Annotated in this window: 45 protein-coding genes and 1 riboswitch (2 of these 46 cut by a window edge); of the genes, 14 read left to right on the forward strand and 31 right to left on the reverse strand. The window is 33.6% G+C overall.

What is annotated here, in order from left to right:
- From BMX53_RS07470 to BMX53_RS07505, 8 genes are all read right to left on the reverse strand, one after another.
- Positions 1-1,775: the 5' portion of a TonB-dependent receptor gene (locus tag BMX53_RS07470; protein ID WP_074745461.1), read on the reverse strand. 1,063 nt of this gene lie to the left of the window's left edge; the window shows 1,775 of its 2,838 coding nt (coding positions 1-1,775); the start codon lies at positions 1,773-1,775; its stop codon lies off the left edge, out of view.
- A gap of 300 nt (positions 1,776-2,075) precedes the next feature.
- Positions 2,076-3,236, reverse strand: coding sequence for an efflux RND transporter periplasmic adaptor subunit (locus BMX53_RS07475; protein ID WP_074745463.1), 1,161 nt, complete (start codon positions 3,234-3,236; stop codon positions 2,076-2,078).
- 143 nt (positions 3,237-3,379) lie between these two features.
- Positions 3,380-4,771, reverse strand: coding sequence for an efflux transporter outer membrane subunit (locus BMX53_RS07480; protein ID WP_063176938.1), 1,392 nt, complete (start codon positions 4,769-4,771; stop codon positions 3,380-3,382).
- A 32-nt stretch (positions 4,772-4,803) separates the two neighbouring features.
- On the reverse strand, positions 4,804-7,965 hold the full coding sequence (locus tag BMX53_RS07485; protein ID WP_038986494.1) for an efflux RND transporter permease subunit: 3,162 nt from the start codon (positions 7,963-7,965) through the stop codon (positions 4,804-4,806).
- 38 nt (positions 7,966-8,003) lie between these two features.
- Positions 8,004-9,188, reverse strand: coding sequence for an efflux RND transporter periplasmic adaptor subunit (locus BMX53_RS07490; RefSeq protein WP_074745465.1), 1,185 nt, complete (start codon positions 9,186-9,188; stop codon positions 8,004-8,006).
- Positions 9,189-9,356: 168 nt separating this feature from the next.
- Positions 9,357-10,115: a LytR/AlgR family response regulator transcription factor gene (locus tag BMX53_RS07495; protein ID WP_038986492.1), complete on the reverse strand. Its 759-nt coding sequence runs from the start codon at positions 10,113-10,115 to the stop codon at positions 9,357-9,359.
- 26 nt (positions 10,116-10,141) lie between these two features.
- Positions 10,142-11,251 carry a sensor histidine kinase gene (locus BMX53_RS07500; RefSeq protein WP_074745467.1) on the reverse strand — a complete coding sequence of 370 codons (1,110 nt, stop codon included), beginning with the start codon at positions 11,249-11,251 and terminating at the stop codon, positions 10,142-10,144.
- Between the two features lie 339 nt (positions 11,252-11,590).
- Positions 11,591-12,112, reverse strand: a complete 522-nt coding sequence (locus BMX53_RS07505) for a hypothetical protein (protein ID WP_038986490.1) — start codon at positions 12,110-12,112, stop codon at positions 11,591-11,593.
- Between the two features lie 256 nt (positions 12,113-12,368).
- On the opposite strand from BMX53_RS07505, the gene BMX53_RS07510 reads away from it, so the two are divergent.
- From BMX53_RS07510 to BMX53_RS07530, 5 genes are all read left to right on the forward strand, one after another.
- Positions 12,369-12,932 carry a hypothetical protein gene (locus tag BMX53_RS07510; RefSeq protein ID WP_074745469.1) on the forward strand — a complete coding sequence of 188 codons (564 nt, stop codon included), beginning with the start codon at positions 12,369-12,371 and terminating at the stop codon, positions 12,930-12,932.
- Positions 12,933-13,715: 783 nt separating this feature from the next.
- Positions 13,716-14,393 carry a response regulator transcription factor gene (locus BMX53_RS07515; RefSeq protein ID WP_038986488.1) on the forward strand — a complete coding sequence of 226 codons (678 nt, stop codon included), beginning with the start codon at positions 13,716-13,718 and terminating at the stop codon, positions 14,391-14,393.
- Positions 14,390-15,778 (forward strand): HAMP domain-containing sensor histidine kinase, encoded by a 1,389-nt coding sequence (locus tag BMX53_RS07520; protein ID WP_074745472.1) that lies wholly within the window; start codon positions 14,390-14,392, stop codon positions 15,776-15,778. Before BMX53_RS07515 ends, BMX53_RS07520 begins: the two co-directional genes overlap by 4 nt.
- A 675-nt stretch (positions 15,779-16,453) precedes the next feature.
- Positions 16,454-19,501: a SusC/RagA family TonB-linked outer membrane protein gene (locus BMX53_RS07525; RefSeq protein WP_074745474.1), complete on the forward strand. Its 3,048-nt coding sequence runs from the start codon at positions 16,454-16,456 to the stop codon at positions 19,499-19,501.
- Positions 19,502-19,512: 11 nt separating this feature from the next.
- The gene (locus BMX53_RS07530; protein WP_074745594.1) at positions 19,513-20,889 is read left to right on the forward strand and encodes a RagB/SusD family nutrient uptake outer membrane protein; all 1,377 of its coding nucleotides are present in this window, start codon (positions 19,513-19,515) and stop codon (positions 20,887-20,889) included.
- Between the two features lie 276 nt (positions 20,890-21,165).
- Here the strand turns inward: BMX53_RS07530 and BMX53_RS07535 are convergent, their stop codons facing one another.
- The 5 genes from BMX53_RS07535 to BMX53_RS07555 all read right to left on the reverse strand — a co-directional run bounded on the left by BMX53_RS07535 (position 21,166) and on the right by BMX53_RS07555 (position 26,086).
- Positions 21,166-22,074, reverse strand: coding sequence for a helix-turn-helix transcriptional regulator (locus tag BMX53_RS07535; RefSeq protein ID WP_063176946.1), 909 nt, complete (start codon positions 22,072-22,074; stop codon positions 21,166-21,168).
- Positions 22,075-22,584: 510 nt separating this feature from the next.
- Positions 22,585-23,418 (reverse strand): CvfB family protein, encoded by an 834-nt coding sequence (locus tag BMX53_RS07540; RefSeq protein WP_038986485.1) that lies wholly within the window; start codon positions 23,416-23,418, stop codon positions 22,585-22,587.
- 39 nt (positions 23,419-23,457) lie between these two features.
- Positions 23,458-24,228: a hypothetical protein gene (locus BMX53_RS07545; RefSeq protein WP_074745476.1), complete on the reverse strand. Its 771-nt coding sequence runs from the start codon at positions 24,226-24,228 to the stop codon at positions 23,458-23,460.
- 26 nt (positions 24,229-24,254) lie between these two features.
- On the reverse strand, positions 24,255-25,340 hold the full coding sequence (dnaX, locus tag BMX53_RS07550) for a DNA polymerase III subunit gamma/tau (protein ID WP_038986483.1): 1,086 nt from the start codon (positions 25,338-25,340) through the stop codon (positions 24,255-24,257).
- Positions 25,341-25,387: 47 nt separating this feature from the next.
- Positions 25,388-26,086, reverse strand: a complete 699-nt coding sequence (locus BMX53_RS07555; RefSeq protein ID WP_038986482.1) for a DUF4294 domain-containing protein — start codon at positions 26,084-26,086, stop codon at positions 25,388-25,390.
- Positions 26,087-26,165: 79 nt separating this feature from the next.
- On the opposite strand from BMX53_RS07555, the gene BMX53_RS07560 reads away from it, so the two are divergent.
- From BMX53_RS07560 to punC, 4 genes are all read left to right on the forward strand, one after another.
- Positions 26,166-27,257 (forward strand): M42 family metallopeptidase, encoded by a 1,092-nt coding sequence (locus tag BMX53_RS07560; RefSeq protein ID WP_063176967.1) that lies wholly within the window; start codon positions 26,166-26,168, stop codon positions 27,255-27,257.
- A 119-nt stretch (positions 27,258-27,376) separates the two neighbouring features.
- Positions 27,377-28,141 (forward strand): enhanced serine sensitivity protein SseB C-terminal domain-containing protein, encoded by a 765-nt coding sequence (locus BMX53_RS07565; protein ID WP_063176948.1) that lies wholly within the window; start codon positions 27,377-27,379, stop codon positions 28,139-28,141.
- Complete coding sequence (locus BMX53_RS07570; RefSeq protein WP_074745478.1) at positions 28,142-28,804, forward strand: chloramphenicol acetyltransferase; 663 nt, start codon at positions 28,142-28,144, stop codon at positions 28,802-28,804.
- A 192-nt stretch (positions 28,805-28,996) separates the two neighbouring features.
- On the forward strand, positions 28,997-30,172 hold the full coding sequence (gene punC, locus BMX53_RS07575; RefSeq protein ID WP_074745480.1) for a purine nucleoside transporter PunC: 1,176 nt from the start codon (positions 28,997-28,999) through the stop codon (positions 30,170-30,172).
- 56 nt (positions 30,173-30,228) lie between these two features.
- On the opposite strand, the gene BMX53_RS07580 is transcribed toward punC, so the two are convergent.
- The 5 genes from BMX53_RS07580 to BMX53_RS07600 all read right to left on the reverse strand — a co-directional run bounded on the left by BMX53_RS07580 (position 30,229) and on the right by BMX53_RS07600 (position 37,975).
- Positions 30,229-31,494: a cysteate-C-fatty acyltransferase gene (locus BMX53_RS07580; protein ID WP_074745482.1), complete on the reverse strand. Its 1,266-nt coding sequence runs from the start codon at positions 31,492-31,494 to the stop codon at positions 30,229-30,231.
- A gap of 238 nt (positions 31,495-31,732) precedes the next feature.
- Positions 31,733-34,129: an alpha-ketoacid dehydrogenase subunit alpha/beta gene (locus tag BMX53_RS07585; RefSeq protein ID WP_074745484.1), complete on the reverse strand. Its 2,397-nt coding sequence runs from the start codon at positions 34,127-34,129 to the stop codon at positions 31,733-31,735.
- A 226-nt stretch (positions 34,130-34,355) separates the two neighbouring features.
- Positions 34,356-34,991 carry a nitroreductase family protein gene (locus BMX53_RS07590; RefSeq protein WP_063176952.1) on the reverse strand — a complete coding sequence of 212 codons (636 nt, stop codon included), beginning with the start codon at positions 34,989-34,991 and terminating at the stop codon, positions 34,356-34,358.
- Between the two features lie 11 nt (positions 34,992-35,002).
- The gene (locus BMX53_RS07595) at positions 35,003-35,956 is read right to left on the reverse strand and encodes a phosphoribosylaminoimidazolesuccinocarboxamide synthase (protein ID WP_074745486.1); all 954 of its coding nucleotides are present in this window, start codon (positions 35,954-35,956) and stop codon (positions 35,003-35,005) included.
- Between the two features lie 33 nt (positions 35,957-35,989).
- Entirely contained in the window at positions 35,990-37,975 is a 1,986-nt protein-coding gene (locus BMX53_RS07600; protein WP_074745488.1) for an alpha-ketoacid dehydrogenase subunit alpha/beta, read from the reverse strand.
- A 248-nt stretch (positions 37,976-38,223) separates the two neighbouring features.
- Positions 38,224-38,350: riboswitch (adenosylcobalamin (AdoCbl) riboswitch) on the forward strand.
- A 152-nt stretch (positions 38,351-38,502) separates the two neighbouring features.
- Here BMX53_RS07600 and BMX53_RS07605 point away from each other — a divergent pair.
- Entirely contained in the window at positions 38,503-38,928 is a 426-nt protein-coding gene (locus BMX53_RS07605; RefSeq protein WP_038986472.1) for an acyl-CoA thioesterase, read from the forward strand.
- Between the two features lie 344 nt (positions 38,929-39,272).
- On the opposite strand, the gene BMX53_RS07610 is transcribed toward BMX53_RS07605, so the two are convergent.
- From BMX53_RS07610 to BMX53_RS07630, 5 genes are all read right to left on the reverse strand, one after another.
- Entirely contained in the window at positions 39,273-40,208 is a 936-nt protein-coding gene (locus tag BMX53_RS07610) for a siderophore ABC transporter substrate-binding protein (RefSeq protein WP_074745490.1), read from the reverse strand.
- A 20-nt stretch (positions 40,209-40,228) separates the two neighbouring features.
- On the reverse strand, positions 40,229-40,987 hold the full coding sequence (locus BMX53_RS07615; protein ID WP_038986469.1) for an iron ABC transporter ATP-binding protein: 759 nt from the start codon (positions 40,985-40,987) through the stop codon (positions 40,229-40,231).
- Positions 40,984-41,931 carry an iron chelate uptake ABC transporter family permease subunit gene (locus BMX53_RS07620; RefSeq protein WP_063176955.1) on the reverse strand — a complete coding sequence of 316 codons (948 nt, stop codon included), beginning with the start codon at positions 41,929-41,931 and terminating at the stop codon, positions 40,984-40,986. Before BMX53_RS07620 ends, BMX53_RS07615 begins: the two co-directional genes overlap by 4 nt.
- Positions 41,924-42,874, reverse strand: a complete 951-nt coding sequence (locus tag BMX53_RS07625) for an ABC transporter permease (RefSeq protein WP_038986466.1) — start codon at positions 42,872-42,874, stop codon at positions 41,924-41,926. The genes BMX53_RS07620 and BMX53_RS07625 overlap by 8 nt, the downstream gene beginning before the upstream one ends.
- A gap of 383 nt (positions 42,875-43,257) precedes the next feature.
- Positions 43,258-44,154 carry a LysR substrate-binding domain-containing protein gene (locus BMX53_RS07630; protein ID WP_074745492.1) on the reverse strand — a complete coding sequence of 299 codons (897 nt, stop codon included), beginning with the start codon at positions 44,152-44,154 and terminating at the stop codon, positions 43,258-43,260.
- A 91-nt stretch (positions 44,155-44,245) separates the two neighbouring features.
- Here BMX53_RS07630 and BMX53_RS07635 point away from each other — a divergent pair, with 91 nt between their 5' ends.
- On the forward strand, positions 44,246-45,472 hold the full coding sequence (locus tag BMX53_RS07635) for an MFS transporter (protein ID WP_074745494.1): 1,227 nt from the start codon (positions 44,246-44,248) through the stop codon (positions 45,470-45,472).
- A gap of 87 nt (positions 45,473-45,559) precedes the next feature.
- On the opposite strand, the gene BMX53_RS07640 is transcribed toward BMX53_RS07635, so the two are convergent.
- A complete protein-coding gene (locus BMX53_RS07640) occupies positions 45,560-46,006 on the reverse strand; it encodes a hypothetical protein (protein WP_038986462.1) in 447 nt (148 codons plus the stop codon).
- A 1,369-nt stretch (positions 46,007-47,375) separates the two neighbouring features.
- Here BMX53_RS07640 and BMX53_RS07645 point away from each other — a divergent pair.
- The gene (locus BMX53_RS07645; protein ID WP_074745496.1) at positions 47,376-48,113 is read left to right on the forward strand and encodes a hypothetical protein; all 738 of its coding nucleotides are present in this window, start codon (positions 47,376-47,378) and stop codon (positions 48,111-48,113) included.
- A gap of 125 nt (positions 48,114-48,238) precedes the next feature.
- On the opposite strand, the gene bioB is transcribed toward BMX53_RS07645, so the two are convergent.
- Entirely contained in the window at positions 48,239-49,213 is a 975-nt protein-coding gene (gene bioB, locus BMX53_RS07650) for a biotin synthase BioB (protein WP_074745498.1), read from the reverse strand.
- Between the two features lie 430 nt (positions 49,214-49,643).
- Here bioB and BMX53_RS07655 point away from each other — a divergent pair, with 430 nt between their 5' ends.
- Both BMX53_RS07655 and BMX53_RS07660 read left to right on the forward strand, forming a co-directional pair.
- Positions 49,644-51,725 carry an LTA synthase family protein gene (locus BMX53_RS07655; protein WP_074745500.1) on the forward strand — a complete coding sequence of 694 codons (2,082 nt, stop codon included), beginning with the start codon at positions 49,644-49,646 and terminating at the stop codon, positions 51,723-51,725.
- Positions 51,726-52,197: 472 nt separating this feature from the next.
- Entirely contained in the window at positions 52,198-52,770 is a 573-nt protein-coding gene (locus tag BMX53_RS07660; RefSeq protein WP_038986457.1) for a Crp/Fnr family transcriptional regulator, read from the forward strand.
- Between the two features lie 54 nt (positions 52,771-52,824).
- Here BMX53_RS07660 and BMX53_RS07665 read toward each other — a convergent pair whose 3' ends face one another.
- From BMX53_RS07665 to BMX53_RS07690, 6 genes are all read right to left on the reverse strand, one after another.
- Positions 52,825-54,339 (reverse strand): PH domain-containing protein, encoded by a 1,515-nt coding sequence (locus BMX53_RS07665; RefSeq protein WP_074745502.1) that lies wholly within the window; start codon positions 54,337-54,339, stop codon positions 52,825-52,827.
- Positions 54,326-54,922, reverse strand: a complete 597-nt coding sequence (locus BMX53_RS07670) for a PH domain-containing protein (RefSeq protein WP_074745504.1) — start codon at positions 54,920-54,922, stop codon at positions 54,326-54,328. The genes BMX53_RS07665 and BMX53_RS07670 overlap by 14 nt, the downstream gene beginning before the upstream one ends.
- 269 nt (positions 54,923-55,191) lie before the next feature.
- A complete protein-coding gene (locus BMX53_RS07675; protein WP_074745506.1) occupies positions 55,192-55,914 on the reverse strand; it encodes a DUF4397 domain-containing protein in 723 nt (240 codons plus the stop codon).
- A 102-nt stretch (positions 55,915-56,016) separates the two neighbouring features.
- Positions 56,017-56,541 carry a hypothetical protein gene (locus BMX53_RS07680; RefSeq protein WP_038986453.1) on the reverse strand — a complete coding sequence of 175 codons (525 nt, stop codon included), beginning with the start codon at positions 56,539-56,541 and terminating at the stop codon, positions 56,017-56,019.
- A gap of 317 nt (positions 56,542-56,858) precedes the next feature.
- Complete coding sequence (locus tag BMX53_RS07685) at positions 56,859-57,296, reverse strand: carboxymuconolactone decarboxylase family protein (protein ID WP_074745508.1); 438 nt, start codon at positions 57,294-57,296, stop codon at positions 56,859-56,861.
- Positions 57,297-57,360: 64 nt separating this feature from the next.
- Positions 57,361-57,671 carry the 3' portion of a Crp/Fnr family transcriptional regulator gene (locus tag BMX53_RS07690; protein ID WP_074745510.1) on the reverse strand. The gene runs 265 nt beyond the window's last position, so the window shows 311 of its 576 coding nt (coding positions 266-576); the start codon falls outside the window, past its right edge — the gene reads right to left on this strand; the stop codon is at positions 57,361-57,363.

The raw sequence follows: 57,671 nt of genomic DNA on the forward strand, positions 1-57,671 counted from the left end.
GCTGGTACAGCTTCTTTTTTAAACAAACTACTATTGTGTAGATCTAATCCTCCTAAATAATGATTAGAAGCAAAATAACCAGGTACATACTTATTTCCAGCTTGGAAATCATTTCCACCATAATAACTATTTGGCACAACATCTAGATTACCTATTACATTAGTACCTATTGGTGAGAACTTATAAAACATATTCTCACGTTTCTTGTCTTTCAACCTTAAACGACCTCCAAATCTCAAACGTCCTTTTTGATCTTCAATAACTGAAAATGGTACTCTAAAATTTAACTTTGCTCCAAATTCACTATCTTTTGTAAAATTGTCATTCTCTGTAAGGTTTCTAAATGAGAAATTACCTGGAAGATCTTTAGCAGAAGTCACCATCGGAAATTTGCTATCACTTAAATGCTCCTGCATAGACACCTTCTTATTTTGAAAGTCAAGGTATCTCTCTCCTGGTCTATCTTCTGAAGCTCTTGAATAATTAACAGACCAATCCATATCTAAATTACTAGACCATAAATGTGTACCGCTTAAAGCATAATTCTGAATTCTTTGATCTTCCAATCTAGTATTCTTATTTCTATTATTATCTACACCACCTTTAGTTTCTCTTCTGATATCCCCAGTATAACCTATGATATTGTTATCCGCATCATAATCAGGTTTAATACTTCTATAACGCACACGATAGCGATTCTCTCTATCATCTCTCCAGTTATACATTACACTTGCATAGATAGTGTGGTTATCATTGATTTTATAATCAAATGCTCCAGAAAAACTACGTCTTACACGTTGAACATCATATTTTCGAATATCATATTCACTTAGATATACATTATCATATTTATCCTTAGCCCATACAGCTTCCACATTATCTGATCCAAAGTTATTACTGTTATAAGAACCACTTAATATCATTCCAAATTTAGAATCAAAGAAACGATTACCATATACAAAACTACCAATATAGTTACCTTTCTCACGTATTGGATTATACCCTCCTGCTAATGTAGCAGAGATACGCTCTCCATAAGGGGAAGCTCTTGTAATTAGATCTACAGAACCACCTATAGCATCAGCATCCATGTCAGGAGTAAGTGTTTTATTTACCTCAATAGACGAAATCATATCAGCCGGAATTAAATCCATTTGTACATTTCGATTGTCTCCTTCAGCAGATGGAATACGATCTCCATTTAAAGTAACAGAATTTAAACTTGGAGCCAATCCACGAATAACTATATTTCTTGCTTCTCCTTGATCATTTTGCATTGTTATACCAGGAACACGTTTTAGTGCATCTCCTACATTTGAATCAGGAAAACGTCCTACTTGGTCAGCAGAAATAACATTCGAAATATTCGAATTATTCATCTGTTGATTTAAGGCTTTAGCTTGTCCTTTTAAACGTTCACCTATAACAACTATACCTTCTAGTGTTTCTACATCTGTAGAGAGACTCAAATTCAAAACCTTATTTTGTCCTGATACTATCTCTACTTCTTTTTGAAGTGAAGTATAACCGATATAATCAACTGTTAAAGTATATTTCCCTTCGGGAATATTTAAGAACTCATAATAACCACCACTATTACTCACAGTATATTGTTTTCCATTATCTAACAATACAGCTGCTCCTGGTAGAGAACTTTTATCTCCAGAATCAACAACCCTTCCAGATAATATACCTTTTTTTACATGGTTGTTTTGTCCATATACAGTAAATGCAAAACAAATTGCAAATAAGAAAAATAAGTACTTTAATTTCATAATAATTACATTGTATAGTTTTGCAGGCAAACTTAATAGCCACTCATCAAGTCAATGTTTAATTATTATTATCATTAACAAAACACATATATGTATATAATTACCACAAATAAAACATTCTATACATAAATTAAACACCATAAATCTAAATAAAACATAAAAAAACCAAGTATATAACACTTTACAGAAACAAAAACCAACACTCTCAATATTAATAAGATATTAACTCTATGTAAAGCTTATAAAACAAATAACCCCTTGTAGAAACTACAAGGGGTTATCATATTTTTTTACTTTCTATTACTTTCCTGTTCGAATAGAAGTACCTTCTAAAGAAGAATCATTTACTAATACATAAGATGCATACTTACGAATAGGATTAATTGCTTTTTTAATACTATCACCATTACCATTGATAACTGTGATTTCTTGTCTTCCCTCTGGGTCTATACTAATAGCAGTCACAGGTATCTCTATAACATCTTTATAGACGATAGATAAGATTATCTTATTATCAATACCACCGTCATCTCTAAGTTTTAGATTCTCTTGTACTGCAGAAGATTTATCTAAGAATACTAATTCACTATCACCTTTAATGTTTAGTTTAAAAGGAACACGTTGTCCACCTACTCCTTCGAATGAGCTCACAACAGTCGTCTGCCCTTCACCTGCTAATCCTTTTTTCCACTGTGGTAATTCATTAGAAGGAATATCAAAGTAAACATCATAGCTAACTAAGTTATACAGTATATTCTTATCGTTAGCTGCCAATACATCACCGACTCTTAGGTTTAGATTGCGAACAATACCTTCTCGTTCAGCCTTGATTGTATAACGTGTATATTTCTTATTATCCCCGTTTATACTCTCATTAAGCGTTTTTAATTGCTGACGAAGATCGTCTACTATCTGACGCTGTTTTAAGAATGCAGTAGTATCTTTTCTAGCAAGTTTCTGCATCTTATTCTCAGCACGCTCTATATCTTTCTTTAAATTCTTGTATTCATTAAGTTCTCTATCTCTTTCTTTTTTAGACATGTTAAGCGACCCAACTTCTATATCGTACATAGGTTGTCCTTCAGATACCATTTGTCCTTCTCTAGCTATTACAGATACAATTCTTCCTTCCACTGTTTCTCTTACAGGAGTACTATATTTCAACTTAACCTTAGCTACATATTCACGCGTATAAGTATGGTACTTACTTTGCAACAATAAAAGTGCGGGAAGTGTAGCTACTTCTTCTACTTTTTCCTCTTCTTTTACTTCTTCTATTGCTACTTGATTTTCTACTATTTCTTCTTCCTTGTGTTCTACAGCGTTCTCCACAGTCGCTACTTCAGTAGACTCATCCTCAACCTTTTTATTTTTATTACCATAATAACCTACCCCTACTAAGAAAAAAACACTTAGTACAGTCATTACAACCTGCTGTATTTTAACACTTTTATTACTCATATATCACTCTTGTAACTACAAAGATAACTAACTGATGCAAAGGACAGAAAAAAATTTAAATCAACCATAACTTCACAAACAAAAAAAACCAATATTGCGAACAATATTGGTTTAATCCTCAATCAAAAATCTACTATCAGTTATTAATGTCCTCCCAATGCTCTATACAAGTCAACTAGTGATGCTAAATAATCTCTTTTTAACTCTGCAAAATTCAAACTACTCTGTAATGCTAAGCCTTGCGCATTAACAACCTCTAAGTAAGATGCCTTATCCATCTCAAACATAAATTTAGTATTAGTAAGAGAAGTGTTTAATATATCCACTCTCTTCTTCATTACCTCCTCTTTTTGAGATATCTTATCTATCTTCACTAATGCATTGTGTACATCAGTAAATCCAGCTATAACTTTATTCTTAAATTCTATACCTGCTTTTTCTCTTTCTACAACAGCCATTTCATAAGCTGTTTTCAACTTCTTCTGGTTAAACAAAGGTTGTGTCAACCCTCCTGCTACCATTCCGAATAACGAAGCTGGTGCATTAAACCAATTTGATGCTTCAAAAGAGTTAAACCCTCCTTGTGCTGAAATAACAATGCTTGGGTACATTTGTCCTTGAGCTGCTCCTACTTTTGCATTAGCTGCTTTTAGAGCATACTCTGCTACCTGTACATCTGGACGATTACTTAAAAAATCCACAGGCACTCCAGTGTTTAAATCAGTAATGAAATTTAAATCACTTAATGTAACAGAGCGGGATATAGCCTGCGGATAATTATTCAAAAGCAAATTCAATCCACTTTCTTGTAAGGCAATCTCTTGCTCTATTTGAGGTATTAATTCTTTTGATTCTAACCATTGCGCTTCTGCTTGTTGCATAGCGATGATTGTCTCATTTCCTACCTCAAACATCTTTTTCGTTAAAGAGTAAGTATTCTCACGTAGTACAATACCTTCTTGTGCTATTTTTAACTGCTCATCTAACATTAACAAGTTGATATAACTTGTCGCTACCTCAGCAACTAATCTATTCTCTATAGCGCGTTTTACCTCTTCTGTTTGCATTAATGTAGCTAATGCAGCTTCTTTCTCTCTTCTGATTTTACCCCAGATATCTAGTTCCCAAGACAAGTTAAGGTTAGCGTTAAAATCATCATTAATACGTCCTGCATCATTAGCTGCTAGATAACTATTCTTTGAAGACTCCGTTCTATTAGCCGCTACATTCATTGTTAACTCAGGTAACAAAGCCATTCTTGACTGTGTGTATAACAATCGAGTTTGTTCAATGTTCTTAACAGCTAACTGTAAGTCCGCATTTCTCTCAATAGCTAGATCAATCAGCTTAGTCAATTCTTCGTTCTTAAAGAACTCCACATAACCTAACTGTGCTAGATCATTAACTATAGTATCCGAAGCAGCTTCATTATAAAACTGTTTTGGTGTTTCTACAGACGGTCTTTCATAGTTCTTTCCCACTTTACATGAAGCGAACAATACTGAACCTAATGCTATATATACTATCTTATTCATTCTTTCTCGTAATAATTAAACTTGTTGAAATACTAGTCTTCTAATACTTCTGGTTGCTCTGGTTGTTTTCCACTTACTTTCTCTTGTAAATACTGGAAGAATACGTATAAGAAAGGAATAACAAATACTCCTAAGATTACACCTACTACCATTCCTCCTGCTGTACCAATACTGATCGAGTGGTTACCTTGAGCTGATGATCCTTGTACAAACATCAGTGGAATTAATCCTGCGATGAATGCAAACGAAGTCATTAAGATTGGACGAAGACGTAAACGTGAAGCTTCTACAGCTGCGTCTACAATGCTCATTCCTCCTTGTCGTTTCTGAACCGCAAACTCTACAATCAAAATTGCATTCTTCGCGAGTAGTCCGACCAGCATGATGAGCCCTACCTGAACGTAAATATTATTAGCAATACCTACTGATCCGATGGCTAAGAATACCCCCATAATCCCAACTGGTAATGATAATAATACTACTAGTGGTAAAATGTAACTCTCATACTGTGCTGATAGAATGAAGTAAATAAATAAGATAGATAGACCGAAGATAAATACCATTTGTCCTCCTGACTTCTGCTCCTCTTTACTTAATCCTAACCAATCAATAGCATATCCTGCAGGTAATTTTTCTGCAGCTACTTTCTCTACCGCTTTCATTGCATCACCAGTACTTACTCCTGGTTTAATGATACCATTTACAGTAATAGAGTTAAATAAGTTATAACGGCTGATTGCCTGTGGGCCATACACTTTTTCTAAGTGTGCTAAAGAGCTAATAGGAATCATCTCTCCAGAACCTGCTGTTACATAAATAGTTTTAAACGATTCTTCGTCAGCTCTAAACTGAGCATCCCCTTGTACGAATACTTTAAACTGCTTACCAAAACGGTTAAAGTCATTCACCTGAGCAGATCCGTAGAATAACTGTACAGCACTCATCATATCGCTTACATCTACACCGTGCATCTTAGCTTTAACAGGGTCTACAACAATCTTATACATTGGGAAGTCAGCTTTAAACATTGTGAAGGCACTCTGTACCTCATCTGTTTCGCTTAAGTCTTTATTAAATTGGTTTACCACACTAGCAAACTCATCTATACTTCCTCCTCGTTTATCCTGAACTACTAACTCTAATCCATCAAAGTCTCCAAATCCTGGTACTGTTGGGTTAGCGAATACGTAGAACTCTCCTTCTTTTAACACAGTTAACTGTTCGTTTAACTCTGCTAATATTTCATTGATATCACTTACTTCTCCTCTATCTTTTAAATCTTTAAATGAGATGAATCCCATACCGTACGCTGGACTGGCAGCATTACCTAAGATGTTAAATCCAGAAATAGTAGTTACAGTTTTTACAGCTGGATGCTTTCTCATAATCTCATCACCATCCTTTAACACTGCTGCTGTTCTATCAATAGACGATCCTGGAGGTAATGAAAGAGCGAACATCGCAAATCCTTGATCCTCGTTAGGAATAAATCCTTTAGGCGTACTATTCATTAAGAACACCATTCCTATGATAGATCCTACTAAGATACCTAAGCTTAATACTTTTCGTTTGATTAAGAACTTAACTCCTACGATGTATTTATTTGTTAATGAAGTAAACCCAGCATTAAACGATCTAAAGAATCTAGTCTTAAATCCTGTTTTCTTAACTTCTCCAGTTTTTTCTAAATCGTGGTGGTGATTTTTAAGTAACAATGCACATAGCGCTGGACTTAATGTCAAGGCATTTACTGCCGAAATCATAATCGCAATAGCTAATGTATAGGCAAACTGCTTATAGAACACCCCTACTGGTCCTTCCATAAATCCTACTGGTAAGAATACCGCAGACATTACAAGAGTAATCGAGATAATAGCACCTGAGATTTCACTCATCGCTTTTGATGTAGCCTCCTTAGCATCTAGCCCTTCGAGCTCCATCGTACTATGGACGGCCTCAACTACTACAATGGCATCATCCACTACAATACCAATTGCTAGTACTAATGCAAATAGCGTTAGCATATTAATAGAGAACCCTAACATATTCAAGAAGAAGAACGTACCGATCAATGATACTGGTACTGCTATCGCAGGAATAAGAGTAGATCTAAAATCTTGTAAGAATATATATACAATGATAAACACTAAGATAAATGCTTCCATCAATGTATTTTTCACCTGATTAATAGACTCGTCTAATTGAGTTTTATTAGCAAATGTTACATTATATCTTAATCCTTTTGGCAACTGAGGAGTTAACTCATCAATTACTTTATATACTTGTGTCTGAATTTCATTGGCATTAGATCCTTTAGTTTGAAACACTGCCATACTCACAGCATCTAAGCTGTTAATCTTGTTCTCCTCATCATACGCTACCGCACCAAACTCAATACGAGCAATATCTTTTAAGTATAATACGTTACCACTCTTATCAGCCTGAACTACGATGTTCTCAAACTGCTCTGGAGTATTGTATTTACCAGGATATGTCAATGTATACTGTACAGCACCACCAGCATTCTGACCTAAGTTACCAGCTGCAACCTCCATACTTTGACTTTGGATAGCACGCTCTACATCAGCAGGAGTCAATCCTCTATTTGCTAATTTGTGCGGGTCTAACCATACACGCATAGCATAATCTTTCTCACCGTATAACTGTACTTTACCCACCCCTTTAATACGCTTTAACTCACGTACTAAGTTAATACGAGCATAGTTCTGTACGAATGTCTCATCATATAGAGTATTGTCCTCACTGATAAGGTCAATAATCATAATCATACCACGCTGTTCTTTCTGCGTGATTACCCCAGCTTGTAATACCTCAGCAGGTAAGATACCTGACACCTGAGCTACCCTATTCTGTACGTTTACTGCAGCTTGATCAGGATCTGTCTCTAAGTCAAAAAACACTGTAATAGAGGCTGTACCATCATTACTCGCTGTAGACTCAATGTGAGTCATATTTTCAACCCCGTTAATTACCTCCTCTAGCGGCGTAACTACAGATTTAAGTACTGTCTCAGCATTACCTCCAGGATAAGAAGCTGCTACAGTAACACTAGGAGGTGCAATATCAGGGAACTGAGCCATAGGCAACTGCGTTAACCCTACTGCCCCTAATATTACTATAATAAGAGATATAACGGTAGCCAGTACTGGCCTATGTATAATCTTTTTAAGCATTTGTTCTGTTTGTTTTAATTAAATAATTAATCTAGAGATTACTCACTCGCTTTAGCTGTGTTTGAACTTACATTACCTCCCGCATTTTTAGAAGTACTAGGTAACGCTGTTACAGACATACCGTCTTGTAATTGGTTTACACCAGTGATAGCAAGTACTTCTCCTTTTTCAATACCTCCTTCGATAAAGTAAGTGTGTAAGTTCTTTCCGATAATCTTAAGCTGTCTCTGATCTACAGTATTATCTTTATTCACTACATAAGCGAATATCTTATCTTGTAGGTCAGCTGTAGCGGCAATAGGAATTTGTACTACATCTCTATGTGTAGCCATTAAATTCACAATACCTGTACCACCGTTTCTCAATAGACGCTCTGGGTTATCAAATACAGCACGTACGCTGATAGAGTTAGTTCCCGCATCAAACTCTCCGTTGATTACATCCACTTTTCCAGTGATAGGATATTTATCTCCATTACTTAATTCTAATTCGATAGGCATTTTTAGTACGTTCTCAGAACCACCATTCTCTTTTATAAGATTAAAATAGTCTGCTTCAGTTAATGAGAAGTAAGCATACATCTGAGAGATATCAGACATAGTAGTTAACTCCTCTACTTCACCAGCTGTTACTAAGTTCCCAACACGTTTAGTAATACGCCCTAAGAACCCATCTACTGGAGCAGTAATCGTACAGTAGCTCAAATTAAGTTTAGCTTCTGCTACAGCAGCCTGAGCTTGAGCTACATTTGCCTTAGCGTTATCTAATACCGCTTCAGCTGTTTTTAACTGTATTGGAGATACGAACTTATTATCTAATAACGACTGTACTTTATCCTTCTCTAATTGAGCATTTACTAAAGCAGCCTGTGCAGCTTTTAAACTTGCATTTGCATTATTTAATTGAATACGATAAGGTTGTGCATCGATAAGTATTAATGCTTGTCCTTTTTTCACATAGCTTCCTTCTTCTACTAATATTTTTTCGATATATCCTGAAGCTTGTGCACGTACTTCTACGTTAACTCTTCCTTCTAATGATGCAGTATATTTCTTTAATACTAATGCATCACCTTTCTCCACTACACTGGTTTTTACCTCTAACGCATCTGTTGCTTCAGCCCCTTCGTTTGAGTCATTTTTACAACTAACGAAAAATACAGATAAACCAAATAATAGTCCTCCTAAAAACAAAACTTTCGTACTTCTATAAATTTTATTCATTTCTAACGCTTTTAACACAACAAAAATCAAAAATTATACCATTACAACTTCTAGAATTAGTTCGAAGCGTAAAAATTCGAACCTGAAGCGTCAAAAGTGATTACCAATACGATTAAGCAGTTTCCGAACCGTATAAATAGGCATAAAAAAAAGCTACCTAAGTAGCTTTTATGAGTTCAACCAATTCTTTAAAATAGGAGCCTTTTCACGGCTTACAATCACCTCGCGTTGAGGATCTTTAACCAATCCTACTTTCAACTTACCATTGTGATAATTCTGTATATTATCAATACTATCAATACTAATGATATGTTGTCTATTCGCTCTAAAGAAAATCTTTGGGTCTAATTCGTCTTCTAACTCTTCTAAAGTTTGTCCGACGATAATTACAGACTTATTTTTTAGCACTAGATGAGTAATCTTTAACTCTGAAAAGATAAAGTCAATCTCATCTACCTTCACAGTTTTAAAACCATCTTTATAAGGAATAAGAAAACGAGATCTATAAAACGCTTCCTTTTTATACAAGTTGCCCAATATATCTTTTATAGAATCACTAAGTTCTGGTGTAGATCTAAGCGATTTAAACTTCTCCAAAGCCTGTTCCAATTCTTCTTCTCTCACAGGTTTCATGATATAATCGATACTATTGACCTTAAATGCTTTTAGAGCATACTCATCATAAGAGGTTGTAAATATTACAGGAGCTTTTACCTCCACCTGTTCAAAAATCTCAAAACACAGTCCATCCTCTAATCGAATATCCATCATTATAAGTGAAGGCTCCTCATTATTCTTTAACCAATCTACACACTCCTTTACACTTTCTACCACAGCTAGAATCTCTATCTCAGAATCTAGCATCTGTAATAATCGAGATAACTTATTAGCATTTCTTACCTCATCTTCTACTATCAAAACTTTCATATATCCTCTATCTTTTGCTGTATTTATTACTTATCATTTTTATTAATCAACAAAGGCAACTTCACAGTAAAGCTATCTTTTGACTTATCTATTACCACTTTGTGCTTACTCAGTAGTCTATAGCGCTCCTTAATGTTAGTCAGACCTACCTTAGATGATGGCAAGGTCACTACTAACTCTTGTATATTATTACTAATCACTACATAGTTACCCTCTACGTAGATATCTATTTTTAAAGGGTTTTCTTTAGAGGCGCTATTGTGCTTAACTGCATTCTCCACTAAAAGCTGTATCGCAATAGGAGCTACATAAAAGCCTCTTTTAATCTCTTCTGATACATTGATATTTAACCTCACCTTACTCCCCATCCTTTCTTTAATCAGGTAAAAGTAAGACTCTACGAATGTTAGTTCTTCTGCCAGACTAATTGTATTCTTACGCACATTAGACAGCATATATCGATACACTATGGATAAGTGATCTATAAACTTCACCGCAATATCCTGATCCTCTACGACTAACTCTGATAATGTACTAAAGTTATTAAATAAGAAGTGAGGATCTAACTGCATCTTTAGAGATTCTAATTCTGCCTGACTCGCTATACGCTCTAACTGTTCTGCTTTTAACTTTAGATCTGCGGCATCCACCATAGACTTCTTCCAGTTATTAATCAAAAAATAACCTGTGTGAATAGCACTAATAAATATACCTGTATTAAAACTAATAATCAATGACTGCCATATATCTATCTTATCTTCTAAATCTATGATATCAAATGTATTATAAGGAGAGATATAGATATATACAAAGTTAATAGCAAAGTAAATAATAAAGATAAACAGGATCAACAAAAAGAACTGTACCACTACTCGCATGACAGGTAACTTATCCCATGGCAAAAGCTTATTAAGTACCCTACTCAACCAAAGGCTTACCTCAGTAATAGCCATACAATAAACAAACAATACTAAAGCAGACTCCCACATCTCCTTAACATCCATCTCTACCCAATCAGCATCATAAGGGTTTAATAAGAAATGAGAAAATAAATAAAGAATAAAAACTAATGGAACAACCATTAATCTATAATGTTTCAAGAACATTGATTCTTCTTTTACTTTCTTAGCCGCCATATATTTTGTTTTAATTCTAGAACAAAAATAAATTTATATTTCCATATAACTAAATCTACCTCACTCAAAATGATATATAATTACTTGAAACGGAAAAATACTTAACTAATCTGTAACAATATTTAGGTTTTACTGATTTGTTCTCTCTATTATAAGAAACTCTCTATTCTTCCTAATAGTACCTGATCACTACTCTTAACTGAGCTATCTAGATTTCCTAAGGAGTACAAGACAAAAAAAATAGTGTAGCCTATTACAGCTACACTACCTTACGTCAAAACCTGAAAACTTAATTGTTATGAAAAAAAACTCAACTATTTATATTTACTAACGCTTTAACTAGCTAGCCAATAATAACCTATTATCTAAAAACTCATAAAATGAGTGTTCTAATACTGTCATTACTCCACTGCCGTCTGATAATAGCGCTGTCACAGTATCTCCATCGTTCTTTAATACTATGTGTATATCCTCTACATCCATATCTTCTAACAGCTCCTCTATACTATCTATATCACAAATTTTATCCTCTGCTATTAACACTATAGCTCCTTTACGATCTCCTACTAATACTTCACCTATTAACATATCTCTACTCCATCGTCCGATGATAAATATATAAGGCGAAAAAATACTGTCTTCATTCACCTCCTCTAAAGTCTCTGAAGTGTTATGCACACTCAAATCAAAAAAGGACACTTCTGTAGATGTCTGCACTAATGAAGAACCACTACTGATTAGTAAAAAACGGAAATAATCATCTGAGAATTGATAAGAACATTGAAGGCTGCTTATCTCTCTTTTAAACAGCACATCGACACCTGAATCTACCAGAAATCGATAACGTAAAAATTCATTCATAATAGTTGTATTGGTTATTCTAAAAATACATAATTATAGCCTAACCATATACATACAAATAAAAACATAACAATCTGATAACATTAGAATTAAAACAAAAAAACCTTCATTAAAAAGAATAAAATCAAATATTTTACACGCTAAAAACACTAAATACTATCAATAATCAAACATCTCAATCTAATAGTAAATAACACTTAGTAATATTCAATATATTTAAATCAGAAAAAGAAATATAAACACTAAAATTTAATACATGAACAACAATTATCCTGCTAATTTGTATGATTACTTTAGAGCAAATCCTCAAGACTTTGAACTGCGAACTAACATGCTTAAGAAAGCGATATGGGGCTTTATAACTATTGCTAGTATAGTACTAATCATTTATCCTAGTCTAATACAAGATGGATGGTTAGTTAGAGGTCTAGCAATCCTAATAGCGCTAATAGGGCTATTTAATACTTTCGTTATGTCTTCTAATTTTTATAGTAAAAAGACAGGAGGTAAAATTACAGGTATAGGTACAGCTAAATTTGCTAATCCTCCACGTGGTACAGAACCTTATGGTCCTGGAGATATGCGCATTATCAATATGTATGAAAACGAAGACTGGAATAACCTAACTAACGAAAAAACTACGCATGACAGACCTATGCAATTGCAAATAGAAGCAGATAAAGAAGGTAAGGTTATCTATCTACTACTGTGTAGATATTTTTCGAATGCTGATTTTAGAGGTATTGCTCCTGTAAAGATAATTTCGGGTGCTGACTATGATAAATACATCGCTAGATTAATCAACTTAGCAAAAAACTAAACAAATCATACCAAGTATAAAATACACACAGAGCATCTCATAGCCTTATGAGATGCTCTATTTTTTTGTAATCACTTCAGAAATAGAAATAAGTATACAAATACTACTTATACTACATATCTATAAAGTCAAAGCCTTTTCTTCGGGAGTTCGTTAAGCAGACTTTTGAAAGTCTTCGGAAAACCTCGGCTCTTTCCGAACAAACACTGAACTCTTCCGAAGCCCTTCCGAATAAACAGGTGTACAAAAAACAGCAAACATTTACTATACAACTAGTTATATTTTTAAAAATGGAATTAAGTGGAACTTTATGGAAGAAAAAAGAAATATTTGGAATTAAATGGTCATAAATGGAAGAATGTGGAAGTCTTTCTCTCCTGTTTTTGTTTTTATTAATTACTTTGTGTAGTGAATCAGATTACTAAATAACTGTTTCATTTATGTCTACTTATCTCCTCAATATGAGTTTGGGTCTTGTTATTATAGAGTTCTTATTTGGATGAGTCCGTTGTGAGTCCGTTAAAATGATAAAAACAACGGACTCACACCAGAGACACTCCCCTCTCACTAAAGACTTACCCAAAACATAACGCTATGAATACTAATACAGGCATCAATCTGAAGTAGAATAGCTTACATTAGAAAACACTAATCAACATACCTTCTACAAAACAAATAACTAACTGATAATAAGACTCTAAGCGTATTCTAATGGTACATTAAATTTCTCTAATACTTAAAAGTGGCTCGATATATGCTTTAGTTTTGTAAAAAATCAGTGCTATGAATATACTTTTAATAGAAGACGAAGTAAGTGTATCTAACTTTATCAGAAAAGGATTAGAAGAGAGTCAACATCAGGTATCTTTTGCTTATGATGGGATGATCGGGTTACAACTAGCAATGCAACAAGAATTTGACCTAATTATCTTAGATGTCATATTACCTCACATGAACGGTTTTGAAGTATGTCAAGAGATCAAAAAATATAAAGGAGATATTCCTATCCTTATGCTTACTGCCTTATCAACACTTAATGATAAGGTAAAAGGATTTAATATGGGAGCTGATGATTATCTGACTAAGCCATTTCACTTTGAAGAATTGCTGTTGAGAATAAAAGCCTTGACTCGTAGAAATACAATGTCTATGCCTACTCTCGAATATAAAGCAGCAGACCTAGTAATGAATACTTATAAAAAAACAGTTACTAGAGCTAATAAGGAGATTGTACTAACACAAAAAGAATATACACTATTAGAGTACTTCTTAGTGAATAAAAACAGGGTCCTAGCACGTACTCAAATAGCAGAGGCAGTATGGGGAATCGGCTTTGATAGAGGTACTAATCTGATAGATGTATATGTCAACTATGTGAGACGTAAGATAGATAAAGAGTTTGACACACAATTAATCCATACTGTTATTGGTATGGGATACATTCTAAAAGATGAGATATGAAAATACGCAATAGACTTTCACTTCAATTCTCAGGCTTATTTGCCATTCTACTCTTAGGAGTATTAATGGCTGTATACTTTGTGGTATCTAATCACTGGCAAAATACATTCTTTAAACAACTTGAAGATAGAGCATTTACAGTAGGACATAACTATCTAGCAGAGGACAACTTCACTAAGGCTGAATACGATGAAGTACAACGCAAATATCCACGAACATTATCTCAAGAAAAGATAAGAATATACGATATCAATTTCTCTCCTACTTTTATAGAAGAGGGCGATCTTAAATGGAATAAAGCAATACTAGCTGAAGTAATAGACAAGAAAAAAGTAAACTTCAAAATAGGTGATGAATATGTGGTAGGAATCTTCTATAGAGATAACTCTGGAGACTTTATTGTGATGGCAAAAGCGACTAATGACAAGGGAATGGCTGCTTTAAAACAATTGAGAACAGTAATGTTAGGTAGTCTTATCATAGCCTTATTAATAACTTTCTTCTTGTCTAGATGGTTTGCAGGTTATTTCCTAATACCAATTACACGTATCAATAGACATGTGTCTAGAAAAGATATTTCTACACTTTATCCTATTCCTACACAAGACATGTCTAAGGATGAGATTAGAACACTGAGTGAGACAATTAATGAGTTGTTTAGAAGGTTACAAGATTCCTTTGATAATCAACAAGCCTTCGTTTCTCATGCTTCACACGAGTTAAAAACACCTATAGCTTCTCTGATGGGCAATGCAGAAATAGCCCTTAGACAATCTCGTAGTGAGGATGAATATAAAAAAGTGCTACAAGGAGTAGTCAACGATGCTACTCATATGGATCAAATGATTAATAATCTACTTGCTCTATCTCAATTAGATAGTTCTGTATATCCGTTACACAAGCACGCTTTTGAGGAGTTCTGGTGGACAATGATAGATCACCTTATAGCGGCACAAAAAGACTTAAATCTTGAGCTAAATATTAATACAGAAGAAGAGTTGCACAAGCTATTCTTTAATGGTAATGGCAACTTACTAGAACTAGCATTGTCTAATATTATATTTAATGCGAGTAAGTTCTCACAGAACGAACCTGTAGAGTTAATCCTAGAAACAGATGAGGACAATATCATCATTATTGTCAAAGATCAAGGGATAGGAATAAGAAAAGAAGACTTGGACAAACTATTTCTACCTTTTTACCGTTCTAGTAATGCATTCGGTATTAAAGGCACTGGATTAGGATTGTCTTTAGCACATAAAATAGTACTCCTACACAAAGGTCAACTGATGATAGACTCAGAGTTAGGAGCGGGAACTACAGTGACACTAAAGATCCCTAAAGTCAATACAGATCACGAATCTCAATCATTATCTAAATTATAATTCACGCTTTCTAAGAAAGCAACACTAAAGCGAACCTCTCATCTGGTTCGCTTTTTTTATGGATAATACAAGGTACAGACGCAGCACCTTGCGTGTCACACAATAATTATCACGCACAACATATCCACAATCATAAAGGTAAATTACCATTCGCCCCACAACACACAAAGTCAGGAGGCTATTGCGTAGCAATGAGAATGTTAGTGTGTCACACAATATTATCACGCACAGCATATCCACAATCGTAGGAATTACCATTCGTCCGACAATACAAAGTACAGACGCAATACCTTGCGTGTCAAACAATCATTATCACACACAGCATATCCACAATAGTAAGGGCGAATTACCATTCACTTGACAATACAAGGTACAGACGCAATACCTTGCGTGTCACACAATCATTATCACGCACAGCATATCCACAATCATAGGGGCCTTTACCATTCGCCCAATAACACAAAAGAACGCAAAGTCAGGAGACTATTGCGTAGCAATGAGGATGTTTAAGTGACACGGATAATACCCCAAGCAAACATTCCTCATTCCTCATTCTTTTCATGTGACATTAAAATTTTCTAATCCCCTTTTAATCTCCCACTCATACCTCTTTAAGACCATCCTAATTAAGTTAAAATAAGTTTGTATTGTTAAAAATTGAACAATAACTTATTTATGCATATCACTAAAAGATCACTGTTGTCTCTTGCCTTTTTAATGGCTGTGACAGCTAGCAGTTACGCTCAACAGAAGAAAGCACCTATAGTGGTGAGAGACGCTGAGACGCTTCTACCCTTACCTGGTGTTACGATAGAGAACATCACTAAAGACGAAGTTGGAATCACGCAAGATGACGGTCATTTCGAATTAGATAATGGAGATTTAAAAGAGATTAAACTTCGCTTATCTTATATCGGATATTTCGATAAAGAAATCACGATTAAAGGTGGAGATTATCCAAGCTTTATTGATTTAGATGTAGAAGATAACTTATTAGAAGGAATCGTAGTTACAGGATATACTAAACAATCGCGTTCTAAAACAACGGGAGCGGTTAGTAAAATAGAGGCACAATCGCTTAATAAGTCACAAGTGAGTTCTATGGATCAAGCTCTACAAGGACAAGTACCTGGGCTTTATGTAGCTTCTCCTTCTGGGCAGCCTGGTACACCTGGTAGAGTTACTATTCGTGGTATCGGTTCGCTTCAAGATGAAAATACCAATCCCCTGTATGTATTAAATGGAATGCCTATCTCACCAGCAACCTTCTCTGCTCTTAATCCTGAAGATTTTGAAGATATCACTGTACTAAAAGATGCGGCTGCTACCGCTCAATATGGTTCTAGAGGTGCTAATGGAGTTATCGTTATCACATCTAAGAAAGGACCTAGTGACTCTAATGGAATGAGAGTAACTTATCAAACACAATATGGATATTCTGAAGCTAATAATAGCAAATGGGATATGATGAATACCAACCAACGTCTTCAATTTGAAGAGATGCTTCAAGATCAAGATTTACCAGGATGGGCTTATTCTAGAAACAATCCTTATAAGATAGTAAACGGTGTTCAGGTGGCTAAGTCTGATGTGGATTATATAGAAGGAGATAGACGCTTAGCAGAGATTAGAAACACTAATATTGATTGGAAAAAGAAGCTTCTTAGAAGAGGGATTAATCAATCTCACAATTTGAGCTTTCAAGGAGGAAATAATGAAACACAACACTATACTTCTGTGAATTACTTCAAACAAGATGGAGTGCTTTATAACTCTGGTATAGAGAAATTTAATGTGAATAGTAATATTCATCACAAATCAGGTAGACTGAGCTCTAACTTCTTTATCAATTTAGCAAATATCAACAGTCAATCTTCTGAATCTGATTTTGATGTAAGTGAAACTAATCCTGTGGCATCAATGTATTTCGCTTTGCCTTATGAAAATCCTTATGATGAAAATGGAAGGCTTACACCTGGTCCTAATAGATTTGGTACTAATGCACTATCAATGTACAATGATGTTAGTAGAAGAGAAAAACAACAGAAAGGTGTATTAGCAGGTAACTTCTCTTTTGATATTACAGATGATTTAAAACTGACAAGCACATTAGGTGTTGACTATACCAAAATAGGCAATACACATATCATCAAACCTGATACTTACTTTGGAGATCTTGTAGAAGAAGGTGGAAAAGGGATGTTTAGTCAAGGAGATCAGACTAATATTGGGCTAATGGCTAACTTCGGTGCCAACTATAAATACAGATGGGATGCACATGAGATAGAGGCTATCGCCTTAATGGAGATGAACAGACAGAAGTATAACTACCACGGATTTACAGGTTATGGATTAATAGACGGATTAGATCACACAGCTGGTGGTATTACTCCAGGTACTCCTGAGAATGACTTTATCCCTAAGGTAGAGGGTAGAGAATCTGAGAACTTATTGGTATCTCAAGTGGCTTTACTTAGATATTCTTATGAGAATAGATTTACATTATCTACTAGTTTTAGACGTGATGGGTCGTCACGTGTTCCTAGCAACAATAGATATAAGCACTTCTACGCTGTAGGTGGTAGTTGGAATATGAAATCAGAAGACTTTATGCAAGACATAGATGTAGTATCTATGGCACGTCTTAGAGCTAGTTATGGTTTGACTGGTAATGCTAATGGATTTGCGAGTGACTTCGGATACCGTCGTTTATATGGCCCGGGACAATATAACGGAGGTACTGCATTAAACCCAATCTCTCCAGGTAACAGTAACTACAACTGGGAAATGAATAGAATACTAGATTTAGGTTTAGAGTTTGGATTATTTGGAAATAGATTAGTGGGAGAAGTAGACTTCTACAACCGTATTACAAGTGATTTATTCTTAGATAGATCACTGTCTAGCACTTCTGGTTTTGAATCAGTAGCTGATAATATGGGTAAAATTAGAAATAGAGGTATCGAGCTAAAACTATCAGGTGACGTGATTAGAAGTGGAGACTTTACTTTTAACCTAGGTGTAAACTTTGCTTACAACAAAAACAAAATCTTGAGTTTAGGTGATGAGGATGAAATCATCACTGAGGACTACTCTATCCACCAAGTAGGTAAACAAATTGGACATTTCTATATGGTAAAATGGGCGGGCGTAGATCAACAAACTGGTGCTCCATTATACTATGACAAAGAAGGAAATATTACAACTACTTATGATCCTGACAATGCTGTGTTAGTAAAAGGTGGTTTTGACCCTGCTATAAAAGGTGGTTTTACAACGAACTTTAAATATAAGAATCTAGAAGTAAGTGCTCTATTCTCATTTATCAAAGGGATGTATCGTCTAAATACAGGTGAGTTCTACAGAACTTCTGCTGACCAGACTTATCGCATCTATAACCAATCTACAAGTATGTTAGATATGTGGCAAAACCCTGGTGATGTAAGTGATAATCCTAGCGCAAAATATGCTCGTTACATGACAGATAGAGAGTTACAAAAAGCTGATTACTTAAAGCTTAGAAACCTAAGTGTAAACTATAAGTTTAAAAACTTTGGTAAATGGAATAAAGTGGTGAAAGAAGTAAATGTATTCGCTCAAGGACAAAACTTACTTACGTGGACGAATTGGAAAGGACAAGATCCTGAAGATGACAACAACTGGTACCAATATGAATACCCTCTTCCACGTACTATCACAGCTGGTCTAAGAGTAATTTTTTAAACATGTCAAGAATGAAAAAAGCAATATATAAAATCAATACAGCCTTATTACTTTTAATAGGAGCATTAAGCTTTCAGAGTTGTGATAATATGTTAGATATAGATCCTAAAGATTCTGTTAGCGATGATCACATCTACAGTTCTGTGAAGCAATTCGAATATGGTGTATTAGGAGCGTATACTCAATTAAACATAGAATACAATACATTAATCGGGTCTATTATGGCAGATGACTGCCAATTAGCTCCTACTAATGCAGGGGTAAACTCCTATGCAGTGAATATCAACAGATGGACATTTAGCGCGGATGATGATATTTTACACCAAATTTGGTTAGACTACTACCACAGTGTATATAAAGTAAATGTACTATTAGAAAATATTTATAGAGTTCCTACAAATACTGAAGATGAAGTACAAAAACTAAGTGAGCTAAAAGGAGAACTACACGGGCTTAGAGCTTTAGTGTTATTTGAATTACACCGTATCTTCGGACAGTCAGATTACTTAGGAGGAAATGCGAGTACTATTCCATATAAAACAAGTTCTAATGTATATGAAAAGCCAGGAAAACTAACAATTGGTGAGTTTTACTCAAATCTTTGGAAGGATATTAAGGACGCTCAAGAGCTTATTAAAAGTGATTCGAAGATAAGATTAAGTCACGATGCTATCATTGCTCTATCGGCACGTATAGCCTTATATCAAAAGGATTACAATAAAGCTTTAAAATATACAAGTGAGTTGATCAATAAATACCCTCTAGCTACTGCTAAGGAATTTGAAGGAATATGGGAAGACACTTCGAATGCTGAAGTAATCTTTAAGTTAAAGAGAAACAACGATGATAAGATCAGACCAAACATTTTCTGGTATGACTTTAGTAGCGGAAAATCATTATACTTTGCATCTAAGAAACTAAGAAACCAATTTGATGCTGATAATGATATGAGATACGAGCATTTCTTCGGAGTAGAAAATGAGGATATTATCAGTAAATATGATGGTAGTGCATTTAATGATCGTATTAATGATTATAAGGTTTTCAGAATTAGTGAAATGTACTTAATCCGTGCTGAAGCTGCTCTTCAATTAGGAAACACTCAAGGAGCTACTTCAGATATAAACATATTAAGAGAGAACAGAATTAAAGGAGTCTCTAAATTTAATACTGTTGCCTTAAAAGATATCTTACAAGAGCGCTTCTTAGAGTTGTCATTTGAAGGACATCGTTACTTTGATTTAAAGCGATTAGGCATGCCTTTAGAGAGAGAAGATTATGACCTAGCTGTAGATACAGATGAGTTAACTGTACAACCATTTGAAGAGTTTTATCAACTTCCTATACCACAGAAAGAAATACAAGCTAATCCTGGATTAAAATACTAAGAGATTTTTCTCCAATTAATAAAAAAGACCGTTTTATCAAACGGTCTTTTTTTGTACTGTAACGATATTATTCTATATCTCAATTTTATGTTAGTAAATCGTGCCAGATAGTTAACACTATCTCTTATAATTAACCAAACGTGAAACTGAATTAAATCAAAAATAGCAGGCCCCCACCTGCTATTTTTTTAGAAACAAACTAACCGTTGTTCTGTATATTTTGACTTAATAATAACTTATCATATACAGTACAACATTTACATTAATTCCCCCAAACTAATGTACTTTTAAATATTCTTCTTCGTGTTGCTCTAAAGCAAAACGAAGTTCTTCTATTATATCTTCTTTAAGTTGTTGTGGTTCTATGACCTTTACTAACTTTCCAAACTTCATAATTTGTTGTTTTAATTCAAAGTTTGGTTTAACTAATAAAGTTACAAGAACTCTGTTATCATTGTCTTCTTCAGTAATAACTTGAGAAGAGTGAAGTGGACAAGCTTGTAACAATTCTCTTTGACTCTTGTCAAAAGACAGAACAACCTCATGTAAGTCACTTCCTGTAAAGTTAAGTCCTATAATTTCACTAAACTTAGCTCTTGCAGATTCAGAACATGCTTTAAAGCGTTCGCTTTCTAACTTAACATCGTAAATCTTATCTAAGAAGTAAGTCTTATACTGATCATTTTCTATAGCTACAACATACCATGTGTCTTCAAACTGTTTAAAAAGTATTGGTGCAATCTTTAAACGATTTGAACTTTCTTCTAGTGTGTTTGCATAAATAAAAGATACTTTTTGTCCTTTAGTCATTGCAGTATATATTAGACGAACTGTATCGATAGGCATTACACCCTTCTTCTTCTCTGCGTCAACGAATATAGATACAGCAGATTTAGCCCCATTACTTGAATTTAATATATCTGTAGTAACTAAATCTTTAAGATGTAAAAGAACTTGATTTGCTGTTGCTAAATATTTAGGAGCTATGTAGTACCCCTTTTTAGCATTATCTAAAGAAATCTCTACTCCGAATTCTGTAGACAAATCACTTAGTGCGCGATATAGTGTTCGTTCACTAATATCAATATCATAACTTGCTAAATACTCTAAAAGTCTTTCCCGCGAAGGGTAATGGTTTTGGTTTAGGTAATTTAATACCAAAAAATAGTAGCGTAATTTCTTCATTTTAACCCCAATTAAAATTAAGTTATAGTTGTGTTTTTTATCAATAACTAAAATAATCCTTTTTTTGAATAAAAAAAACTATCTAATTGGGAAACAAAACTAACCCTATATAATAGAATCAAGTAAAAAAATGGGTGAAACTGTATTTTTTCTTAGTTAAGCTTACCTATACTTATTATCCAATATTGTATTTTTTATAAAAAAACAACAATATTATTATCATATATTCACTGCTGTCCCCACCATATCTCACATGAGACATTATGCGAATATATTCTTGTTAATACTTAAAAAAATAAGCACCTATCATTACTAAACAATAGGTGCTGTGGGGACTTTAGCTTTTATCTTTTTTAAATGTAAAAGGGTAACAAACGTAACCTTTTAAAGAGTAATTAATCAATTAAAAAGGGTGAACCTCTATAAAAATTGAGTAAAGCTAGTGCAAAAATAAAAAAAGAGTTGAATAAAAAATTCAACTCTTTATATAATTATTACAATTCAGGTAAATTATCTTACTAGATGAATTCCATCCTCCTTGATTTCAATCTTTTTTTCTTTATACAGTGTACCAACAGCTTTCTTAAAAGCTTTTTTACTCATGTTTAGAACTGTCTTTATATCTTCTGGATGGCTATTATCATTTAGCCCTAAGAAACCTCTATTGTGCTCTAGTTCTCTAATAATGATAGCTGCGTTATCAGCTATTCCAACAAAACCAGTCTTAGTTCTACTAACATCAATCTTTCCATCAGGACGGATTGATTTGATATAACCTATAATACGGTCCCCTGTATGTAACTCTTCAAACACTTCATTCTTATACATTAATCCAGCGTGTTTCTCATTGATAATTACGTTGATTCCTAAATCTGTAATATGAGATACAACTAATTCTACTTCTTCACCTTCTGCTACAGTAATATCTTTATTGTCTACAAACTGTTTTAATTTACTTGATCCTACTAACCTATTAGTTTGGTCATCTAGGTACATATAGATTAAGTATTTATTTCCTTCTTTCATAGGACGAGCTTGTTCTCTAAAAGGAACGAACAAGTCTTTCTCTAGTCCCATATTCATAAAGGCACCAAATTCATTGATATAACTCACTTTTAATAAAGCGAATTCATTTACATATATACTAGGTTCTAAAGTAGTTGCTACAGGTCTTTCTTCTTGATCTAAGTAAACAAAAACAATTAACTCATCTCCTACTTTAATACCTTCAGGTTCATATTTACTAGGCAAAAGAATATCTGTTACTCCATCAGTCAAATAAAGTCCTATACCCGCAGCAAAACGAGCAACCTTTAATTTATTATCATCTCCTATTTTTATCATTTCCTTATCTCTTTAATATTGTGAAAACCTTACTTCTTATTATTTTAATTCTAAATCAAATATATCCCTTAGCTTCTCTACTTCAGGATTAATATTGACAAAATGTTGGTACTTATCTTTCGAATCAAGTACTCGTTTTACTAATTTTATTTCTTCATTTACTATAATAGTTAACTCAATATCAAAGTTCTGTAATTTCTTTCTAAGGTAGTTAACTAAATCATACTTATTTTCTTCGAAGCTTAACTTCGACCCTGCATTAGGTAATTCTAGTTCTATTTGGAATCCTTTTAGAGTAGGTCTAGCCATATTCATCAATGAAGCCATTAATGGTAATCCTCCACGAAGTAAACGATCCATATAATAGTTCCACTCTCCAATTAATTGGTCATAAGTAAAAGGCTCTTTTGGTAAATCATCTGGATTAATCACATTCTTCTCTAAAGAAGAAGCTAGCTCCTTTCGATTTCGAATACTAGTTAAAGATAATGCCGAAGCTCTCTTAGGTTGTGGTACTTCATTGCCACTCGTTTCATTACCTGTTACGTTGTTAGCAGGAGTGATAACACTATTTAGAGGAGCCTGACTTACTTCATTACTTGGAATACTTGTAGCAGGAGCACTATACTGCTCATTTTCTACTTGTGCAAAAGTAGATTGAGAAGGCATTATACTATTCTCTACAGCAGAAACTTGAATATTTGTTTGTTGTAATATACTTAATTCTTGGCTATCTACTTGAGTATGATTATTACCAACTTGACTAAGACCACTTAATACAGTATTATTACTAAACTGGCCACTTGTCAATAAATCCCTAAGAACAGAAGCAGGAATTATGAATTGCTTATCTTTTTTTTTTCGCCTTCAAAAGACAAAGACGCTAACTGCATAAGACACAACTCTACTAATAACCTTTGGTTCTGACTTGATTTATACTTCAAATCACAATCATTTGCAATCTCAATTGCTTGCAAAAGAAATGGCATTGATGTTTGTTGAGATTGATTGTAGAATAATTGCTTACCATGATCACCTATTTCTAACAGATTTATTGTCTCAGGAGTCTTACATACCATTAGATCTCTAAAATGAGATGCTAATCCAGATACGAAGTGATGACCGTCAAATCCTTTAGATAAGATGTCGTTATAAGCAAGTAACAAACCTGGGATATTACCTTGTAGTACCATATCTGTAATACGGATATAATACTCAAAATCTAATACATTAAGATTCTCTGCTACTGCCTGTCTAGTCAAGTTTCTACCACAATAAGATACTACTCTATCAAAAATAGACAAAGCATCACGCATAGCTCCATCAGCTTTTTGAGCGATAATACGCAGTGCATCATCTTCAAAGTTGATACCTTGGCTTCTAGCTACGTCTGCTAAATGATTAGCAGCATCTGCTATAGTAATACGTTTAAAGTCAAAGATCTGACATCTAGACAATATCGTTGGTATAATCTTGTGTTTCTCTGTAGTTGCTAAAATAAAGATAGCATGACGTGGTGGCTCTTCTAATGTTTTTAAGAAAGCATTAAAAGCAGCTGAAGATAACATATGCACCTCATCTATAATATACACCTTGTACTTACCTGTTTGTGGAGGTATACGTACTTGGTCAATAAGACTTCTGATATCATCCACCGAGTTATTAGAGGCAGCATCTAGTTCAAATACATTAAATGCGAAATCCTCATTCGGATCGTCATACCCTTCTTGGTTTATCTTTCTTGCTAAAATACGAGCACAAGTCGTCTTTCCTACTCCTCTAGGTCCAGTAAATAATAAAGCTTGTGCTAAGTGATTACTCTCTATAGCATTAACTAGTGTACTTGTAATAGCTTGTTGTCCTACTACATCCTTAAATGTCTGGGGTCTATATTTTCGGGCAGATACGATAAATTGTTCCATAGGTCTCTTATTATCGCAAAGGTAGTTTATTTTTTATAATACAGAAATTATTCTCGTAACTCTGAAGGGAAAAACTCATCCTCTCCTATCTTACTAGACCATTGTTTTCTAAGCTGATTTAAGTTAATAGGTTTATGAGGTGCTCTCTCTTCTAACTGATTTGAATAGAACAGATACTGCAATTGCACTTCTATATAAAAATCATCAAGTTCTGATTCTGGATGATATTCTGATTTTAAGTTTAAACTAAATGTTCTAGCTGCGGTATTAGACCAAAAAGCCTTCCATCCACTCTTAAATTCCTTTATTAGCTTAAAAACAGTCTGTCCTGTCTGTCTGTCTATCAACTTTATTAGAATCTTACCATCGTTTCTAGATAGTTTCTTTAACTTCTCTGTAAACTGTTCTTCTAGATACTTCTGTGATCGTTTTATATATCTACGTTTATCACCACTACTTGACATCTTATCAAGATTAGCATTTAGAATAACTAAGTTCTCAGCAGTTGCTTTCGCATAAGGATACACTCTACGCAATCTGTTGCGAAGAATAATCATATCTCTTCTATATTTTTCGTCCTTGACATCTACTCCTATAAATATCTCAGGTATTGTATATTCTTGTATTGTATCCCCATTAATAATTATTTCGTGAGGAATCTCTGGTACAGCTACAAGCCCTTTCTCTTCCTGCGCTATCAGTAGTTGTGCCAACAAGAGAAAACTAAACAACAAAAGCTTTTTCATAACTTAAAATATACATCAAAATTATTGCTTTTTGTTGAGTAATAATAATGTATTGGGTAAATTAGCAAAAAATAAAATTATGAGTGCAAAGACAATTCTAGATGATCAATCTCTAGCATTTTTAGAGACATATTTAAATAATCCTTCTCCTACTGGACACGAATCTAATAACCAAAAAACGTGGATGGAGTATCTAAAACCTTATGTAGATACTTTTATTACTGACACTTACGGAACAGCAGTAGGAATTATTAACCCTGATGCTCCATATAAAGTAGTTATAGAAGGACACGCGGATGAAATCTCTTGGTACGTAAAATATATAACAGAAGAAGGATTTATCCACGTTGTACGCAATGGTGGTAGTGATCATATGATTGCTCCTTCTAAGAGAGTTCACATTCACACTAAAAAAGGTATTGTAGAAGGTGTATTCGGATGGCCAGCTATTCACATCAGAAATAGAGCAGGTAAAGAAGAATCTCCAAAAATAGAGACTAACTTTATCGACCTAGGTTGTGATTCTAAAGCAGAAGTAGAAGCTTTAGGAGTACATGTTGGTTGTGTTATCACATATCCTGATACATTTACTATACTTAATAAAAACCGTTTTGTATGTCGTGCTATTGACAATAGAATGGGTGGTTTTATGATTGCTCAAGTGGCGCGTCTATTAAAAGAAAATAATAAAACTCTTCCTTTCGGATTATATATCGTTAATGCTGTACAAGAAGAAGTAGGTTTACGTGGAGCAGAAATGATTACTCAGACAATCAAACCTAATGTTGCTATCGTAACGGATGTTTGTCACGATTCTAATACTCCTATGGTTGATAAGAATATAGAAGGTGATAATAAAATAGGTAGAGGACCTGTAGTAGGTTATGCTCCAGCTATTCAGAATAACCTTAGAGAATTAATCGAAGAAACTGCTGAGAACAACAATATCCCATTCCAACGCAATGCTATGAGTAGAGTAACAGGTACTGATACTGACGCATTCGCTTACAGCAATGGTGGTGTAGCTTCTGCTCTTATCTCTCTTCCGTTGAGATATATGCATACTACAGTAGAGATGGTACACAGAGATGATGTGGAGAACACTATCAAACTAATCTACGAAACACTATTAAAGATTGAGAATAACGAAACATTCTCATATTTTAAATAATAAATCAAGGCAGTTCTATACTGCCTTTTTTATTTCCTTACTCCTATTGAGATTTTTACAATTCTTTACAAAGCTAGTATGATTAAATCCTTTATCTTTGAATAAAAATACATTCTATAATGTCAAATTATAATCGAAACAAGAATACAACCACTAAACTTAATACAAATCTTACTTTAGCTCAAATTATAGAGCAAGCAGGAAGTAACCCAGAATATAGAGCTGTTTTTTATAACCGTTTCTTAAAAGACTACATCTACATATTAGTACAAAAAGACTCAACTACTGAAGATAGTGAGACACCTCCTATTATCGCTTTTGAAAACAACTGCATACCTGTATTCACTGATCCAGATAGAATATATGATGGTAGTGCTATACACCAAGAAATGGATTATATGAAAGTAAGAGGACATGCTTTCTTAGAAATGACTGTAGGTGCTACAATCATAGTAAACCCATTCTCTAAAGTTTACAAAGAATTAGTAGTTGAAGAAATAGCTGATATGCTTAATGGAAGTATATTTAATACTGTATCAAGTCCTGTATTAAGAGGTCAGATGAATGTGCAAATTGGCAAACCTGACAACAACCCAACTACATTATTAAACGAACTTAAAAGTGCTTTTTATCAAAACGAACATATAACTGCTGCTTATATAGGATGGACTTTTAATGAGATTTTAGACAAAGAACCTCACTATATCTTTGCTATCGAATGTTCAGAAGAATTAAGTAATTTTAAAGAAGTAGCCAATTTAGTCTCGACTTTCTGTAAATCTCATTTTAAAGAAGGCGAATATGCTGATATTATCAAATTAGAACAAAATGGCAACTATAGCGATTACTTCTACAACCAAGCAAAACCTTTCTATGTAAAGTAAATGGATACTAATGCTATATTCACTCCTATTGATCTGAATACCTGGAAACGTACTCCTTATTACGAGTACTATCGCAATATTCTGAAGACAAAGTACACTGTTAGTATCAAAATAGACATAACAGACATCATCTCATTATACAAGAGTAAAGGATATAAGTTCTTCCCTACTTTTTTATATGTAATTATGAAAGCTCTAAACAATAGTGAAGAATTGCGCACTAGTATACAAGATGGCAAGCTGGGCACTTGGAATTATCTAACGCCTCAGTTTACACTATTTCACGAAGATGATAAAACATTCTCTGACTTATGGAGTGACTATAGTGATGATTTTGCTGTATTTCATCAAAATATAATCAATGACATCCAACAGTATAAAGATGTAAAGGGCATTAAAGTTAAACAAGGTTTACCTGCTAACTTCGTTCCTATTTCATGCGTTCCATGGATTAGTTTTGAAAGTATAAGTCAAGACACATCTCACGACAGTGATTTCTTAAAACCAATTATACGTTTTGGAAAATACTACACAGAGAATGACAAGGTGTTAATCCCTTTATCTGTATATGTCAATCACGCTATAGCAGATGGATATCACACATCAATGTTTCTACAAGATGTACAAAACATAGCAAATAACGCTAAAAACTGGATACTATAAGGATTATCTCTACAAGAGGTAATCCTTTTTTATTTTCAATACCACCCCATAAAATACTCACTTACAATAAACTACCAAAACCACTCTGTTTAGTATTAGCTTTATCTATACTTGCAATAAAAACAAACAATAATAATTCATCCCCACCTTACTTAATTAGTGTACTTTTGCCGATTCTAAAATTTTCAATATATGCCACAAAAGAACAAGAATAGTTTTTTCTTTTTAATATATCTAGTAGGTTTGAGCATCATCGGTTTCTTAGCTACAGATATGTATCTACCTGCATTCGATACAATGCGTATCGATCTTAATACCTCAAAGAGTAATATTAGTGCTACATTGAGTTTATTCCTTGCGGGATATGCTATTGCACAATTAATATGGGGACCTATTTCAGACAGATTCGGTAAACCAAAAACAATTATTGTAGGTCTTAGTATCTTCACTATTTCTTCTTTAATCATCTTCTTTACAGAAAGCGTTATTGCGTTTATGCTATTGAGATTGATTCAAGCTATTGGAGTATGTGCAGCAGCTGTTAGCTGGCAGGCACTAGTAATCGAAAAATACCCAGCGGCAGAAACGACTAAAGTCTTTGCATCTATTATGCCATTAGTTGCATTATCACCTGCCTTAGCACCTTTATTAGGAGTTTATTTACTAAACCACTTTGGATGGAGATCTATCTTTATCACACTAGCTGTTATAGCAGTACTACTTATCCTATATACTTTTACAATTAAAGAAGATAAGACTGCAAAAGAAACTACAACATCTGAAACTATGAGGATATCATACTTCGCTATACTTAAATCAAAAAAATACTTAGGTAATGTTATGATTTACGCTTTATGTTCAGCTGCTTTCTTTGCTTGGTTGACAGGATCACCTTTCTTCTTAAAAGAAATGGGATATAGTGAAAGTGAAATAGGATTTAGCTTCGTTCCACAGACTATTGCTTTCTTGATAGGAGGTTTTGGATACAGAACTTTATCTGCTAAAGTAAATGGAGAAGTACTGATGCCTTACTTTATTGCACTTTTCGTAATAGCTGTTAGTTCACTTACTGCTTTAGCTGTATTTACTAATCCTACCTTAACTACACTACTTATACCATTCTGTTTAATGGCATTCGTAAATGGAGCATGTTACCCAATTGTAGTATCTGAAGCATTAAAGTTATATCCTAATAACTCAGGAAAAGCAGCAGCTCTACAAAACACCATACAATTAGGAATGTGTTTTATAGCAAGCTCTATAGTATCTCTATTTACAGCAGATGCTTTATTCACTACAGTATTAGTTATGGCAGGTACTATACCGTTAATATACATCGCTTTTAGATTGACTAAAAGCCCTAAATAATAAGCATAAAAAAAGGAACCAATATAGGTTCCTTTTTTTATATCTATAATCTACGATTATGAGTTAGATACATCTACAGTAGTTGCTTCAGCAATTTGTTTGTAAGTACCATTCTCTAACTTCTCGCGGATAGCTTCATAAGCTTTTAATGTCTCATCAATATCCTCTTTAGTATGAGTAGCCGTAGGGATCATTCTCAATAAGATAATTCCTTTAGGGATTACTGGATAAACAACGATTGATAAGAAGATATTATAGTTCTCTCTTAAGTCATTTACCATTACCATTGCCTCAGGAATACTTCCTTCTAAGTATACAGGAGTAACACAAGTGTTAGTATCACCAATATTAAATCCTCTATCTTTTAATCCATTCTGAAGCAAGTTTACATTCTCCCATAATTTAGCTTTTAATGAAGGGTTAGTTCTTAAAAGATCTAAACGTTTTAATGCTCCTTTAGTGAAAATCATTGGTAATGATTTAGCGAACATTTGAGAACGTAAGTTATATTTTAAATAATCAATAATATCTTTATCTGCTGCTACGAATGCTCCGATAGAAGCCATAGACTTAGCAAATGTAGAGAAGTAAACATCAATACCATCTTGACATTCTTGCTCTTCTCCTGCTCCAGCACCTGTAACACCTAAAGTACCAAATCCGTGAGCATCATCAACTAATAAACGGAAATTATACTTCTCTTTAAGAGCTACTATTTCTTTTAATTTACCTTGTTGACCTCTCATTCCGAATACTCCTTCAGTGATCACTAAAATACCTCCACCTGTAGTTTCAGCCATTTTAGTTGCTCTCTCCATATTCTTTTCGAAACTTTCAATATCATTGTGTTTATAAGTAAAACGTTTACCCATATGTAAACGAACACCATCAATGATACAAGCGTGAGAATCCACGTCGTATACAATCACATCATTCTTAGTTACTAAAGCATCGATGATAGAAACCATCCCTTGGTAACCAAAGTTTAATAAATAAGCAGCTTCTTTCTTAACGAATGCAGCTAACTCATCTTGTAATTGCTCATGCATTGTAGTATGTCCCGACATCATACGCGCACCCATTGGGTATGCAGCACCATATTCAGCAGCTGCCTCAGCATCTACTTGTCTTACTTCTGGGTGATTAGATAAACCTAAATAATCATTGATACTCCAGTTAATAACTTCTTTTCCATGAAACATCATACGATTTGACAAAGGTCCTTCTAACTTAGGAAAAACATAATATCCTTCTGCTTGAGATGCCCATTTTCCTAAAGGCCCTTTATTTTTCTGTATTCTGTCAAATAAATCGTTTACCATAATATAACTATGTTTAAAAAAACAATTGCAAAAATAATGATATTTTGTATGCTTTCATAATAAATAGAAAACTATTTAGTCCTTAATCCCACTAACTATGACAGTATTAAAACCATTTTAAGTATAATATATCAATATAAAAATGCGAATAAAAAATACCATTTTATTACAAAATTCTCGATGAAAAGTGCTTTTAAAACAAAAACCTCCCTATATGGGAGGTTTTTGTTTCTTATTTTTAATATAATGCAGGATATAAACTTGGATTTACCTCATTCATAATTGCATAAATTTTTTCAAATACATCTTCAGAAGAAGGTTTAGAGAAGTAATCTCCATCAGTACCATAAGCTGGTCTGTGCTCTTTTGAAGTTAATGTTTGAGGCTCGCTATCTAAATATTTATAACCTTTTTGCTCTTCTAGTACTTTTTGAAGAATATAAGCAGAAGCTCCTCCTGGTACATCTTCATCAATTACCAATAAACGGTTAGTTTTAGCAAGACTCTTCACGATATCGTGGTTTAAGTCAAATGGAAGTAATGACTGAGCATCTATAATCTCAACATCAATACCTACTTCTAACAATTCCTTAGCAGCTTGTTCGATCACTCTTAAAGTAGACCCATAAGATACCACAGTGATATCCTTACCTTCTTTAATTGTTTCTACTACTCCGATAGGTGTTTTGAATTCTCCTAAGTTATTAGGCATCTTCTCTTTTAATCGGTATCCATTTAGACACTCAATTAATAAAGCAGGCTCATCACTCTCTAATAAAGTGTTATAGAATCCTGCTGCCTTAGTCATATCTCTAGGGACTAATACATGCATTCCTCTAATAGAGTTAATGATCATTCCCATAGGAGAACCTGAATGCCAGATACCTTCTAATCTATGACCACGAGTTCTAACGATTAATGGAGCTTTTTGACGTCCTACTGTTCTATACTGAAGAGTAGCTAAGTCATCACTCATAATTTGGATAGCGTATAATAAATAATCTAAATACTGAATCTCAGCAATAGGTCTTAATCCACGCATAGCCATTCCTATACCTTGTCCTAAGATTGTAGCTTCTCTAATACCAGTATCTGTTACTCTATTTACTCCGTGTTTCTCTTGAAGGCCTTCTAATCCTTGGTTAACGTCACCGATATTACCAGAATCTTCTCCAAAGATCATTACATTTTTGTGTTTCTCTAAAATAAAGTCAAAGTTGTCTTTAAGCACCACACGAGCATCTACCTCTGTTGCATCTGCATCATAAGTAGGCACTACCTCTGCTACATTAGTAGCCGTACCAGTCATTAAGTGAGAACTATAACGAGGTTGGTTTTTAGCAAAGAAATCAGCGATATATTGTACTAAGACACCTTTACCAGATTCTTTAATTACCATTCTCAATACTTTACGAGCAGTAGTAATTACATCTCTTCTGATAGGTTCTTTAATACCAGCTAAATCATTAGCCATTTTTTCGATAAACACTCTGTTAGCACTAGAAGCAGCAACAGTACCTAATAAAGTTACTAACTCATCACGTTCTGCAACAATAGGATCTACATAAGCTTTCCATGCAGCCTTTTTACCTTCTAATACTTCTTTCTTAAGCTGTTTGTCTAATTCGTCTAACTCTTCTGCAGTAGCAATATCAGACGAAATCATCCAACTTCTCATTTGTGCAACACAGTCGTGCTCTACTTCCCAAGCTAAACGCTCTGGGCTTTTGTATCTTTCATGAGATCCAGAAGTTGAGTGACCTTGAGGTTGAGTCAACTCTTGAACGTGAACCAATACAGGTACATGTTCTTCTCTAGCTATTTTTGATGCTTTGTTATAAGTATCTACTAAAGCTACATAATCCCATCCTTTAACACGTAAGATTTCATATCCTTTACCATTTTCATCTCTTTGGAATCCTTTTAAGATTTCAGAGATATTTTCTTTTGTAGTTTGATATTTAGCATGTACAGAGATACCATATTGATCATCCCATACATTCATTACCATAGGTACTTGTAATACACCAGCCGCATTAATTGTCTCAAAGAACAATCCTTCTGATGTAGAAGCATTACCGATAGTACCCCAAGCTACCTCATTACCATTTACTGAGAAGTTTCCTTCTTTATCAGCATCTGCAAATTCTCTATAGAATTTAGAAGCTTGAGCTAAACCTAACAATCTAGGCATTTGCCCAGCTGTAGGAGATATATCAGCACTTGAATTTTTCTGATCTACTAATTTCTTCCAGTTACCATTTTCATCTAAACTGTGAGTAGCAAAGTGCCCTCCCATTTGACGACCTCCAGACATAGGATCATTTTCTATATCAGCATGTCCAAAAAGTCCTGCAAAAAATTGTTCTACTGTCAATTGTCCTATCGCCATCATAAATGTCTGATCGCGGTAGTATCCAGATCTAAAGTCTCCATTCTGAAAAGCCTTTGCCATCGCTAATTGAGGCACCTCTTTACCATCACCAAATATTCCAAATTTAGCTTTTCCTGTAAGTACTTCACGTCTACCAAGTAAACTACATTCTCTACTTAGTTTCGCAATTTTATAATCTTGAATTACCTCTTTCTTAAAATCATCGTAAGAAAGAGCCGTTTTTGTTTCTTTTTGACTCATTGTAAAATACACTAATTTACTCGTTACGAATATAAAATATTATCAAGAAAAAAGCTAGTATATACTTCTTCATTATATTGAATTAATACATACTTCTATTGCTATTCACTCAATAAAACAGCAAAAAAAATACACTATCAAAAAATTTAAGTATTTTTAGTAAATTGATATTATGAATTTGATAATCACTGTCAAAAAAATATCCCCTACTATGAGGGGATATAAATTATTCGATAACTGTTAAAATATCTTCAAGTGCAAAACGTACTTTCTTCATAGGTAATAACCAATCATTTTCATGATCTCTTTCTCCTAATGCTAAAATAGTTACACTTTTTAATCCTTTTTTATCTAGTCCTAAAGCTTCATCTAATTGATCGTTATAAAAGCCTTCCATAGGAGAAGCATCTACTCTCAATTCTGCTGCTGCTGCAATAGCCATTCCGAAAGCAATATAAGCTTGACGAGCGGCATGTTGAAACTGTTGGTCTTTAGTCAAACTATTAAAGTTTCCTTTTATAGAAGCTTTATAGTCATCTGTAGAACCAGGAGTTAACTCCCTAATTGTTTCTACATTTTTAAACACAGCATCAATGCGCTCTTCTGTATAAGCATCCCATGCTGCAAAAACCAATACATGAGAACTGTCTTTTATCTGACTTTGATTCATTACCACAGGAACTAACTTTTCTTTTAACTCCTGATTTTTTATCAATATCATTTCAAAAGGTTGTAACCCAGAAGATGTAGGCGCCATACGAGCAGCCTCTATAATCTGCATTACTTTATCCTCTGCTACTTTTACTGTATTGTTATATTTCTTAGTAGCATAACGCCACTGTAGACTATTTAATAACTCCATAAATATATAAATTACCTCTTAGCTAAAAATGCTAAGACATTATTCTCTATACGTTCATTGATATTAGAGACATCCGCTTTTACAAAAGGTTCACCTATAATGTTCTCGTATAATTCGATATAACGTTCAGACACACTGTTGATGTATTCTTCTGTCATTTCAGGTACTACTTGTCCCTCTTTTCCTTGAAAACCATTACTGATTAACCATTGTCTTACAAATTCTTTAGACAATTGTTTTTGAGCCTCCCCTTTTGCTTGTCTTTCTTCGTATCCTTCTGCATAGAAATAACGAGAAGAATCAGGCGTGTGTATCTCATCAATTAACACAATCTTTCCGTCTTTAGTCTTCCCAAATTCATATTTAGTATCCACTAAGATAAGTCCCCTTTCTGCAGCTATCTCAGTTCCTCTTTTATAAAGTGCGTGAGTGTACTGCTCTAATACTAGATAATCCTCTTCTGACACAATACCTCTAGCTAAGATATCTTCGCGAGAAATATCAACATCATGTAATCCTAAATCCTCTTTTGTAGAAGGAGTGATGATTGGCATAGGTAGCTTATCATTCTCTTTTAATCCTTCTGCTAATGTTACTCCGCATAACACTCTCTTTCCTTCTGCATATTCACGTGCAGCATGCCCTGCTAAGTATCCTCTGATTACCATCTCCACTTTAAACGGCTCACACACGTGTCCTACCGCTACATTAGGATCTGGAGTAGCCACTAACCAGTTCGGAACGATGTCACTTGTCATCTCCATAAACTTAGTAGCTATCTGATTTAAGATTTGTCCTTTAAAAGGGATTCCTTTAGGCATAATAACGTCAAAAGCTGATAATCTATCCGTAGCAACCATAACCAATAGGTCGTCTGCTATGTTGTAAACTTCTCTTACTTTTCCGCGGTAAACTGACTTTTGATTTGGAAACTCAAAACCCGTTTTTGTGATTGTGTTATTCATATTCTTGTTATAGTTGTGTAGTTCTTTTCTATTCTAGTAGGCCATTAATTCTAATAGTGCTGTTTCAAATCTGTCCTTAGGCAGATACTGATCTTCTAAAGCTTTCACAAATGGTATGGCTGTTTCTAAACTAGCTACCCTTCTAACAGGTGCATCTAAGTATTCAAAACAATTCTCCATAATCATCGCCGACATATCACTTGCGATTCCTCCGAACATGGAATCTTCTTGCAAAATTATAACTTTATTTGTTTTTTTCACTGATTTAAATACAGTTTCCTCATCTAAAGGTTGTAATGTGCGTAAATCTATCAAATCAGCCTTAATATCAGGATGTTTATCTAAAACTTCCATCGCCCAATGCACTCCTGCTCCGAAAGAAATAACTGTAACATCTCCACCTTCTCTTAATACACCTGCCTTTCCAAACGGCAGTGTATAATACGCTTTAGGAACATCCTGATAAATACTTCTATACAACAACTTATGTTCAAAGAAGATTACTGGATTAGGATCATTAATAGCAGTTGCCATTAATCCTTTAGCATCATAAGGAAATGCTGGATACACTACCTTTAACCCAGGTGTTTTAGTAAACCATGCTTCATTAGTCTGAGAGTGAAACGGTCCTGCCTGAGTACCTCCTCCACATGGCATACGTACCACTACATCTGCTTTCTCATTCCAGCGATAGTGTATCTTTGCTAGATAATTCACTATTGGATTAAACCCTGTAGACACAAAATCTCCAAACTGCATCTCCATAATCGCCTTTCCTCCATTTATAGAATATCCCATAGCAGCAGATACTACAGCACTCTCACAGATAGGAGTATTGCGAATACGCCCTTTGCCAAATTGCTCTACAAAACCATCTGTCACTTTAAACGCTCCTCCATACTCTGCAATATCTTGCCCCATAATAACTAGATTATCATGACGCTCAAATGACTGCTTTAACCCTTCTGATATCGCATCTATTAATCTAATATTTGCTACTTCACCAGTAGGTTTAACATCTTCATACGCATAAGGCGCATACATATCTTCTAATTCTGTCGCTAGATCAGCCACTATAGCTGGCTCTTCTTGTGTAGTCTTCCAGTCTTTATCTATTTCTTTCTTAAAAGCTGCTCTTATCTCTTCATCAGCAATATCAGTTAGTACACTTATCTCTTTCAGATAAGTTCTGTAATTCTCTACTGGATCTTTTAGCTGCCACATATCCATAAGTTCTTGTGGTACATACTTAGTTCCACTCGCTTCTTCGTGTCCGCGCATTCTAAAAGTCAAGAATTCTATAAGCACAGGTCTAGGGTTCTCACGAATAGACTGAGCCAATGCGCTAATCTGTTGATATACCTCTAGTATATTGTTCCCATCGATAATATGACTTTCCATGCCATATCCCTTCGCTCTATCAGCTAGATGCTCACATCTATATTGTTCATTAGTAGGTGTAGATAATCCATATCCATTATTTTCAATAACAAACAACACAGGAAGATCCCACACAGAAGCTATATTTAATGCCTCGTGAAAGTCTCCTTCTGAAGTTCCTCCTTCTCCTGTAAATACAGCTGTTATTTTCTTTTCTTGACGAAGTGTATGTGCTAGCGCGATTCCATCAGCCACTCCTAGTTGAGGACCTAAGTGAGAAATCATCCCAACGATGTGGTATTCTTGCGTTCCAAAGTGAAATGAACGCTCTCTTCCTTTAGTAAAGCCATTTGCTTTTCCTTGCCATTGAGAGAAAAGACGGTAAAGTGGAATATCTCTTGAAGTAAACACTCCTAAGTTGCGGTGCATAGGTAAGATATATTCATCCTTATCTAAGCTAGCTGTTATACCTACGCTAATAGCCTCCTGTCCTATTCCTGAGAACCATTTAGACACCTTACCTTGTCTGATTAAGATAAGCATCTTCTCCTCTATCATACGAGGCTTGAGTAGTTTTTTATAAAGTCCAAGTAACTCTTGGTCTGTTAAGTTTTTACGGTTGTAATGTAATTGTTTCATAATTGGTTTAATAGACTCTAAAAATAAACATTTGGCTCTACTAAACAAATTTTAATACAAGGAATAAGACATAATATACTTATCATTTTGTTCTTTCTGTTTTAAATACATTTATATAAAAAACTCATTTCTTTACTCTAATCAATACTCTTCTAGAATAATAATTCAACAATTACAACCTTAAAAATTGCCTAAGATTTAAGAATAATAAACTCAATCCCATTAATAGTCCTTATATTTGCAAGGTTATACCCATGTATAATAGCTTAGCAGGGGAATCGTGTGAAACTCACGAACTGTCGCGCAACTGTAAGTAATACTATTACAAGTCAGATTACCAGTTAAGTTATTCGGTATAATATTATGGTATTGCTTTCGCGATTTGAAGCAACATAGATGTACTCCTCTTTCACTTATGACATTTTAGAAAGACTGTGCACTAAAGAGATTAAAGCCAAAACAGCTATTCCATAATTCATGAATAATTAAAGTAATAAACTAACTGACAAAAGAATCATTACAACAATATGGAAAGTCAATTAACAAACAGAGAGTTACGTATTCAGAAGAAAATAAAAGACTCAGAAACACACGTATTTAAAGCGGTATTCCCAGGTCAAACTAACCACCACAACACTATGTTCGGTGGAGCTGTAATGTATATCATGGATGAAATTGCATTTATGACTGCTACGCGTTTTTGTCGTAAGCCTATCGTTACAGTATCTAGTGATAAGATTGACTTTAACCACCCTATCCCTGCAGGTACTTTAGTAGAGCTTATCGGAACAGTGGTGCGTGTAGGTCGTACAAGTTTAGATGTTAGAGTAGATGTATTCGTAGAGAGTATGTATAGAGATGGTAGAGAAAAAGCGATGACTGGTACATTCACACTAGTTGCTATTAACGAAAGCAAACGTCCTGTACCTGTATTTGACGAAGTAGAAGAATAATCAAAACTGATATAAATACAAAAATCCCTAATGGCCTCCATTAGGGATTTTTTATACACACTATTTTTACATCAAGCTAAAAACAGCACAACACTTGGTTTTTCTAATTCGAACAACTCAAGCCACAACAATATTTCACAATAAAAGCTATCCCGAAAGATAGCTTTTAACCCCAGTTTCTGCATTAGCCCAATACTATGAGCTAATTCTACGTTATCTCTCTTTCACTTCTTCTAAAACCATACTACAGTATGCTTTTTTCATAAGTTCAGAGATATTTAGTATAATTATCTCTCGTTTATAGGTCTATAACAGAACCTGGGGATTAAGCAAAAAAATAAAGATTATTCAGCAATTGCTTGCTCAACCTCGTCTAACATCATTTTGATAGACTTAAGTCCTCCTCCTGATAAGTACCATACTTCAGGATTTAAGAAGATGATTTTATCATTTTTATAAGCGCTTGTTTCTTTCACTAATGCATTAGCAAATTCTTCTTTACCCATAGTAGCTCTCTTAATAGCAGCTCCTCTGTCGATTACGAAGATATAATCTGGGTTTATCTCTTTAATAAACTCATTAGAGATAGCTTGTCCATGTGTAGAAGCTTCTATTTTTTGGTCAGCTGGTTTTAAACCAAATACATCGTGAACAATACCAAAGCGAGAACCAGTACCATAAGCACTTAAACGTCCCTCGTTAGCTAATACTACTAAACCTCTTTTTTCAGACTTAGCAGTAGCTTCCTTAATCTTAGCTACGCGCTCATCGATTACTTTAAGTTCTTTCTCTACTAATTCTTCTTTACCGAATAACTTACCGATAGTACGTTGGTTCGCTTTAAAAGAATTCATATAATCTTTAGTATCGATATCTAAATTAATCGTAGGAGCTATTTTACTAAACTCATCATACATAGACGCAGTACGTGCAGAGATAATGATAAGCTCAGGCTCTAATGCATTTACTTTTTCCATGTTTGGTTCTTTGATACCTCCTACATCTACGATGTTAGCATCATCAGCATATTTAGATAAATACGCAGGTAGATTTGTCTTAGGAGCCCCTTTAAACTCAATACCTAAATCTTCAAAAGTATCTACAATACCATAAGTTAATACTACAGCATTTTTAGGGTTTTTATTTACTTCAGTAGTTCCTGATAAATGCTCTACTGATACCTTCTCTACATTTTCATCTGTAGTTTCTGTTTTTGTCTCTTTACAAGAAGTAAAGATCAAGGCTGAAGCTGCGATACAGCTTATTAAAAATTTACTCATAACAACTCGATTAGTTAAAATTATTTAAAGTATATACACACTTTATTATTACAGTTATCTACGATAGTCATATCTATATCAAAGACTTCTTTCATAATATCTTCTCTGATGATATCATCCGTCAGTCCGAAGTGAATAATCTTATGATCTTTGACCGCTGCAATATAGTCTGCATACGAAGACGCATAATTAATGTCGTGCACTACAATAATTATCGTTTTACCATAGTCATCTGCTAAGACACGAAGTATCTTCATAATCTCAACAGAGTGTTTCATATCCAAATTATTTAATGGCTCATCCAGCAAGATATACTCTGTATCCTGAGCCAGTACCATCGCTAAAAATGTACGTTGGCGTTGTCCCCCACTTAACTCATCTATATACTGATCTTGTATATCTGTAAGCCCCATAAAAGCAATACTCTCTAATACTTTCTCTTTATCTAAGGCATTCATTCTCCCTTGTGAATGAGGAAAACGTCCGAACTCCACCAGCTCTTTTACTGTCAATCGTACATTAGGATGATTAGCCTGCTTTAGTATAGACAGCCTCTTTGCAAAGTCTCTATTCTTAAAGTTTACTATGTCTTTATCTAAGAGATTAATAAGTCCAGAATCTTTAGCCACCAAACGACTAATGATTGATAACAATGTACTCTTACCCGTACCATTACCTCCTACTAAGCATGTTATTTTTCCTTTAGGGAAAGAAACCGACACATCATTTAAGATCATCTTCTCTCCATACATCTTCGATACGTTCTTTACCTCTATCATCCTTTGTTGCTTTTTAATAATAAATAAATAAAATAAACCCCTCCTACGAAGTTTATAATAATGCTAATAGTAGTACTCATGTTAAACAAGTGTTCTACTAAGTACTGCCCACCTATCACTGTTACAGATGTAAGTAGACAACAAGCCAATACCATCTGACTATGTTTACTACTCTTCACTAATTCGTATGTCAAGTTAGCTACTAATATTCCTAAGAAAGTAATAGGACCTACTAAGGCAGTAGATATAGCCACCATCACAGATATGATAAGTAAGTTAGCTTTAATCACCTTGTGATAATCCACTCCTAAACTAATCGCGTTCTCTCTACCAAGACTTAATACATCTAACTGTCTAAAATATCTTGAACCAGCTATCATCGATACGATAAGTAACACTGCTGATATACCTAATAAGTTTAGATTAATCTTATCAAATGAAGCAAACATAGCTGACTGTATCATCAAGAATTCGTTAGGGTCTATCAACATACTGATAAATGAAGAGAAGCTTCTAAATAAAGTTCCCATCAATAATCCTACTAATAAAAGTAAATACATACTCTTACTCTCTCGCTTAAACACAGCATAATACATCACTAATGAGAAGCCTAACATCAGTACGACAGAGATAGCAAAGTTCTTCTCTGATGTCAGTATTTGAAAGGTTTTATCCCCGTAAGCAAATACCAATAAAGACTGCAATAACAAATAGAAGGAGTCAAACCCCATAATAGAAGGAGTCAATATTCTATTGGCTGAAATAGTCTGAAATATAATAGATGAATATCCAATAGCAAAAGAGATCAAGATCATCGCAGCTACTTTATATCCTCGTCTTGGCAATACATAATCCAGCTTTGTTCCTGTAAAAGTGAACATATAAATAGCAATGAATAATATCAATACAACTGCTAAAACTGTAATCGCTTTATTCTTATACATTTTTGGCACGTTTAAATATTAATATTAAGAATATCATTCCTCCAATTATACTAACCGTTAACCCAATAGGTATCTCATAAGGAGCTATTAACAGTCGGCTAATAATATCACATATCATCAAGAATATAGCACCTATTAAAGCCGTATAACTAACTGTCTTCTTAAGATTATCCCCAAACATCAGACTAACAATGTTAGGAATAATAAGCCCTAAGAACGTAATAACACCTGCCGTAAGCACAACTACCGTAGATGTAATAGATACAAAGACAAGTCCTAAATAGGTTATTCTTTTGTGATTTAACCCTAAACTACTAGCAGTATCCTCTCCTAACCCTACTATGGTAAATTTATTAGCATATAGGTAACTAAGTATTACGATAGGCACTCCTAAGTATAGGATCTCATAATTTCCTTTAATAATAGATGAGAAGTCACCGATAAGCCATCCTTCCATATTCTGAACAAGATTAGTCTTATAGGCAAAGAAAGTTGAGATTGCGCTTAAGATATTACCAAATACAATCCCCACTAATGGGATAAAGATGATATTACGCATCTTTATTTTACTTGAAATTTTTAAGAAAATAACACTTGCTAATAATGCTATACTGAATGATAAAATCATCTTATACATCATTCCTCCACCTGGAAATAGGATCATACTGAATAATATCCCCATCTTACAGGCATCTAATGTACCCATCGTAGTAGGAGAAACGAACTTATTCATTGAAATCTGTTGTACTATCAACCCTGATATACTCATACCTACACCTGCTATTAATACAGATATCATACGAGGTAATCTACTTACTAACATAACCAACAATTCATCCTGGTCTAGTCTGTGTATATCGAATATAGATATATCCTTTACACCTACAAAAACAGAAATAAAAGAAACTATTATCAGTATAAGAATTAGTATTATTCTTATCATTTATTTATTTGTTTTTATTTAGAATCATATTAAATAATCGCAAATATAAAAAAGTAAACTTGCTCACAAAAGAAAAAAGCTTTTCAAATAATGGAAAAACAAGGACTTAGATTATCAGTATAATAGTTTATCGTGATTTTAATTCCCACATACATAAAATATAACCTACCTTATTTAAATTAATTAAATATTATAACGCTAAACTTAAGGTTCTCACAAATCGACCTCTAAATCAAAAAAATAGACAATTTGCCACTTTTACCGAAAAAAGCCTATACCCATTAGCAAGGATATAGGCTTTAAGTCTATAAATATCAAAGATTATAAGTATTATACAGCTAAATTATAGTCAACTCAGCACCTAAATACACATACTTAGTTTACTACTTATTTTGATCAAATTCATCTTTATTCTCATTTAGCAATAAATCAATGAATACCCTTACTGCTATTTTATGATAACTATCTTTTAGTTGAATGACTACAGCTTCTCTCTTCATATCAATATCAATAATCGGTATAGCTTTTAGGTTATCTTCATTGTACACAGTAGCGTGTGCTAGCACAGTTTGATATGCTCCTAATTCTACCAAATCTATAATCATTGAAGTCTGATTGGTTTCTATCGCAATATTAGGCACTATATGGTATTTCTCAAATGCCCTATCTAAAAAGTCTCTTGTACTAAATCCTTTAACAGGTAGCGCTAATCTATACTGCTCTAACTCCTTTAACTTTATTCCTTTTGGATTTGCTAGTTCAGAATCAGAAGAAACCATTAAAGCCATATCAGAAGTCAAGACCGACTGATAAATAAAGTTCTCCTCATGTGCTCCATCAAAATAAGTAAGAGCGCAGTCTATCTTCTGCTTTAAGAGATCTTCCATAAGCTCATTAGTTGTCCCAAAGCTTACCTCAATCTTCACCTCTGGATATGTCTCTGTGAATATCTTTAAGGATGATAGTGCCAATGTCTTTAACCCCCATGTAAGCCCTATCTTTAAAATACCTGTTTTTAGTCCACCTAAGTCCTCTAATAACAATTTACCATCTTCTGCAGCTCGGATACTGCGCTCTGCATAAAAAGCAAATAATTCTCCTGCCTCGGTAAGAGCTATCCGCTTCCCTATACGATCAAATAAGGGTTGCCCCAATTCTTCTTCTAACTGTTTTATCTGTTGAGACAAAGTACTCTGAGTAATGTATAGGTGCTTAGAAGCCTCAGTAAAGTTGAGCATTTCTTTAGCTTTCAAGAAATATTTAAGTTGTCTTAACTCCATATATTAATCGGTTTTATCGATTGATGTGATAGAAAAATACCGTTTTACTAATATAACACTTACCCTTAACTTTACAAAAAATAAAGGACAAATGAGTACAACAACCTATACAGAAAATATAGAAATAGCTAGAGCTATAAAAGGTACTACTACATATAAGAGAATTAAATGGTGTATTTTTTTAGTAGGAGTTTCTGTATTTGCTCAACTATATAACTTCCAACCTATACTCTCGGAAATCACTACACACTTTAGAGTTACACCTGCTGAGAGCAGCTACTTAGTATCTGCAGGAACTATGGGAATGGCATTCGGATTATTGCTTTTTGCATTCATTGCAGATAGTTATCCGCGTAAAGATGTTATGATCTTCTCTTTAGTCACCTCGACTATGTTAACGCTATTATCAGCATTCGTATCAGACTTCTCTATCTTAGTCAATATCAGCTTTATTAAAGGAATGTGTATCTCAGGAGTATCCGCAGTAACACTAGCATATCTAGCAGAAGAAATAGATCCTAAATATATAGGTACAGCGATTAGTTTTTATTTAGCAGGTAATACCTTCGGAGGAATGTTTGGTCGTATAGTAGCAGCACTTGTCTCAGGATGGCTTGGATGGCAGGCGGCAGTCTTTACTATTGGAATCATCGCTGTGATTATCGCTATTGTCTTCTATATATACTTTCCAGATTCTAAATTCTTTAGCCCTAAGAAACTAAAGATGAACAATAAGTTAAATCAGATGAAAACGATCTTTAAGAATTATAAGATTATGGCTATGTACTTAGTCGCTATCTGTCTGATGGGATCTTTTGTGAGTGCTTATAACTTTTTAGGTTTTAAACTAGAAGCTGCACCTTATAATCTCCCACATTACCTTATCGCTATGATATTCTTAATGTACGCCTTCGGTATAGGCGGTAATATGGTAGCTGGACGTTTATCAGACAAGTATTCCCCTCGTAAGATTATGCTTATCGCACTAACCTTAATGATAGTGGGTACTATAGGAATGTACATGCAAAGCCTAATTCTTATCTTAATAGGACTTACCTTCTTTACTATTTCTTTCTTTAGTGGACACACCATCGCTAGCCGAGTAGTGACTACCCTAGGAAAAGAGGCTAAAAGCTCAGCTACAGCACTATACTGGTTCTTTTACTATATTGGATCAAGTGTTATCGGGAGCTCCACAGGTATCTTTGTAAACAAAGGCAATTGGAACGGGTTCTTTTATAGCATTATGACTATGGGAATTATAGCTTTAGTAGCTACTTATATCACTACGAGAAAAAGCACTAAAAAAACAGATTAGTACTAATCTAACCTATAGGCATAAAAAAAAGCAACCTGAAAGGCATCAGGTTGCTTTTTTTTGCTAGTAAGGTGAACAGATTTCATATTATTTAGAAAAATTCACCAACTCAATTCTTGAGATTTCTTTACAATTCACAGGACTAACTATCGCATCAGCTCTATTTAGTTCTTCGATTTTGTATCTCAATACTTCCCCAGTGGCATTGTCGCTTAAGCTAATCACATCTCCATTTAGCACCCATTGACCGTCAGACTTTTTTAAAGAATACTTGTCAATAGATTTGTAAACACCACCTTTCATAATGTCAATTTGCACAGCTGACTTCTGATAAGCCTCTTTATGACTTCGATTAATATCTGCCTCAAAATCATAATGAGCCACAATCCATTTCTTTTCAATGCTTACATTGTTTATAGACATTGGTGGATTGCTGTTTACTAAGTTGTTACTATCATCAGCACTACAGCTAACAAATAATGAACTTAAACTTAACACTAAAACTCCTACTAAAACTTGCGCACATCGTTTCATAATACTATAAATTAAAAAAAATTAATGAAAATCTTTTTTAATCCGTACCGACTTCTTCTCCCTAAAGAAGCTTAATACATGAACTGCATTGTATTTCCCCATTTCGACATTTATAACATAAAAGGAATTATGTTATAAGTAATAAACACAATTAAGTTTACATAATAAAACAGACTAAAAAAGAACGTTTTGAATTAGGTAACTCCGACATTGTTACCTTTCTCTTATTTACTGGTACAAATGTATAGTGGTACTTTTTATGCGATTATGACTCAAATCATATAAATTGTTGATTTTAAGTCATATATTAAAGAGAGTCCTCTAATAATATCTTAATATTTTAAAGGTTATTTGTAGAAAATAAAATCACAAATTGTGATTTAAAGAGGCATAATGCATTTAATTAACAATTAGATTTAAAGAAAAGAAAAACTTTAATTTTCACTTTCAATTAAAACAAATAAATGACCGCAAGAAATTCCTTAAAATCTTGTTGTCATTTTGCCTTATAAAAGTTTCGTTAAACTTTATTTTTAACCTATTGTACGCTTTAAATAAGCTCAAATTGGCATCTCAAATATGATATAATGATAGTCTATAGCTCCTAATTTCAGTAACAATCTTTCTATGTTTAACCTGAAACAGAGGTCACTATAAAGTGACAAATATTTTGAGCAAAAGGATTCCAGAATTCTAAACAATAATCCCCATCGTATTAGAAAACTGGAATCCACAAACACAATAACTCCTCCGTCATAAATCAAATACATCTGTCTCACCTATAAACAAATTGTATTGCTCACTATCTTCTCAATTACTATATATGTAATCTAATCATTATCGTATAACCAAAAATCTGTGCTTATCTTCTTAATAAAACCAAAAACCGTTCCATTAAACTAAAAACAATATTTATTAGTATACTTTAAAATACTAAACCATCAAAAAACAACTAAAAAACTCAAATAAAACACTAATAAAACACTAATAAACAGGATTTTAAAATGAATTAAAATATTTACTAAAAACAATATCCCGTTTTAGAGTACCTATATTTTTCACAATAAGATTTCTCTCTAAATAACCACATACCCTACTCTTCTAAAATATGGTATTAGTTTAAAAAAAAAGCTTAGACTTTTGCCTTTGTCACACTTTACTAAATATTTGATTTACTTAATCCTCACTTCACTTCTTAGTACAATGCTAGTATAGTGTAAGTACAGTGCAAGTACCAAAACACCGTAAAATGGTACTTAAACCATACTTACATTACACTTAGATTATTCTTTGAATACTATTAAAATATATCTAACGCATTAATTAACTTCACTTTATAAAACCATCAATAAATTTAATACATTACATCATGGCGATAATAGATAACAAAGGAAATATAAGAGGAAAGGTGGGACCAACCATTACAAGAATCGTAAGAGAAAAGAATATAATGCAGACAACGCCTAGACAACATAAAAAACATGAGAATACCTTAAAACAAGCTAAGACATTCGGAGGTATATCTAAAAGTGCAAAAAAAGTTAGAGATGTAATACAACCATTCTTAGGACAGAGACATGATCCTTATATGTACAATAGATTTAACTCAATAATAGCTAATGCATTAAAGAAAAACACTACCCTTAGTGATGAAGACAAAACACTAAATAAAGCAGATATGTTTGAGCTATCAGGTTTTGACTTTAATATAGATAGCCTTTTCAGAGATTCTTTACTAGCTCCTATACAGTGTGAAATGATAGATGATATTCACCTAGAGATAACAGTACCATCCTTCTCTACTATGTCAGATGTACTCTATCCTCCTACTGTTAACAGTAGTAAACTAAGGCTTATGATATATGAATATCAAGAACTGACAGATAAACCCATTTCACACGTAGTATATACTTTAGATCTTGACAAGAATCAAGAGCAAACAAAACAACAACAATGGGTACAAGAAATAAATAATCCTGATAGATTAGTAATGGTCGTAACAGAGTTACTCTTCTACTCGGTAGACACTGACAATAGCAAAATATTATATAACAGCAAATCATTTAACCCTGCTGCTATAGTCTATGTCAAACCCAAAAAAAACTAATACATATATCCTATAATATCAAGTCTATATAGACTGATATTACTTCTTCACTTTTCATAAAAAAATCCATAGAAACACTCCTGTTTCTATGGATTTTTGATTATTTATGAATGTATATAATGTAGCTATACTGCCATTTCTTTTTTAGATCTCATAGGATTAAGTCCTAAGTTTTTCATCAGCATCTGATCTGCAGACAGACTAGGATTAGGGGTCACTAATAGCGTCTCGTTATCACCTGAAAACATAGAGTTAGCACCAGCCATGAAGCACATTGCCTGCTCATACTCTGACATTTCGATACGACCAGCACTTAATCTTACCATCGTAGTAGGCATGATAATACGCGCTGTAGCGATCATGCGTATCATATCCCATGTATCTACTTTAGGCATATCTTCCATAGGTGTCCCCTTTACACGTACTAGAGCATTGATAGGTACTGACTCAGGATGCTTATGCATAGTAGCTAATGTGTGTAACATAGATATTCTATCTGCGTCCTTCTCTCCTAAACCTATAATCCCTCCTGAGCAAACTGTGATACCAGCTTTACGTACATTATCTATCGTATTGATACGATTAGAAAAGTTACGCGTAGAGATAACATTATTATAGTGATCCTCAGAGGTATCTAGATTGTGATTATACGCATACAGCCCAGCCTCTTGTAGTCTATTCGCTTGATCTTCTGTAAGCATTCCTAGTGTACAGCATACTTCTAAGCCCATATCATTAACTCCTTTTACCATATCGATAACTTTATCAAAGTCTCTATTATCACGTACTTCTCTCCAGGCTGCTGCCATACAAAAACGAGACGAACCACTATCTTTAGCCTTCTGAGCTGTCTCTAACACTGTCTCTAAAGGCAATAAACGTTGTACCTTGATATCTGTATGATATCTCGCTGCCTGCCCACAGTATGAGCAGTCTTCTGTACATCCTCCTGTCTTTATAGACAATAGTGTACTTACTTGTACTTCATTCGGATTGTGATATTGTCTATGTACTGTAGACGCTTTATAGATTAACTCTAATAATGGGGTATCATATATCGCTTGTATTTCTTCTTTTGTCCAGTCGTGTCTAATATTCATCTTTCTAGTTTATTTTTATTTCGCCCAAAACTATAAGGAATGCCTCAGTCTTAGGTAGTCCACTTTCACATTACTACCTCATCCACTTGTATGGCATAACACTATGAGAAACTCACAAAACAAATTACACAACTAATAAAATACATTTAGATTTTATAAAAATAACATACCTATATATCAAAAAAAGTAAAAAACTCTCAACACACTAATAACAAACTAGTTACTTAAAAACAAGTCAAAATTACAATTATCAAAATATCAAAAACAAACAGATTAGTACATATTTAATTAAACTAATAATAATTTATAAAAACATATTATTATAATTAATACTTATTTAATAATTATACCACAATAACAATATACTTTTACAGTTAGTTATTATAACAATGATTTTTTTATTAACTAAATACGAATTACTAAAACACAAATGTCAACTAATTCATCTTTCTTTGTCCCTTACAAGTATTTGCTAAGTTTCTACTTAGTTTTAAATATTGTACTAAGAATAATCTTAATCAACCACCCAATAACTACATCTTCCTTTAGTGTATTAGAGCTCTTATCTATATTTGCTTTAGGTATACTTAGAGATGCTGTGATATTTAGCCTTGGTTATATTGTATTCTGGTTATACTTCATATTTCTATCAAATAACAAGTATAGCAAGCCTTACGGGTATATCATCTTCGCTATATTATTAGGTCTATGGGGATGGGTGACTTTTGGCAAAACTATTTTTAATGAATATGGTGGAGTAATACCTGAGATAGCGATAACATTTCTATCTATCAAAATGGCTTTCTTCGGACTTTGTTTGTTCTTCCCTAATCAAAGACTAAAAATCAGAAAGATTAATTACGCCTTTGTCTTATTCTTATTCACTTTAGTATTACTTCAAAACACGATAAGTGAGTTCTTTTTTTGGAATGAGTTTGGAGTTAGATATAACTTCATCGCTGTGGACTATCTAGTATATACTAATGAGGTTATCGGTAATATTATTGAGTCTTATCCTGTAGTTCCCTTATTTATTGGTATTGGCATCACTACATTACTAGTAACTTACTTTATTTATAAAAAGACAGTCTATGTGGTAGAGAACATCGTTCCGCTTGGAAATAAAGTTCTACTTAGTGTATGTTACTTCTTTATATTCGGATTTTCACTAGCATTAGTCAATAAAATAATGACACCGCTTAACACAAACAACATTTTTACAGAAGAACTAGAGAGCAATGGTATGTTTAAGTTTTATCAGGCATTTAATAACAGTGTTATTGATTACCTAAAATTCTATAATACCCTACCGCAAGAAGAAGTAGCTACTAACCTAAAAACCTTCTACCCTAGCTATACAGGTGGAGAATCTCTACTGAGAACTATACAAGGAGATACGGTAACTTCTAAAAAGAATGTAGTGCTGATCAGTATAGAGAGTCTTAGTGCTGACTTTATGGAATATTATGGCAATGATAAGAAGCTTACTCCATTTTTAGATAGTTTAGCGACTAAGAGTGTATTCTTTGCTAACACTTATGCTACTGGAAATAGAACAGTACGTGGATTAGAAGCTATCACTATGTGTATCCCTCCTTCTCCTGGAGAAAGTGTAGTCAAACGCAAGGATAATAAAGACAAATTTACAACTGGATCTGTATTTGCTAAAAATGGATACGCTGTCAAATATTTATATGGTGGAGATGCGTACTTTGACAATATGCAAGATTTCTTTGGAGGAAACAAATATGATATCGTAGACAAATCAGACTTTACTCCTAATGAGATAACATTCCAAAATATATGGGGTGTAGCTGATGGGGATATGGCCAAAAAAGCCATAAAAGTAATGGATAAAGAGTATCAATCAGGTAAACCATTCTTTAACCATATTATGACAGTGAGTAATCACCGTCCATTTACTTATCCTGATGGTGTTATAGATACATCTGACTTAAGTAATGACCGCGATAAAGGTGTGAGATACACTGATTACTCTATCAAAAAGTTCTTTGAACTTGCACAGAAACAACCTTGGTATAACAATACTGTTTTTGTTATTCTAGCTGATCACTGTGCTTCTAGTGCAGGAAAGACAGAATTACCGTTAGACAAGTATAGAATCCCTGCTATGATATATGCTCCCGAAGGATTGACTCCACAAAAGGTAGACAAAATGATCTCTCAGATAGATGTAATGCCTACTTTATTAGGTATTCTAAACTTTAATTATGAGTCTAAATTCTTTGGAGTTGATGTATTAAAAGAAGATTATGTACCTAGAGCATTTATCGCTACTTATCAAGACTTAGGATATATAAGAGACAATACACTGACTATACTGAGTCCTAATCAGAAGATAAAACAGTATTCTTTTAAAGATAATAAAATAGATGTGTTAGTAACTCCTTTAGACGAAATAAAGCAACCTAAACAGAAGTATGTAAATGAGGCGATATCGTTCTATCAGTTTACAGCTACTCAATTACAGAATAAACAATACAATAAATAAAAACAAAAAACGGAAGAGTACCACTTACCTTACTCTTCCGTTTTTGTTTTAAAAAACACTTATCACTTGAATATATTATCCGAGACTTATAACCACCACACCTACACGAAAGATGGTTATAAATATCTTAGAATTTTAATCCTACAATCTACAAATGAATTATTATTAAATCAAATAAACTATTGATCAAACAGTCTTAAAACTTAGTGATTATTAGTCAAAAAACGGGACAGTACCACTTACCTTACTCTCCCATTTCTGATTTAAAAACACTTATCACTTGTAAAATATAATTGAAAAAAACTTATCAAATTAAATTAAAGAAAACACCAGCACAGCATTCTTCTTAATCTTAGTATAAAACTTCTTAATTCATTTAGATTAACAAGTAATAATACTTAATTTTGATACTGCAAAAATCACTATTATTGTATAACCCACATAGGACATTTGTCCCTAAGGCTATAAAAAAATGTTAAGAATAAATATTAATTTTCTATCGTATATAGAATCGCTAGCGCAGACTGATGTGTTTAATGATAAGATCCTCTTACAGCCCTATAAGCCTAAGGAAATTCTCCTTCATCAAGGAGATCCTGTCACAAAGGTAATAGTTATAAAGGAAGGTATCACAAAATGTTTTATCACTGAAGAAAACGGAAAAGAGTATATCCCTGAATTTCTTAGTACTGGAGAGATTATGGGTGAGATTGAGTTTATCGGTAAGAAGAACTGTTTATGCTCTGTAGAAGCTATCACTCCAGTGAATGCTTATATCATACCTCTATCTGTATTCGAACATCTATTAAAGACCGATATCACATTTAATAATACGCTATTAGAAGTAGAATCATTAAGAGTGTATCACACAAGTGAGAGAGCTTCGTTTCAACAGCTGTATACTGTAGAACACGCTCTAGAAAAACTATTAGAACTACAAGAAAAAGAACAAGTACATATATCTAAAGAAGATATGGCTTCTTATCTAGGAATAACAACTAGAACATTAAACAGAGCTCTTAAAAAGGTTCAAGATGATGAATAAGTATATAAACTAGCAGAGGGAATAGTGTGACTACTCCCTCTGTTAGTTTATATACTACATCCAGTTTAATGCAGTTGACTCTACCTGATACAGCCACTTATCACGTAACTGTACTAACTCACTATAGCGAGTAGTACTAAAGCTAATAATACCTCCTGCTGTATAAATCTGTAAGCTACCTACATCTGCAGACTGCTGCCACCACAACTGTGATACTACAATCTTCTGTATCTTATGAGGTTGAATATAGATATGAGATACATCCCATACTCCCTTGCGAATAACGATAAACGAATCACTTACATAAAGACGGCCTACTCGGTATAATCTATAAAGGACTAGTCCTACTACAAAACAATAAGTGAATATTAAATAACTATATACTGTTATGGTAAACTCTGTTTTAAAAAAACAAGTGAACAAGGATGCAGGAAGGACTATTAGAAGAAAGATTCTAAAACCTAGAAACCTATAATTATGCTTTAACTCTGTAGAATAATCACCTCCAGCACTGCCAACTAATATATTAAACAGTTCTTCTTTCTCTACAGCAGAACATCCTGGTATCTGTAAACCTGTCTTCTTATTGGTTGTATCTTCTCCTGCTACCTGACTAATTTTCAAACTACAAATATCTAATAGTTTTTGAAAATAGTTTTGCTCTACTTCTATCTTCTGTACTCGTTCTGGGCGTATAATAGTATTACGTGTAGACAATAGTCCATGAGATAATAGTAATGTCTCTCTTGAAAGTATTGCTTTAAAATCCCAGAACTTTAAAAATGTACGCACTACATTAACTACTAATATAGCTACGATCAATAAAACCACGAGATAAATAATGATTAAAGTAGGTACTCCTCTCTCTACATAAGACGTTACTTCATCAGTATTAACATACTGTTCTATAGCAAACTTATTCACTAAAGTATCATAGAGCATATTAAAGAACAACAAAATAACTCCTAATGTGTAGAGATAGTTAGTCGTTAGTCCTACTTTTAGTAGTGTAGAGACACTAATTCGCTTAGTCTCTATCGGGTGATATTCAGTAGAAATATTTGACTCTGATAGATTAGTATAGTGTATTGATTGGTTCTCAGATTTATAATCTAACAAAATTTGCTTTAGAACGTTAGCATCTGCTAAGGCCATAGACGGAATAGTAGCTTCTTTATCCTTACTACCAGCAGAGTCAATCTCTACTGAGTATACATTAATTAACTTATTAATAAAGCTCTGATTAAGATTAACTTGTTGTATCTTCTCTAACTGAATGGTTACTTTAGATTTGTTTATTATTCCTTGTTGGATAATGAATGAATTGGTTTGTTCATCTATATAAAACAAGAAATTTCGATAACTAAGATAGGCTATTCCTAAACTTAAGAATGCTCCTATAATGACAAATGCCCAAATACTAGTTGATAATTCGATGCGTTTATTGACAAAAAATACAATTAAAAGGGGAACAAACGCTCTCACTACCTTTTGTAATGCATTTAAAAAATTGGCAATTATACCTATCTGAGCCTGTCGAGTAGGTCTGTAGAAGTTACTCTGTCTCATTTATACGCTCTATTTCAGATTCTTTATATTCTTTCTCTTCTACTATTAAAGCAGGCTTTACAGACTTTGTAATCTTCTGTATCACATAAGCTTTTAGTCTCTCTCCTTCTTCTTTGGATATTCCTGATATTTTCAAATCACCTAATGCACCTCCTGCTGTAAAAAACTCTACTGTACACAATCCGAAAACTCTTAGTAATGCTCCTTCATATACCACCACGTGTTGAACTCTATTAAATGGAATAACAGTCTGACTTCTACTAATAATCCCTGTCTTATAAATAATGTCGTGTTCTCTAAGTGCATACCCTTTCATTTGCACTCCTTTTAAAGAAATAATACACATCAGAATAACTAACAAGACCCCTACTCCACAAATAGAAACAAGCCAAATATCACTGATAGGTAAACTATTAGTGATGTGTTGAAATATATAGGGAGAAGATGAAAGCAGAAGAATAAAAATACTAGCTATTAATAACCTTATCCCTATTACCGTCTTATACTTAGGGTGCAAGTTTTTAAAATCTACTTGTGCTACTTGAGGTAGTGTACTTATATCTATTTGTTTATTGTCAAACATATCTTTCTATTGTTAAGTTGTGCTTTATTCATCTATTCTATAGTGACAGATGTACTCAGTCGAGTAAAGATATTACATAATGCTTATGTACAACAAAAGCTCAACTAAAAAACAGTATATAACTATAGTATAATAACAACTAAAAAATGCTAAACATTCTTATCCAATCGTGAACTCTATAATAACTCATCTAATGTATATGAAACAAAAAATCCCTTATAACCTAAACCTGGTTATAAGGGATCTAGTATTTTATAAATTAATAACTCTTATTTCACTAATTGATTTACTACACCAACGTAATAAGGTTTATTAGCATTATCCTTTGATCCTGTCAACATAATAGAGTAAAATTTAGAAGGTTCTAATACTATATTTTCACGTTTTACTATTTCTTTACCGTCTTTGTCTTTGATAGAAATAGTATAAGTATTAGAATCCACAACATTAAAACGTTGAGTATTAACTACAGTTGTTTCATTGTCTTGTACTCTGTTTTCAAATTCTTTTACTAAAGCTTTACCATTAAACTCAACAGTAGCCACTACCTCATCAGAACTAAGGTTAAAGAAGCGTATTCCTGACTGTTTAGCATCTTCACGAGGATTAATTTTGTTTACTACATCTTCTGTAATAAAATGAATAGGTTTACTTTTTCCTCCACCTATAAAAGAAGTATAGAACTGCTGAGGAAGTATCTTCTGTGTTTTATTAGCAAGTACTCTAGACTCTCCGAATCCAAATACTTCTATAAATCTAGTTCCTGACCATAAGTTAATATAACCAACACTGCGGTATATCATAGGGTAATATGGATTCTGGATAGCACGACCATCTGCTGCATAGATAACAGCATCACTACCTTCGTAGGCATTAACCATCGTAAAACCTCCTACTTGGTTAGACACGTCTATATAGTTATCATCGCTGCTACAGCTAAACAAGAATAGACTCAAAAACAAAATGGGTAAAAAGCTTAAAACTCTTTTCATAATAAATCTTTTAAAATTGGTACTTATATTTTTTCGCACTGACAATGTAAACAATAACCATGCAATTGTATGATAAACAAACATTAAAAGTTTCTAATATATTTACTCACTAAGTTTTCTATTAGCATATAGTAATAAGGATTCTACATAGTCTCCATCAAAATCTATCTTATATACTTTAGAAATCTTAAACTCTTCTATCTCTTCAAACCACTCACCCGAAGCTGATAATTCTTCGAAAGCAAAATACTCATCATCTTCACTGTCCATGTATTTACCAACATAAACACAGTCTTCTTCTTTAAATTCTAGGCCAAAAGCACCATATTTACTTCCGATATCTTTAAGAGTATGAAAGATATTATTTTTCAATTGTATAGGAGTACTATAAAAATCAACGTGTTTTGCCTTTAATACCTCTTCAATAAAGGTGATATTCTCTCCGCGTTCTATAGTAGAGATCTTATCTATAGCAATTAACTCATACCCATCTACAATATAATCAACAGCATTACACTTAGTTAATACCCACTTTTCATTATACGCTAATACTATACCTAGTATCAACTCTTTCTTTCTACCTTTTAAGCGAATGCCTACTAGTTTATTCAAGTAATCTTTTATCATAGTAAAATAGATATTAATGAATTAGGTAACACACTTTATTAAAGATAATAGGCTATAATCCCCTACTACCTAACCTATTCTAAATAGGACTTTACTAAAATTAAGAATATTTCAACAATTATTCATAAATATCTATAGTTTTTTCACTTTATCACGTTTTAAAATAATTACTTATTAATCAACCAGATACCATACAAACTAAGGCTCTCCTGCAAAAATACTTTACAATCTATATCAGGAGATAACAGTAAATAACCTCTTATTTATATAAAAAGCAAAAAAGCAGAAGATAGTTCTTCTGCTTTTTATAGTATTGATTATTTTGCTTTCATATGAGTAGCTACTCCTATTCTATTCCAAGCATTTATAGTTACCATACACATAATTAGTTGTGCTAAATACACTTCGTTGAATAACTGTTGTGCCTTAACATATAACTCGTTACTTATTCCTCCTTTATGAATAAAAGTAACCGCTTCTGTCATTGCTAGGATTACTTGTTCTTCTTCTGTGAATAATTCTGATTCTTGCCATCCTGCTAACACAAAAAGTCTTCTAGTTGTCTCCCCATACTTTATAGCATCCTGAGTATGAATATCTAGACAATATCCGCATCCGTTGAGTTGAGATGTTCTGATCTTAATAAGTTCTTTATGAATAGGTGTTAACTGAGAATTGTTTAGATATTCTTCTAACATCATCATTCCCTCATAAGCCTTTGGCTCAACACTGTAAATTGTTTTTCTCTTTGCCATAATTGTTCTTTTATTTAACTATGACAAAGCTATTCTATACGAGCAGCAATAAACTTAAACAGGTTTAAGAAAACCTCTTCTTCTTAATTTCACTCAAATACTCTGGACTAAAACCTAAATAAGAAGCCATCAGATACTGTGGTATTCGCTGAATAAACTCAGGAAAACGCTCTTCAAAATGGAAGTACAACTCCTCTCTACTAAATTCGTATAGATACTTTAGGCGATACTGAGCCGCTGCATAAGCACGTTGAAATACTTGTCTATAATACTTCTCCATAATAGGATGACTGACTAATAACGCTGAGAACTTATCCTTAGTAATGGTCAAAACAAGGGATTTTTCTACAGATTGAATATAAAATCCACTATTAC

The sequence above is a fragment of the Myroides marinus genome (genome assembly GCF_900109075.1).
GTDB classification, from domain to species: domain Bacteria; phylum Bacteroidota; class Bacteroidia; order Flavobacteriales; family Flavobacteriaceae; genus Flavobacterium; species Flavobacterium marinum_A.

What these genes read in the sequence shown, in the direction of transcription:
- bioB (WP_074745498.1), bottom strand. Translation starts at nt 49,213, where the DNA reads ATGAATATTAGACACGACTGGACAAAAGAAGAAATACAAGCGATATAT.
- BMX53_RS07670 (WP_074745504.1), bottom strand. Translation starts at nt 54,922, where the DNA reads ATGTTTGACAATAAACAAATAGATATAAGTACACTACCTCAAGTAGCA.
- BMX53_RS07660 (WP_038986457.1), top strand. Translation starts at nt 52,198, where the DNA reads ATGTTAAGAATAAATATTAATTTTCTATCGTATATAGAATCGCTAGCG.
- BMX53_RS07520 (WP_074745472.1), top strand. Translation starts at nt 14,390, where the DNA reads ATGAAAATACGCAATAGACTTTCACTTCAATTCTCAGGCTTATTTGCC.
- BMX53_RS07640 (WP_038986462.1), bottom strand. Translation starts at nt 46,006, where the DNA reads ATGAAACGATGTGCGCAAGTTTTAGTAGGAGTTTTAGTGTTAAGTTTA.
- punC (WP_074745480.1), top strand. Translation starts at nt 28,997, where the DNA reads ATGCCACAAAAGAACAAGAATAGTTTTTTCTTTTTAATATATCTAGTA.
- BMX53_RS07630 (WP_074745492.1), bottom strand. Translation starts at nt 44,154, where the DNA reads ATGGAGTTAAGACAACTTAAATATTTCTTGAAAGCTAAAGAAATGCTC.
- BMX53_RS07655 (WP_074745500.1), top strand. Translation starts at nt 49,644, where the DNA reads ATGTCAACTAATTCATCTTTCTTTGTCCCTTACAAGTATTTGCTAAGT.
- BMX53_RS07500 (WP_074745467.1), bottom strand. Translation starts at nt 11,251, where the DNA reads ATGGCGGCTAAGAAAGTAAAAGAAGAATCAATGTTCTTGAAACATTAT.
- BMX53_RS07495 (WP_038986492.1), bottom strand. Translation starts at nt 10,115, where the DNA reads ATGAAAGTTTTGATAGTAGAAGATGAGGTAAGAAATGCTAATAAGTTA.
- BMX53_RS07680 (WP_038986453.1), bottom strand. Translation starts at nt 56,541, where the DNA reads ATGATAAAAGATTACTTGAATAAACTAGTAGGCATTCGCTTAAAAGGT.
- BMX53_RS07530 (WP_074745594.1), top strand. Translation starts at nt 19,513, where the DNA reads ATGAAAAAAGCAATATATAAAATCAATACAGCCTTATTACTTTTAATA.
- BMX53_RS07635 (WP_074745494.1), top strand. Translation starts at nt 44,246, where the DNA reads ATGAGTACAACAACCTATACAGAAAATATAGAAATAGCTAGAGCTATA.
- BMX53_RS07585 (WP_074745484.1), bottom strand. Translation starts at nt 34,129, where the DNA reads ATGAGTCAAAAAGAAACAAAAACGGCTCTTTCTTACGATGATTTTAAG.
- BMX53_RS07590 (WP_063176952.1), bottom strand. Translation starts at nt 34,991, where the DNA reads ATGGAGTTATTAAATAGTCTACAGTGGCGTTATGCTACTAAGAAATAT.
- BMX53_RS07610 (WP_074745490.1), bottom strand. Translation starts at nt 40,208, where the DNA reads ATGAGTAAATTTTTAATAAGCTGTATCGCAGCTTCAGCCTTGATCTTT.
- BMX53_RS07555 (WP_038986482.1), bottom strand. Translation starts at nt 26,086, where the DNA reads ATGAAAAAGCTTTTGTTGTTTAGTTTTCTCTTGTTGGCACAACTACTG.
- BMX53_RS07510 (WP_074745469.1), top strand. Translation starts at nt 12,369, where the DNA reads ATGAACAACAATTATCCTGCTAATTTGTATGATTACTTTAGAGCAAAT.
- BMX53_RS07645 (WP_074745496.1), top strand. Translation starts at nt 47,376, where the DNA reads ATGGCGATAATAGATAACAAAGGAAATATAAGAGGAAAGGTGGGACCA.
- BMX53_RS07525 (WP_074745474.1), top strand. Translation starts at nt 16,454, where the DNA reads ATGCATATCACTAAAAGATCACTGTTGTCTCTTGCCTTTTTAATGGCT.
- BMX53_RS07685 (WP_074745508.1), bottom strand. Translation starts at nt 57,296, where the DNA reads ATGGCAAAGAGAAAAACAATTTACAGTGTTGAGCCAAAGGCTTATGAG.
- BMX53_RS07565 (WP_063176948.1), top strand. Translation starts at nt 27,377, where the DNA reads ATGTCAAATTATAATCGAAACAAGAATACAACCACTAAACTTAATACA.
- dnaX (WP_038986483.1), bottom strand. Translation starts at nt 25,340, where the DNA reads ATGGAACAATTTATCGTATCTGCCCGAAAATATAGACCCCAGACATTT.
- BMX53_RS07665 (WP_074745502.1), bottom strand. Translation starts at nt 54,339, where the DNA reads ATGAGACAGAGTAACTTCTACAGACCTACTCGACAGGCTCAGATAGGT.
- BMX53_RS07570 (WP_074745478.1), top strand. Translation starts at nt 28,142, where the DNA reads ATGGATACTAATGCTATATTCACTCCTATTGATCTGAATACCTGGAAA.
- BMX53_RS07485 (WP_038986494.1), bottom strand. Translation starts at nt 7,965, where the DNA reads ATGCTTAAAAAGATTATACATAGGCCAGTACTGGCTACCGTTATATCT.
- BMX53_RS07515 (WP_038986488.1), top strand. Translation starts at nt 13,716, where the DNA reads ATGAATATACTTTTAATAGAAGACGAAGTAAGTGTATCTAACTTTATC.
- BMX53_RS07580 (WP_074745482.1), bottom strand. Translation starts at nt 31,494, where the DNA reads ATGGTAAACGATTTATTTGACAGAATACAGAAAAATAAAGGGCCTTTA.
- BMX53_RS07540 (WP_038986485.1), bottom strand. Translation starts at nt 23,418, where the DNA reads ATGATAAAAATAGGAGATGATAATAAATTAAAGGTTGCTCGTTTTGCT.
- BMX53_RS07490 (WP_074745465.1), bottom strand. Translation starts at nt 9,188, where the DNA reads ATGAATAAAATTTATAGAAGTACGAAAGTTTTGTTTTTAGGAGGACTA.
- BMX53_RS07595 (WP_074745486.1), bottom strand. Translation starts at nt 35,956, where the DNA reads ATGAATAACACAATCACAAAAACGGGTTTTGAGTTTCCAAATCAAAAG.
- BMX53_RS07560 (WP_063176967.1), top strand. Translation starts at nt 26,166, where the DNA reads ATGAGTGCAAAGACAATTCTAGATGATCAATCTCTAGCATTTTTAGAG.
- BMX53_RS07625 (WP_038986466.1), bottom strand. Translation starts at nt 42,874, where the DNA reads ATGATAAGAATAATACTAATTCTTATACTGATAATAGTTTCTTTTATT.
- BMX53_RS07600 (WP_074745488.1), bottom strand. Translation starts at nt 37,975, where the DNA reads ATGAAACAATTACATTACAACCGTAAAAACTTAACAGACCAAGAGTTA.
- BMX53_RS07615 (WP_038986469.1), bottom strand. Translation starts at nt 40,987, where the DNA reads ATGATAGAGGTAAAGAACGTATCGAAGATGTATGGAGAGAAGATGATC.
- BMX53_RS07505 (WP_038986490.1), bottom strand. Translation starts at nt 12,112, where the DNA reads ATGAATGAATTTTTACGTTATCGATTTCTGGTAGATTCAGGTGTCGAT.
- BMX53_RS07480 (WP_063176938.1), bottom strand. Translation starts at nt 4,771, where the DNA reads ATGAATAAGATAGTATATATAGCATTAGGTTCAGTATTGTTCGCTTCA.
- BMX53_RS07605 (WP_038986472.1), top strand. Translation starts at nt 38,503, where the DNA reads ATGGAAAGTCAATTAACAAACAGAGAGTTACGTATTCAGAAGAAAATA.
- BMX53_RS07620 (WP_063176955.1), bottom strand. Translation starts at nt 41,931, where the DNA reads ATGTATAAGAATAAAGCGATTACAGTTTTAGCAGTTGTATTGATATTA.
- BMX53_RS07475 (WP_074745463.1), bottom strand. Translation starts at nt 3,236, where the DNA reads ATGAGTAATAAAAGTGTTAAAATACAGCAGGTTGTAATGACTGTACTA.
- BMX53_RS07675 (WP_074745506.1), bottom strand. Translation starts at nt 55,914, where the DNA reads ATGAAAAGAGTTTTAAGCTTTTTACCCATTTTGTTTTTGAGTCTATTC.
- BMX53_RS07535 (WP_063176946.1), bottom strand. Translation starts at nt 22,074, where the DNA reads ATGAAGAAATTACGCTACTATTTTTTGGTATTAAATTACCTAAACCAA.